Source organism: Paenibacillus sp. S150 (assembly GCF_019352175.1).
Classification (GTDB): Bacteria; Bacillota; Bacilli; order Paenibacillales; family Paenibacillaceae; genus Paenibacillus_AQ.
Map to the genome: position 1 here is coordinate 115,343 of NZ_JACBYI010000009.1, position 57,671 is coordinate 173,013.

General features: G+C 52.5%; 49 protein-coding genes and 3 pseudogenes (2 of these 52 running past the window's edge). 38 read left to right on the forward strand and 14 right to left on the reverse strand.

All coding sequences use genetic code 11. The features are described 5' to 3' along the window. The 3 genes in view from HYD27_RS11545 to HYD27_RS11555 are tightly spaced (each overlapping or abutting the next) and all read right to left on the reverse strand, a layout consistent with a single transcriptional unit that may run on beyond the window. Positions 1–24: the start of an NADPH-dependent FMN reductase family protein gene (locus HYD27_RS11545; protein WP_219215138.1), read on the reverse strand. The gene continues 615 nt to the left of window position 1, outside the view; the window shows 24 of its 639 coding nt (coding positions 1–24); its start codon is at positions 22–24; its stop codon lies beyond the left edge, outside the window. Further along, positions 21–524: a flavodoxin family protein gene (locus HYD27_RS11550; RefSeq protein ID WP_219215140.1), complete on the reverse strand. Its 504-nt coding sequence runs from the start codon at positions 522–524 to the stop codon at positions 21–23. The genes HYD27_RS11545 and HYD27_RS11550 overlap by 4 nt, the downstream gene beginning before the upstream one ends. After that, complete coding sequence (locus HYD27_RS11555) at positions 524–1,105, reverse strand: TetR/AcrR family transcriptional regulator (RefSeq protein WP_219215141.1); 582 nt, start codon at positions 1,103–1,105, stop codon at positions 524–526. The genes HYD27_RS11550 and HYD27_RS11555 overlap by 1 nt, the downstream gene beginning before the upstream one ends. A 200-nt stretch (positions 1,106–1,305) precedes the next feature. Here HYD27_RS11555 and HYD27_RS11560 point away from each other — a divergent pair, with 200 nt between their 5' ends. Both HYD27_RS11560 and HYD27_RS11565 read left to right on the forward strand, forming a co-directional pair. Next, positions 1,306–2,859 carry a glycosyltransferase family 39 protein gene (locus tag HYD27_RS11560; RefSeq protein ID WP_219215143.1) on the forward strand — a complete coding sequence of 518 codons (1,554 nt, stop codon included), beginning with the start codon at positions 1,306–1,308 and terminating at the stop codon, positions 2,857–2,859. A gap of 2 nt (positions 2,860–2,861) precedes the next feature. After that, positions 2,862–3,125 carry a hypothetical protein gene (locus HYD27_RS11565; protein ID WP_219215146.1) on the forward strand — a complete coding sequence of 88 codons (264 nt, stop codon included), beginning with the start codon at positions 2,862–2,864 and terminating at the stop codon, positions 3,123–3,125. Positions 3,126–3,223: 98 nt separating this feature from the next. Here HYD27_RS11565 and HYD27_RS11570 read toward each other — a convergent pair whose 3' ends face one another. Beyond that, on the reverse strand, positions 3,224–3,715 hold the full coding sequence (locus HYD27_RS11570; protein ID WP_219215148.1) for a GyrI-like domain-containing protein: 492 nt from the start codon (positions 3,713–3,715) through the stop codon (positions 3,224–3,226). 94 nt (positions 3,716–3,809) lie between these two features. Between HYD27_RS11570 and HYD27_RS11575 the strand changes: the two genes are divergently transcribed. Then, on the forward strand, positions 3,810–4,757 hold the full coding sequence (locus HYD27_RS11575; protein WP_219215151.1) for a helix-turn-helix transcriptional regulator: 948 nt from the start codon (positions 3,810–3,812) through the stop codon (positions 4,755–4,757). A gap of 65 nt (positions 4,758–4,822) precedes the next feature. On the opposite strand, the gene HYD27_RS11580 is transcribed toward HYD27_RS11575, so the two are convergent. From HYD27_RS11580 to HYD27_RS11590, 3 genes are all read right to left on the reverse strand, one after another. After that, a complete protein-coding gene (locus HYD27_RS11580; RefSeq protein ID WP_219215155.1) occupies positions 4,823–6,598 on the reverse strand; it encodes an ABC transporter ATP-binding protein in 1,776 nt (591 codons plus the stop codon). After that, positions 6,585–8,360 (reverse strand): ABC transporter ATP-binding protein, encoded by a 1,776-nt coding sequence (locus HYD27_RS11585; protein WP_219215158.1) that lies wholly within the window; start codon positions 8,358–8,360, stop codon positions 6,585–6,587. The genes HYD27_RS11580 and HYD27_RS11585 overlap by 14 nt, the downstream gene beginning before the upstream one ends. A 137-nt stretch (positions 8,361–8,497) precedes the next feature. Further along, positions 8,498–9,661, reverse strand: a complete 1,164-nt coding sequence (locus HYD27_RS11590; RefSeq protein WP_219215160.1) for a leucine-rich repeat domain-containing protein — start codon at positions 9,659–9,661, stop codon at positions 8,498–8,500. 220 nt (positions 9,662–9,881) lie between these two features. Here HYD27_RS11590 and HYD27_RS11595 point away from each other — a divergent pair, with 220 nt between their 5' ends. The 3 genes from HYD27_RS11595 to HYD27_RS11605 all read left to right on the forward strand — a co-directional run bounded on the left by HYD27_RS11595 (position 9,882) and on the right by HYD27_RS11605 (position 13,704). Further along, a complete protein-coding gene (locus tag HYD27_RS11595; RefSeq protein WP_219215162.1) occupies positions 9,882–10,583 on the forward strand; it encodes an ABC transporter ATP-binding protein in 702 nt (233 codons plus the stop codon). A gap of 13 nt (positions 10,584–10,596) precedes the next feature. Continuing rightward, entirely contained in the window at positions 10,597–13,242 is a 2,646-nt protein-coding gene (locus tag HYD27_RS11600; RefSeq protein WP_219215164.1) for an ABC transporter permease, read from the forward strand. Between the two features lie 120 nt (positions 13,243–13,362). Then, positions 13,363–13,704 (forward strand): cupin domain-containing protein, encoded by a 342-nt coding sequence (locus tag HYD27_RS11605; RefSeq protein WP_219215166.1) that lies wholly within the window; start codon positions 13,363–13,365, stop codon positions 13,702–13,704. Between the two features lie 116 nt (positions 13,705–13,820). Here the strand turns inward: HYD27_RS11605 and HYD27_RS11610 are convergent. Then, positions 13,821–14,357: pseudogene (locus HYD27_RS11610) on the reverse strand (DUF4003 family protein); the annotation flags it as partial. Between the two features lie 417 nt (positions 14,358–14,774). Between HYD27_RS11610 and HYD27_RS11615 the strand changes: the two are divergent. Next, entirely contained in the window at positions 14,775–15,128 is a 354-nt protein-coding gene (locus HYD27_RS11615) for a Fic family protein (RefSeq protein ID WP_309242051.1), read from the forward strand. A 95-nt stretch (positions 15,129–15,223) separates the two neighbouring features. Here HYD27_RS11615 and HYD27_RS11620 read toward each other — a convergent pair whose 3' ends face one another. Next, positions 15,224–16,660: a M56 family metallopeptidase gene (locus HYD27_RS11620; protein ID WP_219215170.1), complete on the reverse strand. Its 1,437-nt coding sequence runs from the start codon at positions 16,658–16,660 to the stop codon at positions 15,224–15,226. Beyond that, complete coding sequence (locus HYD27_RS11625; protein WP_219215172.1) at positions 16,657–17,016, reverse strand: BlaI/MecI/CopY family transcriptional regulator; 360 nt, start codon at positions 17,014–17,016, stop codon at positions 16,657–16,659. The genes HYD27_RS11620 and HYD27_RS11625 overlap by 4 nt, the downstream gene beginning before the upstream one ends. 266 nt (positions 17,017–17,282) lie before the next feature. On the opposite strand from HYD27_RS11625, the gene HYD27_RS11630 reads away from it, so the two are divergent. Together HYD27_RS11630 and HYD27_RS11635 are read left to right on the forward strand one after the other, a co-directional pair. Beyond that, a complete protein-coding gene (locus HYD27_RS11630; RefSeq protein WP_219215174.1) occupies positions 17,283–17,522 on the forward strand; it encodes a hypothetical protein in 240 nt (79 codons plus the stop codon). A gap of 429 nt (positions 17,523–17,951) precedes the next feature. After that, positions 17,952–18,479, forward strand: a complete 528-nt coding sequence (locus HYD27_RS11635; RefSeq protein ID WP_219215177.1) for a hypothetical protein — start codon at positions 17,952–17,954, stop codon at positions 18,477–18,479. Here HYD27_RS11635 and HYD27_RS11640 read toward each other — a convergent pair. Next, positions 18,469–19,350: a LysR family transcriptional regulator gene (locus tag HYD27_RS11640; protein ID WP_219215178.1), complete on the reverse strand. Its 882-nt coding sequence runs from the start codon at positions 19,348–19,350 to the stop codon at positions 18,469–18,471. The genes HYD27_RS11635 and HYD27_RS11640 overlap by 11 nt on opposite strands. 99 nt (positions 19,351–19,449) lie before the next feature. Between HYD27_RS11640 and zwf the strand changes: the two genes are divergently transcribed. From zwf to HYD27_RS11730, 18 genes and pseudogenes are all read left to right on the forward strand, one after another. Further along, on the forward strand, positions 19,450–20,961 hold the full coding sequence (gene zwf, locus HYD27_RS11645) for a glucose-6-phosphate dehydrogenase (RefSeq protein WP_219215180.1): 1,512 nt from the start codon (positions 19,450–19,452) through the stop codon (positions 20,959–20,961). Positions 20,962–21,000: 39 nt separating this feature from the next. After that, positions 21,001–21,669 carry a fructose-6-phosphate aldolase gene (gene fsa / locus HYD27_RS11650; RefSeq protein WP_219215182.1) on the forward strand — a complete coding sequence of 223 codons (669 nt, stop codon included), beginning with the start codon at positions 21,001–21,003 and terminating at the stop codon, positions 21,667–21,669. Between the two features lie 35 nt (positions 21,670–21,704). Continuing rightward, positions 21,705–23,120, forward strand: a complete 1,416-nt coding sequence (gene gndA / locus HYD27_RS11655; protein ID WP_219215184.1) for an NADP-dependent phosphogluconate dehydrogenase — start codon at positions 21,705–21,707, stop codon at positions 23,118–23,120. Positions 23,121–23,196: 76 nt separating this feature from the next. Beyond that, positions 23,197–23,617 (forward strand): annotated as a pseudogene (locus HYD27_RS11660) (amino acid permease); the annotation flags it as partial. Positions 23,618–23,711: 94 nt separating this feature from the next. Beyond that, a complete protein-coding gene (locus HYD27_RS11665) occupies positions 23,712–26,099 on the forward strand; it encodes a GH36-type glycosyl hydrolase domain-containing protein (RefSeq protein ID WP_219215259.1) in 2,388 nt (795 codons plus the stop codon). A gap of 473 nt (positions 26,100–26,572) precedes the next feature. Further along, the gene (locus HYD27_RS11670; protein ID WP_219215186.1) at positions 26,573–27,805 is read left to right on the forward strand and encodes a GGDEF domain-containing protein; all 1,233 of its coding nucleotides are present in this window, start codon (positions 26,573–26,575) and stop codon (positions 27,803–27,805) included. A 974-nt stretch (positions 27,806–28,779) separates the two neighbouring features. Next, entirely contained in the window at positions 28,780–30,516 is a 1,737-nt protein-coding gene (locus HYD27_RS11675) for an ABC transporter substrate-binding protein (protein WP_219215187.1), read from the forward strand. A gap of 120 nt (positions 30,517–30,636) precedes the next feature. Further along, positions 30,637–31,608, forward strand: a complete 972-nt coding sequence (locus tag HYD27_RS11680) for an ABC transporter permease (RefSeq protein ID WP_219215190.1) — start codon at positions 30,637–30,639, stop codon at positions 31,606–31,608. Then, positions 31,605–32,597 carry an ABC transporter permease gene (locus HYD27_RS11685; protein ID WP_219215192.1) on the forward strand — a complete coding sequence of 331 codons (993 nt, stop codon included), beginning with the start codon at positions 31,605–31,607 and terminating at the stop codon, positions 32,595–32,597. Before HYD27_RS11680 ends, HYD27_RS11685 begins: the two co-directional genes overlap by 4 nt. After that, positions 32,564–33,583: an ABC transporter ATP-binding protein gene (locus HYD27_RS11690; RefSeq protein ID WP_219215194.1), complete on the forward strand. Its 1,020-nt coding sequence runs from the start codon at positions 32,564–32,566 to the stop codon at positions 33,581–33,583. Before HYD27_RS11685 ends, HYD27_RS11690 begins: the two co-directional genes overlap by 34 nt. A 26-nt stretch (positions 33,584–33,609) precedes the next feature. Next, a complete protein-coding gene (locus tag HYD27_RS11695; RefSeq protein ID WP_219215261.1) occupies positions 33,610–34,605 on the forward strand; it encodes an ABC transporter ATP-binding protein in 996 nt (331 codons plus the stop codon). A gap of 35 nt (positions 34,606–34,640) precedes the next feature. Continuing rightward, positions 34,641–35,525 carry a M48 family metallopeptidase gene (locus HYD27_RS11700; protein WP_309242053.1) on the forward strand — a complete coding sequence of 295 codons (885 nt, stop codon included), beginning with the start codon at positions 34,641–34,643 and terminating at the stop codon, positions 35,523–35,525. A 321-nt stretch (positions 35,526–35,846) separates the two neighbouring features. After that, positions 35,847–37,778 (forward strand): asparagine synthase-related protein, encoded by a 1,932-nt coding sequence (locus HYD27_RS11705; protein WP_219215197.1) that lies wholly within the window; start codon positions 35,847–35,849, stop codon positions 37,776–37,778. A gap of 30 nt (positions 37,779–37,808) precedes the next feature. Beyond that, positions 37,809–37,934 carry a paeninodin family lasso peptide gene (locus HYD27_RS11710; RefSeq protein WP_219215199.1) on the forward strand — a complete coding sequence of 42 codons (126 nt, stop codon included), beginning with the start codon at positions 37,809–37,811 and terminating at the stop codon, positions 37,932–37,934. 224 nt (positions 37,935–38,158) lie between these two features. Beyond that, positions 38,159–39,097, forward strand: a complete 939-nt coding sequence (locus HYD27_RS11715; protein WP_219215200.1) for an aldolase — start codon at positions 38,159–38,161, stop codon at positions 39,095–39,097. After that, positions 39,094–39,399 carry a lasso peptide biosynthesis PqqD family chaperone gene (locus HYD27_RS11720; RefSeq protein WP_219215203.1) on the forward strand — a complete coding sequence of 102 codons (306 nt, stop codon included), beginning with the start codon at positions 39,094–39,096 and terminating at the stop codon, positions 39,397–39,399. The genes HYD27_RS11715 and HYD27_RS11720 overlap by 4 nt, the downstream gene beginning before the upstream one ends. Next, positions 39,396–39,854, forward strand: a complete 459-nt coding sequence (locus HYD27_RS11725) for a lasso peptide biosynthesis B2 protein (protein ID WP_219215206.1) — start codon at positions 39,396–39,398, stop codon at positions 39,852–39,854. The genes HYD27_RS11720 and HYD27_RS11725 overlap by 4 nt, the downstream gene beginning before the upstream one ends. 13 nt (positions 39,855–39,867) lie before the next feature. Beyond that, positions 39,868–41,673 (forward strand): ABC transporter ATP-binding protein, encoded by a 1,806-nt coding sequence (locus HYD27_RS11730; protein WP_219215209.1) that lies wholly within the window; start codon positions 39,868–39,870, stop codon positions 41,671–41,673. A 161-nt stretch (positions 41,674–41,834) separates the two neighbouring features. On the opposite strand, the gene HYD27_RS11735 is transcribed toward HYD27_RS11730, so the two are convergent. Beyond that, positions 41,835–43,019 (reverse strand): nucleotidyltransferase domain-containing protein, encoded by a 1,185-nt coding sequence (locus HYD27_RS11735; RefSeq protein ID WP_219215212.1) that lies wholly within the window; start codon positions 43,017–43,019, stop codon positions 41,835–41,837. Between the two features lie 347 nt (positions 43,020–43,366). On the opposite strand from HYD27_RS11735, the pseudogene HYD27_RS11740 reads away from it, so the two are divergent. From HYD27_RS11740 to HYD27_RS11750, 3 genes and pseudogenes are all read left to right on the forward strand, one after another. Then, positions 43,367–43,654: pseudogene (locus HYD27_RS11740) on the forward strand (MFS transporter); the annotation flags it as partial. Positions 43,655–43,978: 324 nt separating this feature from the next. Beyond that, entirely contained in the window at positions 43,979–44,428 is a 450-nt protein-coding gene (locus HYD27_RS11745) for a HEAT repeat domain-containing protein (protein ID WP_219215215.1), read from the forward strand. A gap of 1,004 nt (positions 44,429–45,432) precedes the next feature. Next, the gene (locus tag HYD27_RS11750; RefSeq protein WP_219215217.1) at positions 45,433–46,032 is read left to right on the forward strand and encodes a hypothetical protein; all 600 of its coding nucleotides are present in this window, start codon (positions 45,433–45,435) and stop codon (positions 46,030–46,032) included. Positions 46,033–46,134: 102 nt separating this feature from the next. Here HYD27_RS11750 and HYD27_RS11755 read toward each other — a convergent pair whose 3' ends face one another. Continuing rightward, positions 46,135–47,730 carry an acetate--CoA ligase gene (locus HYD27_RS11755; protein ID WP_219215264.1) on the reverse strand — a complete coding sequence of 532 codons (1,596 nt, stop codon included), beginning with the start codon at positions 47,728–47,730 and terminating at the stop codon, positions 46,135–46,137. Between the two features lie 167 nt (positions 47,731–47,897). On the opposite strand from HYD27_RS11755, the gene HYD27_RS11760 reads away from it, so the two are divergent. From HYD27_RS11760 to HYD27_RS11770, 3 genes are all read left to right on the forward strand, one after another. Continuing rightward, the gene (locus HYD27_RS11760) at positions 47,898–48,749 is read left to right on the forward strand and encodes a gamma-glutamylcyclotransferase family protein (RefSeq protein WP_219215221.1); all 852 of its coding nucleotides are present in this window, start codon (positions 47,898–47,900) and stop codon (positions 48,747–48,749) included. A gap of 22 nt (positions 48,750–48,771) precedes the next feature. Then, entirely contained in the window at positions 48,772–49,296 is a 525-nt protein-coding gene (locus HYD27_RS11765) for a GNAT family N-acetyltransferase (RefSeq protein WP_219215266.1), read from the forward strand. 119 nt (positions 49,297–49,415) lie between these two features. Then, the gene (locus HYD27_RS11770; protein ID WP_219215224.1) at positions 49,416–50,132 is read left to right on the forward strand and encodes a stalk domain-containing protein; all 717 of its coding nucleotides are present in this window, start codon (positions 49,416–49,418) and stop codon (positions 50,130–50,132) included. 134 nt (positions 50,133–50,266) lie between these two features. Here HYD27_RS11770 and HYD27_RS11775 read toward each other — a convergent pair whose 3' ends face one another. After that, positions 50,267–50,392, reverse strand: a complete 126-nt coding sequence (locus tag HYD27_RS11775) for a DUF4023 family protein (RefSeq protein WP_219215227.1) — start codon at positions 50,390–50,392, stop codon at positions 50,267–50,269. Between the two features lie 397 nt (positions 50,393–50,789). On the opposite strand from HYD27_RS11775, the gene HYD27_RS11780 reads away from it, so the two are divergent. From HYD27_RS11780 to HYD27_RS11800, 5 genes are all read left to right on the forward strand, one after another. After that, entirely contained in the window at positions 50,790–52,613 is a 1,824-nt protein-coding gene (locus HYD27_RS11780) for a sensor histidine kinase (RefSeq protein ID WP_219215231.1), read from the forward strand. Continuing rightward, a complete protein-coding gene (locus HYD27_RS11785; protein WP_219215234.1) occupies positions 52,606–54,132 on the forward strand; it encodes a response regulator transcription factor in 1,527 nt (508 codons plus the stop codon). Before HYD27_RS11780 ends, HYD27_RS11785 begins: the two co-directional genes overlap by 8 nt. Before the next feature lie 178 nt (positions 54,133–54,310). Further along, complete coding sequence (locus HYD27_RS11790) at positions 54,311–55,804, forward strand: ABC transporter substrate-binding protein (RefSeq protein WP_219215237.1); 1,494 nt, start codon at positions 54,311–54,313, stop codon at positions 55,802–55,804. An 82-nt stretch (positions 55,805–55,886) separates the two neighbouring features. Next, positions 55,887–56,819, forward strand: coding sequence for an ABC transporter permease (locus tag HYD27_RS11795; RefSeq protein WP_220101600.1), 933 nt, complete (start codon positions 55,887–55,889; stop codon positions 56,817–56,819). A 21-nt stretch (positions 56,820–56,840) separates the two neighbouring features. Next, positions 56,841–57,671: the 5' portion of a carbohydrate ABC transporter permease gene (locus HYD27_RS11800; RefSeq protein WP_219215239.1), read on the forward strand. The gene runs 87 nt beyond the window's last position; the window shows 831 of its 918 coding nt (coding positions 1–831); it begins with the start codon at positions 56,841–56,843; its stop codon lies beyond the right edge, outside the window.

Consider the following 57,671-nt stretch of genomic DNA (forward strand, 5'->3'; position numbering starts at 1 on the left):
GCCGTTGATCATTGCAATTTTCATAGTACGGCCTCCTTGACGCTTTGCAGATTGTTATGGAAATACACATTGTTCTCTAGAGAATATAAATTTACGCTGTTCGCCGCGACCAGTGTTCTTGCCGTTTCTTGTTCAGCGCCGGTGATGTCACCGCCGTAGAAATGCACGGACAATACGAACTGGTGATCATAACGGCTGCGGTGATGCGTTTCTCCGTTCCTGGTCACAAAATAAGGAAGAACATAAGAGATGCTCCTATTCAATACATTGAGTATAAAGGGACTGTAGCTCCCATACATACATTCGCTGATAATAACCACTTCACCGCTTTTGGAGAGAAGCTCCCCCAGATTATGGTAGCCATCCTTAATTACGCATACTCCGGGCGTGCGGGTCCAGCAGCCGAAGCAGCCCATGCACTGGCGGATGGTGCCATTGTCCGATATGACAGTCAGTTCCCCCTGTTCGCCATTAATCCAACCTTCGAATTCTTGCTGCTGCAGGTCGTGTACAATCATTTTCATCATTTATTCTCCTTAAACACAGATTTGGCTGCAAAAAAATCACGCCAATTTCCCGAATACCGGACCCCGTTATTGGTAAGCAGTGAGGCAATTCCGTGCACCATCGACCACAAAGAAATCAATTGATGGGAAAACTCTGCTTCAGGCAAACCGCTGTTGCGGAAAATTTGATAGGCAGTCGTCCTGAATAGAGCAAATGGCGGATAGTTGTCAGAATTATAGTTGTCCAAATCAATGATGATGCCCGAGTGGTAGAAAAGAAATTGGAAATACTGCGGATGCTCAATGAAAAAATCAATGTAGGCCTGCCCAAGCTGGGAAATTGCTTCATGGCTGCCTTCCTTTCCCTGAATGGATGTGCGCAGTGAATCCATAAATTGCTCCGTTACATGCACCCCCATGGCGGAAACCAACTCATCTATATTCTTAAAATGGCTGTATGGGGCGGTGTGGCTGACCTTGCATTCTGCGGCGACCTTGCGCAGGGAAAAGCTGTTGATGCCGTCTGTATTAATAAGCTTAATGCCTGCTTCGATAAGCTGATTCCGCAAATCGCCGTGGTGGTAGGGTTTTTCCTTCACTTCCTGCAGCCTTCCTTTCCGTGATCTTAACACTGTAAAGATTGTAGCATGAAATCTTTACGGCGTTAGATAGATCGATCACACCTAACTCTGATTTTCCGCAGTGTCTTTTTTGTTCTTGTTTTCAGGTGATTTTCATCTGCCTTTCAGATTGGCTGCTTATAATACCTCTATAACAGTGCCGCAGAAGGAGGTATTCCATGGTAAGGGGAATTCAAAGGATATTGTATATCGTGCTTATTTTCTTTATCGGACTTTTTATCGCTTCCTCCTTTTTTCTCAGAGCGGAGTATAATTATTTCGCATACGGCGATACGCCGGTCCTGGAGAAACAAAAGCTGGGGCTTTTCATTGTGGTCATCGCCATTGTCCTCGCACTAAGTGCCGTTTTGTACAGATTGTGTCTGAAGCTTAATAAGTACAGCAGGAAGATCGTCATTCCGGCTACACTGCTGTTTTCCTTTGCCGTTCAGATCGTGATTATCTTCCTGTTCACCCGCCTGCCTACGGATGATTCCCAGACGGTGCTCGCCCTGGCGATGGATATGCTGTACCGGCAGGACTATTCCTCTTTTGATACGGGCGGCTATCTTCATATGTTCCCGTTCAATTTCTCCATCGTCTTGTACTTGAAGACATTGCTGCTCTTATTTCCGGATAATTACCTGGTGATCAAAATATTCAATATTCTGTTCTCACTTGTTACCACGTTAATGATTTACTTGCTGTACAAAGAATTGAACAGCAAGTCCAAGGATCACGACTATGGCATCCTGGTTTTTGCGGCAACCTATATTCCTTCCTTGTTTATGAGCAATTTTATTTATAACGATGTGATTGCTACCGCTTTTCTGACCAGCGCCCTATACTTTGCCGTTAAGTTTAGCAAAAGAAGAGCAATGAAGGATATCATCATCGCAGCAGCCCTTCTGGCGGTTGGAAATTACTTCAGAAGCATCGGCGTTATTTTTCTGATTGCCGTGATTCTGAGCCTTTTATTCAACCTGCGGGCGGTTGGAGTGAAGAAGGCACTGGCCTCTGTGTTCATCACGGCCCTGCTGTTCAATGTTCCAGGCTGGACTCAAAATGCCGTGCTGCAGGCCGCGGATATCGTGGAGGAGCCGGTGAACACCAATTCCGCGCCGGTCTACATGTGGCTGAATATGGGAATTAATCTGGAGACATTCGGATTCTGGGACAACCGGGAGAGCTACAGTATATACCAGAGGGAAGCCAATTATAATAAGGCGGCAAGCGAGGAGCTGTTCAAGGAGGAGATCAGCAGCAAAATCTCCGGGGCGACCGCAGGCGAACTGGTCCATATGTATTTCAAAAAGCTTGTATGGACCTGGACCGAAGGGACGTACCAGGTTGAGAGATACGGCATCGGCAATGACGGCTCATCCAGCACAGGCGGAAGAATGGGCTTTGTAATGGACCGGTATGTCTATACCAGCTTCGCTACGGATTTGTTCAAGGGAGATTCCAATTACCGGAGCGGGCTGCTCTGGGTGCTGTATGTGATGAACTTTCTGATGTATGGCTTCATATTCATCCGTCTGCTTGGCGGAATCCGCGCCAAAAGCTATGAGGAAGCCTCTTTAATTCTGGTGATTTTGGGCTTCATCGGATTTTATCTGTTGTGGGAGATCAAGTCCCGGTATATTTACCCGGTGTATCCGCTGCTGGTCGTGTTGTCGTATATGGGATTTAAGGACGTATATGATTATATGCTGAAAAGGAGAGGTGATTAAGGATGCGGACCAAGGGGCACTATATTTCCTGCCTTATAGCAGCGCTCTGCTGCTCCCTGCTGCTTAGCTCCTGCGACGCCATTACCGCTCAAAAGATAACGGATACGGACTCCGGATCGACAGGAAATGGAGGGACAAGGATGAATGGCGGCCGGGGAACGGATGGCGGCGGACGCGGAACGGGTGGAGGCTTCCCGGGCATGAACGGCGGCCGGGGAACCGGCGGCACTCAAGGGGGAGACGGCACGCAAGGCGGAAGACAGTAAGCTTCCTGCTATGGAATAGGGGACCTTAGCAAAAGAGAACGTCCTTACAACCGGCGTTCTCTTATTGCCATATCCTGAATTAGTGGCAAAGAAGCATTTCAGCGGTCATTTCGTTGCTTCACGGGGACCCATACTTCCACCTGGGCATCGGCCGGATTGCCATTCAGCAGAATTTCGGCGACAGGAGCACCCGCATATTCCCATTCGGAATCCTCAGGCAGTATCTCCTGAAAGGCCTGATCCTCCAACCGGTCGAAGGCCAGACGCGACAGGCCTCCGCTTCCCGTAAGGACCAGATAGTCACTCTCCGGGAACAAAACAGCCTCTGCCTGGCCGGGGGCAGGCTGCGAGGTTTGGACTCCCGCATAATAGAAGACAGTTCCTTCCTCTATAGCTACCGCTCCATAGCCGTAGGGGCTTTCAGCCAGCGGACGAAGACGCGCCATTTGCCCGTCTTGAATGACCTTTTTGAAAAATTCGGTTTTCTGTTGGGTGAATTGAGGCGAATGGATGCTTTCCGGTCCCTCCAGAGCCGTTTTAAAGCCTGCGATACGAAATTCCTCTTTTCTTTCCACTCTAAAGTTACTCATTTCGAATTCCTCCTGCACATTTAATTTAGTTGCAGCTATAGCGTAGCATGCCAAATATGACAACAATATGGCATACTTAGATTGAGGTGATAGGATGAAAGTGGAGCGTTTGATCGCCATGATCATGATTCTTTTGAATCAGGAGGTGGTAAGTGCCGGTGAGCTTGCACGCAGGCTGGAGGTCAGCCGCAGAACCATTTACAGGGATATCGATACGTTGGCAATGGCAGGCCTGCCGGTTTTCTCTACTCAAGGTGCTGCGGGCGGGGTAGGCTTGATGAAATCGTACAAAGTGGATAAGAAACTGTTCACTCAAAGGGATGTGCAAACACTGGCGGCAAGTCTGGGGAGCTACAGGCAGCTGTATGATCATAAAGAAATCGTTCATGTTCTGGAAAAGCTGAACAGTATAAGCCCCGAAGGCGGAACGTCAGCCGAAGGAAGCAGATTCGCTGTGGATTTATCCCTGAATCAGGGAAATGAAGCCTTGCGTTCACTTTTGGGCAGCATAGAAACGGCCATCAACGAAGAACGGTACCTGACCTTCGATTATATTGATAAAGGCGGCAACGTGAGCTCGCGGAAAATAGAGCCGTATCGGGTTGTTTTTAAGGAAAGCAGCTGGTATGTGCAAGCTTACTGTATGGAGCGGGAGGACTACCGGATCTTTAAATTGGCCCGGATGGGCAGACTTCAGGTCCTGAAGGAAACCTTCCCTCCCCGCGGCTTTTCTCCTCTTCCCATGGACGGGGCGGATTGGATGAGCCGGGAATGGGTTACGGTCACGGTACGAATGGATCTGTCTGTTAAGGATAAAGTGATTGAAAGATACGGTGAAGATCACATCACAGCCATTGAGGGGAACAGCTGCCTGGCTGAGTTTCCGATCATCAACAATGCATTCGGATATGATGTGCTGTTGAGGTTTGGAGACAAATGCGAAGTTATAGCGCCCCCCGGGGTTCGGGAAGCCTTTGGAAGCTATATCCGGAAAATATTGGCGAAATACGGGGCGGAAGAGCCGCCGAAGCCGAATAGTTGATGGAAAAGCAGACAAGCTCAGGCCTTGAACTACAGCCTGGGCTTGTCCGGAGTTGGTGAACGGCTTTAAGCCTCCATCTTCTGCGCCGTATACAATCTGTAATAGAGGCCCCGGCGGGCGATCAGCTCATCATGCGAGCCGCTTTCCGCAATGCCTTTGTTCGATACATACATGATGCGGTCACAGTTCTTCACGGTGGACAGCCGATGCGCGATAATGAACGAGGTGCGGCCCTTGAGCAGCTCATTAAGACCTCTTTGGAGCAGCCGCTCGGTCTTCGCGTCGATGGAAGAAGTCGCTTCGTCCAGGATGAGAATGCGCGGATCGGCCAGGAGCGTCCGCGCGAACGAAATGAGCTGCCGCTGTCCCTGGGACAGCTTGGAGCCGCGCTCGTTGACCTCCGTAAGGTAGCCCTGATCAAATTCACGGATGAATTCGTCGGCACAGACGGCCTTGGCGGCGGCTATCACTTCCTCCTCGGTGGCGTCCAGTCTGCCGTAGCGGATATTGTCGAGAATGGTGCCGGAGAAGATGAAGCTGTCCTGCAGCATAATGCCCATTTGGCTGCGCAGGGATTTCAGCGTAACCTGCGAGATATCCTCCCCGTCAATCAGAATCCTGCCGGCGGTAAGGTTATAGAAGCGTGAGATCAGATTGACGACCGTTGTTTTGCCCGCGCCAGTCGGTCCCACCAGGGCAATGCTTTGGCCGGCTCTGACATCGAAGCTGATGTTCTCCAGAATGTTCAGCCCCGGGTCATAGGCGAAGGTCACATTGTCAAAAGTGATTTGGCCCCGGACGGGCGGCAGCTCCTCTGCATCCGGAATATCGCTGACGGTCACGGGCTCATCCAGCGTTTCGAAGATGCGCTCAAGATAGGCAACAGCATTAATGAAGCTATTGTACAGGTTCGAGAGGCTCAGAATCGGCTGCCAGAAACGGGCGGCGTAGCTGCTCATCGCCAGAATCACGCCGAGTGTCACGTCCTTGGGGTCCAGCGTCAGCAGGCCCACCAGAAAGATCAATGCCGTAACGCTTGTTGACAGGTTATCAACGGTAAAAGGAATCAGCGTGTTGTAATTGAGCGCCTTCATCCACTCCTTGCGGAAATTTCCGGCCAGTCGTGTGAAGGTTCCCTCATTGTACTGTTCACGGGAGAAGCTTTGCGTCACGCCGATGCCGCTGATGCTCTCCTGGAGGTAGGCGTTCAGATTGGAGCTTTTATTGGACACCGATTGCCAGGCGCGCCGCTGCCGGGTTTTGATGAGCAGCATAATTCCCAGGAACACGGGCAGTCCGGCCAGAATGACAAATGAAAGCCGTACATCTACAGCAAACATAAAGGCGGCGATAAAAATTAAGTTAACGATTTCCAGAACAAAGTTGATAATGCCGTTGGATAATACATCCGATACCGAATTGACGTAATTCACAACCCGGATCAGAATCTTGCCCTGCGGTCGGTCGTCGTAATATTTGAAGGGCAGCTCCTGCAGATGCTTGAACAAATCCGTGCGGATGTCAAAAATAATGTCCTGCCCGACGCTTGTCATGATGCGCGAGCGCAGGGTAGCCAGAATTACGCTGACCACAATGGTTGCCAGCATCAGGAGCGACCAGCCCAGCAGCGGCAGCTTTGCCTTTGCAGGAATAGTCACATCGACTACATGCTGCATGATCAGCGGAGCCGACAAAGCGATGGCTGCCGAGAGCGCGCTGAGCACAAATGCGAGAAGCATGGGCTTTTTCTTGCGTCTGATATATACCATTGCACGCCGGAAGTGCCTGATGTCAAAGGGCGACTCCAGGTTTTCGTCGACGTCGAATCTATTCCTTGCCATGCGCGGTCACCTGCCTTCCAATACCCTCGTTCTGCAGCATAAATACATCATAGTAGTAGCCCCGCTTAGCCAGCAGCTCGGCGTGGGTGCCTTCTTCAATCAGCCGTCCGCCGTCCAGGATAAGAATGCGGTCAGCCTCCGCTGTAGTGGACACCCGCTGTGCGATGATGAGCTTCGTGCAGGGATAATCCAGCTCGCGCAGGCTTTGCTGGATATGCTCCTCGGTCTCAAGATCGACGGCGGAGGTCGTATCATCCAGAATCAGGATGGGACGGCGGACTGCCAGGGCGCGGGCGAGCGCTATACGCTGCTTTTGTCCGCCTGACAGGCCGACTCCGCGTTCCCCGACAACGGTGTCATACCCTTCGGGCATGCGGGAGATGAAATCGTGCGCGGCCGCCAGCCCGGCAAACTCCACGGCTTCTTCCTCCGGAAGCTCGGGGTCGCCATAGGCGATGTTTCCGTCGATGGTATCGGAGAACAGGAGCACATCCTGGGTCGCCATGCCGATGTTGCCGCGGAGCTCATCCAGCTCCAGCTCACGGACATCCGCGCCATCGACCAGCACGCGTCCGCTTGAGACGTCGTAGAAGCGGGAAATCAGATTAACGAGCGTTGTTTTACCCGAGCCTGTTGAGCCCATAATGGCAATGGTTTCCCCGGGTTCAACCGTGAAGCTGACATCGTCCAGCACGGTAGCGTTGTCATATTTGAAGCGGACATGCTCAAACGTGATCCGCCCTTCATAACGGCGTTTGGTGACGGGGCGGTGCTCGTTGACAATAGCGGGCCGGGCGTAATAGATCTCGATGATCTTGGTCAGGCTGGCAAAAAAACGCTGAATGTCGTTGATAATAATACCGATGTTGCGCATGGGGTTCGATACGGCCCAGATCAGAGAGGAGAAGGCGGCGAATTCGCCAAAGGTGATCCGGTCGTTCATAAGGAGCAGCCCGCCGACAAGCATGAGAATGACGTTGAAGGCCTGGGCGAAGGTTTCGAGATAAGGAAAGTAATCGAGCCATACGAGTGCGGCTTTTTTGTTCGCTGCCGAATAGTTGACGTTCTTTTCCGTGAATTTCTCAATCTCGTACGCCTCGCGGGCGAACGCCTTGACTACCCGGTTGCCGGAAATGTTCTCCTGGGTAGTTGTGTTGAGCTGGGACAGCCGCTCGCGCAGGTCCACATACATGGGGCGGACATGCTTGGCAAATATGTAGGCCACGATAAATATCAGCGGCGACAGGGTAAGCATCCACAGCGTCAGCTCGGTATTAATGGTGAAGAAATAGATCACAGCGGCAATGAAAATCGTTAAGGATTCGATAATCGTTTTGAATATCCACGCCATGGAATGCCGGACCATGTCCAGATCGCCTGTCATCTTGGTCATGAGGTCGCCGGTCCGGTTGCGGTCATAATACTCCCGGTCTTGTCCCTGGATTTTGTTGTAGAGATAAATGCGGATACGGTAGAGCATGTTTTGCGAGGAGCGCTCGTACTGCATGGTCGTTACATAAGCCAGACCCGTGCGCAGCAAAGAAAAGCCGATCATACCCAGGCAGAGTGCAATCAGCAGCCCCCGTTGCTCGGTCAGATTCTGCAGGGCACTGTCTCCGGCAACGAACGTATCGACAATACGCTGGCTGATATACGGATTGACGATCATAAGACTTGAGCCCGCTACCGAAAGGCACAGCGCCAGAATGTACCTCGTCCGGTTCCCCTCCAGATTCTGCCACAGCCATTTTAGTTCAAACATCTGATCACCTGTTTCTGTGTGTTCTTCATTCTTCAACTCCAAGAATGAATAAATCAACGTGATTATAACACTATCCTGCAGCCAGCATCGGCGGCTGAATTATTTTCTTGTTACAATCGATTGAACTTTTGAATCCTCTATTTGATCCCCGTACCCTGCCTTCCAATAATAGCCTCCTCCAGTTCTTTATAGCTGCTTGACCGGGGGTCCGCCTGGCTGCCGGACAGCCGGAGCTTTTTCAGACGGGGCAGGTTCAGCAGCAGGCCGGGATCTGAAAAAGAGGTTTTACATAAATCGAGCGTCTCCAGTCCCGTTAAGCTCGGGAGGAAGTCCCACGATTTTGGCTTAAGCAAGGTCAGATCCAGATTTTTCAACGAACGCATATCTGTTAGAGCGGATAAATCCTTCACTTTTGTCTCCCAAATCCACAGCAGCTCCAGCTGGGGAAATTGCTCCCGTATGCCATCGATCGCTTTAAGTTTTGTTTTTTCCAGATACAATGTTTTTAAGCCGGGGCACTGGCCCATTTCGCGGATACTTTCCACAGCCGAGCCTCTAAGCCGGAGCTCCTCCAGCCGCTCGTGCTGGCAGAAGGGGCTCAAATCGGTTACAGGGGAAAAGTTGGCCTCCAAAATCCGCAGCCTCCTAAGCTGCGCTGCATAGGAAAGGTCCGTGAGCTTCTTGGGAGCAAGCAGACGGATTTCCTCTACATTCGGGAAGGCTGCGAAGGAATCCAGGCTCTCCAATTGGCAGGTTCTGCCGCCCAATGAGACTTTCTTTACACCCAGTGCGGGAGCAAAGCCGGGCACGGCTGCAATCTCGTCAAAGCTCATACTGACGCTTTCCAGACTGTCCGGAAGAACACTCTGACTGTCATGGTTTTTCTTGGAAAAGCTAACCGATTTCAGGGATGTAAGAGGGGACAGCAACAGATCGGGCAGCGTGTTCTGGAGATAATGCATTTGCAGCGATTTCAGATTATTCAAACGTGAAATGACCCCGATATTCTTTTTGACATTCGACTTACTTACAAAACCCAAGCGTTCCAGATTTACGGCGGAATCCAGGCCGATCAGATCCGGAACGGTCATCGTAGAATCAGTGGTTCCGAACTCCAGCTGCTTAAGATTTCCGAATTCCTGCAGCGGCTCGAAGGTGGTAATGTTTTTGACTTGAAGAAGCTTTAAGGTGTCCAGCTCATAAATAGTGGCGGGCTCATCAAACCAGGCGTACTTTTTATAGCGCTCCACATAGGAGACTGCCTCGTTTGCAATGGCGTCTTTTGACTTGTCGTAATTCATTTCAAGGCCTCCAGATTCAAAATTAATCAATCCTGATAATTTACCCGTATACCAATGTTTTGAAAATGTCTGTTCCGTGCATAGCCCCATCCCCTGCAGCATGCCTTAACAGGCCCCGGAGCTGGATTTATGATAAACTGGAACAATATAAAGCCGCGCCGGGCACCGCATTGAAGCGGAGAAAAGACCGGCGGGTTCGAAAGCGACAGGAGGATGAGAAATGAGCTTTGTTGCCGTAAAGGGTGAGTATAAGCGTTACAAGATGGGCGAGAATGTAATTGTTGCCAACGACGGGATTGATTTTGAGATTAATAAAGGTGAATTTGCCGTAATTGTGGGGCCCAGCGGTGCGGGCAAATCAACCGTGCTCAACATTCTTGGCGGAATGGATTCTGCCGACGAAGGCCAGGTCATTGTCGACGGTACGGATATCGCCAGATTCAGTGCCAGGGAACTGACAGGCTACCGCCGCAATGACGTGGGCTTTGTATTTCAGTTCTACAATCTGGTGCCCAATCTGACCACACTGGAGAATGTGGAGCTTGCTTCCCAGATTTCACCGCGTGCCCTGGATGCGCGTAAGGTGCTGGAGGATGTGGGGCTGGGAGCGCGGCTGGATAATTTCCCGGCCCAGTTGTCCGGAGGTGAGCAGCAGCGCGTCGCCATTGCCAGAGCGCTGGCCAAGCAGCCGAAGCTGCTGCTCTGCGACGAGCCGACGGGAGCGCTTGATTATAACACCGGCAAGCAGGTGCTGAAGCTGCTGCAGGATACCTGCCGCAACACCGGGACAACAGTCATCGTCATCACGCATAATTTGGCGATTGCGCCGATGGCAGACCGGGTCATAGAGATTAACAACGCTAAGGTACGGAAGACGGCAACCAGCCCTTCTCCGGTATCCGTTGACGATATCGAGTGGTAAGGAGAAGGCACCCATGAACAAACGCGCGTTATGGAAAGATATTTTTCGCGAAATCGGGCATACCAAAGCCCGCTTTATTTCAATTTTTGCAATCATTATGCTGGGCGTCAGCTTTTTTTCCGGAATTAAGGCAGCAGGGCCGGATATGCTGGATACCGCCGGAACGTTTTACCGGGAGCAGCAGCTGATGGACCTGAAGGTGCAGACCACCCACGGTCTGACCGAGGACAACATAGAATTGCTGCACGATGTGCCGGGGATCGGGGAGATTCAGCCGGGCTACAGTGCGGATGTATTCACCGGAGACAATGCTCTGATACTTAAGGTCTACTCTTATAACGCTGATAAGCCGCTTAACCAATACCGCATAATCGAAGGACGCCTTCCGGAGCAATCCGGCGAAATTGTGCTGGATGGTCTGCTGGCCGGACAGTATGCGCTGGGCGAACAGGTTGCGTTCAGCGGAAATGATACCGATGCTGAGCTGTCGGACGAATTCAGGACCCTGGAGTATACCGTAGTGGGCTTTGTGCGGAGCCCCCAGTTCATAGAGAAGAACAACCGCGGGACCAGCGGGATCGGCAAAGGAACGGTGGATGCGTTCGCAGCCATTCCCGAAGCGGACTTCAAGCTGCCGGTCTATACGGAAGCCTACCTCTCCTTCACGGATACCCCGGGATTGAAGGCCTATACGCCGGAATATGAAACATTGGTTGAGCAGCATGCGGCTGCGGTAGAGCAAGCATTGTCCGGCGTGCCGGAGGCACGGCTTGCGGAGCTGCGGGCGGAAGGCGAGAAGGAGCTGTCCGGCGGCCGCGCCGGGGTCGCCGCTGCCGAGCGGCAGCTCGCGGAGATAAAGCGCCAGACGGAGGAAGCCGGACAGCAGGAATCCGCTGCAGGCAGTGCCCTTGCCGAAGAATTGGCCTCGGCCAAAGAGAAACTCGCCGAGGGCGAGCAGCAGCTGGCGGAGCTGAAGCTGCCCAAGATCTATGTCACCGACAGGAACTCAAATCCGGGTTATGCCGAATACAAAGACAACGCAGACCGGCTGTCGGCGATTGCGAGCGCGTTCCCGGTATTCTTTTTCCTGATAGCGGCGCTGGTCAGCCTGACGACGATGACGCGGATGGTTGAGGAACACCGCCTGCAGATCGGTACACTTAAGGCGCTTGGCTACGGGAACCGTGATATTATGGCCAAATTTCTGGTCTATGGCTCGCTTGCCAGTCTGGCGGCTTCGGGTGCGGGGCTTGCCGTCGGTTTTACCTTGTTCCCGCCCATTATCTATAATGCGTACAGCTCACTCTATAATCTGCCTGATATTATCAAAAGCTTCTACCCTTCGTATTCCATTATTTCGGTCATTGTGGCGCTGGTTTGCATAACATTGACGGCATGGATTGCCTCCCGGGTGGAGCTGCGGAGCAACGCTTCCGTATTGATGCGTCCGAAAGCGCCGAAGAGCGGGCAGCGGATTTTACTGGAACGGGTGCCTATTGTCTGGAAACGGCTAAGCTTTGTCCAGAAAGTTACCGCACGAAATCTGTTCCGCTACAAGCAGCGGATGTTCATGACCGTGTTCGGGGTAGCCGGCTGTACGGCGCTGATTCTGACCGGTTTTGGCCTCAAGGATTCGATTGGCAGCATTGCTCCGCAGCAATTCGGCTCCATTATGAAATATGATGCGCTTATAGCGCTGCAGGCGGATGTTCCCGACGATGTGCTGGACAGCTATGAGCAATTGATCTCAGGCGAGACCGCTGTCACCGGGACGCTGGAGGTGGCGCAGGAAGCGGTGACCGCGCGCGGCAGCGGTGTGAATGATCAGGATGTCAATCTGTTCATCCCCGCATCGGTGGATTCGCTTGACGATTATGTGGAGCTGCGGGACAGGACCAGCGGAGAAGGGCGGACGCTTGCGGACGGGGGAGCCATAATCTCGGAGAAGCTGGCTAAGCTGTACGGGCTTGAGCCGGGCGGCATGCTGACCGTGGTGGACAAAGAGAACGAGACATTCGAGATTCAGGTGGCGGGAATCACCGAGAATTATGTGATGCATTATGTGTATATGACACCGGCGTATTATTCTTCCGTATTCGGCGCAGAACCGGTATTCAACACAGAGCTGCTGGACTATGACATGCAGGATGCAGCCTGGGAGGACCGGTTCGGCGAGCAGTTGACGGCCAACGGCCGTGTCGCTGCGGTCAGCTTCTCCAGCAGTGTAGGCACCGCTTTCGACGATACCATGAAGAGCATGGACGTTGTCACCCTGGTCCTCATTGTGTCGGCGGCGGCACTGGCCTTTGTCGTGCTCTACAATCTGACCAATATCAATGTGTCCGAACGGATTCGCGAGCTGTCAACCATTAAGGTGCTGGGCTTTTACGACAAGGAAGTCACAATGTATATCTATAGGGAGAATATCTTGCTGAGCCTGCTTGGCATAGCGGCCGGATCGGTTCTCGGGATCGTGCTGCACAGCTTCGTGCTGAGTACGGCCGAGCTGGATGCGACGATGTTCGCACCGGTCATCAAATGGCCCAGCTATATTTATGCCGCACTCTTAACGCTGCTGTTCTCGGGCATTGTCATGGCTTTCATGCACAGCAAGCTCAAACGGATTCATATGATTGAGGCGTTGAAGTCGGTGGAATAGGCTTAAGGCTGCGGGTCTCCAGGCTCCATACAGGGGGGATTTCCGTCCGCCGGGCGGCCGGATTTACAAACCGTTGCTGCGGGAGCAGCTTACTTATGAACTTGAACGGGAGGAATCATTATGTTTTATAAAGACCAGGAAATTCCAGCTGATATCGTCGACAGCAATACTACCCGGAAGGTGCTGGCACACAGCGGCCAGATTATGTACGCCAAAGTAATGTTTGCCAAAGCCCGGCAAGGGGAGATTCCGCTCCACAAGCATGTCCACGAGCAGGTTACCTATGTGCTGAAGGGAAGCTTCCGGTTCATGCTCGACAATGGGGAAACCCGGGATGTGCAGATCGTCAAGGAAGGCGACAGCATCCATTTCCCCTCCGATGTGCTGCATGGCTGTATTCCGCTGGAGGACGGTGGCATTCTCCTGGATGCTTTTACACCGGCACGTGCGGATTTTCTGTAAAGCTTCAATAAGTTATTATATTCACGCGGCCGAAATAAAACGGCGGCACAAACAGGGAAAGGAAGAGAGACGGGTGGAATCGCCTGAATCTCTGGCCTTTCCCTTTGTTTGTGAACCAGCACCTGTGTCAGCGCCTGAACGCTGTTCCCGGACAGAAATTCAGGCTTCAGTGCAGCATACAGCTGTTCCATGCGGTCCACTCCGCGCTCAACGTCAATACCGGAAAGGCCGAGCATGGCGGCAAAGATATAGTCGTCCCGTCCTGTAAGGAAACGGTGTCTGTCTTTCATACTGTCGTAAAAGGCTTTGGCGCGCTCTACAGTCTGCACATATTGTTCCTCTATAGTATTCGCGGCGATCTGATAGGCGGCAACGACGAGATAATCGGAGGTTCTGAATTTGGCGTCCTTCATTAAGTCATAGACGGCCAAAGTGTCCGCAAGCTGCGCCTCCCTGTCATGAGCGAGAGAGAGCAGGGCAGAAATGCTGATTACCGAAGTCCCGCGGAAGGGAGAAAAGCTACCGGTATGCTCCTTGATCAGCTCATGACTCGCACGAATCGCGTCTTCGTCGGCAATTTTATTCTCTGCTGTGTACAGCAGCGCTGCCAGCCGGTTAACCAATGGATTTTTCCAGGCAAACCCCTTCTTCACCCGCTGCGCGTTGTCGGCAAACAATTCAAGCCGTGCGGTATACCAAGCAAGAAAGATGAAAACAGGGACATTTAATCCATGCGAAATGTATTGCTTCCATTTTCTGATTTAACAGTCACTGAGTCAGGGGCAGACGTTTTTTGTTAAAAAGGTTATTGATTACGTTGTGCAGAATGGTTATACCGACAGTATAACTGAACTGATTAGGCCGCCTTTTTACAAGCCCCAGAGCTTTGCTAAGCTGTTAGATGGAACGAAGCAAGAAAGACTGGTAGAAAGGGTCTCGCGGATTAATGAGAATGCGGTTAAGATTATCGGGTGACAATGAGGTAATACCAAACAAAGGAGTGGGCGGTATGGATTACCATAAATTACTGCATAAAAAAGCCCTGTACGAGCAGGCGAAATACACCACCTGTGCCTAACGAGATGTACCGGCAAGTGAAAAATTTTTATATCGATCTGTCTGAAAAAAAGGCCGATAACGCCATTGAACTTGCGGCGTGGACGCATGCGGAGTTTGTGCGCATTCATCCGTTTGCCGATGGGAACGGAACAACCTCGCGGCTGATTATGAACTGCCAGCTGCTGGCGAACGGCTTTTTACCGATCTCTATCGCCAAAGAAAGCAGGCTGGATTATTTTAATGCCCTTGAAGCTTACGCTGTACATTGGGATTTGGCGCCTTTTGCAGACATGATTGCTTCTTTGGAAGAGCTGCAGCTGGACCTTTACCTGGGAATAATCGATAGACAAAGGGAGCGGCAGTGATAGCGGACTACTCGAAGCTTTTGTATTGAACGGAGAATGCAAATGGGACAACGGGCAAATCTCGTGATTGTTAGAAGTCGGACCTATGAGCTGTACTACAGCCACTGGTGTGCGAATACGCTACCGCAAGAACTGTTCTGGGGGCCAAACGCTTTGGATTTTAATGATGATTCATTACCCATGGAAGTAAAGAAAGAAATTTTCGACTCCGCAATAAATGGCCTATCCTCATAAACAATATTATATTCCCCGACAACAAGTTCTCCGTCTTCAACCGTGAAGGTAACCCGCTCTTCCGTTTGGTAGTAGGCCGGTTCGCTGGTTTGGGTGAGGTAAGTGATGTAGGCCGTCTTGCCGTCAATGCGGATCTTGTAATCGACCACCCGAGGGCTGGATACGCCGATGTTGTAATTCCAGTTCTCCCCGCTTCTGGCGGCTTGCTCTTGCCGGAATTGTTCCTGCACGGCTGCAGACATCATCCCATAGCGGGGGTGGCCGTCGCGGGAGACAAGGGCATCCGCCCATACGGAAGCAAGCTTCATTACCTGCTGATTCACGGAGATATCCGGTTTGCCAGCCGGGTTGGCGGCAGATCCCACCATGAAAACAAGCGATACCGCGAATGCGGAAGCCACCGCTCCGCCCTTCGGCTTTTTATAGTTCAGGATATTTTTAATTCGGGCATGGACGCTGCCCTCGCCAAAGGCAAGCGGACTACCGGACAGCCGCCCTTTTTTTACGGAAAAAGAGAGCAGCGAGTGTGCATATCCGGCCTTTGCGCCATTGCCCAGCTTGCGGAGCACACTCTCATCGCAGGACAGCTCCATATCTCTGCTCATTAGCGCAAAAGAAATCCACATCAGCGGATTGAACCAGTGAACCATAAGGAGCAGGAACGCGAACGGTTTGATCAGATGATCCCGTCTGCGGATATGCGTCTGCTCATGCGCCAGGATATAGATGAGCTCATTCTCCTTAATACCGGCAGGAATTACAATCCTCGGCCGGATGAAGCCATATACGAAAGGCGTTGCAATCCGGTCAGACTCAAAGAGATTTTCCTTCACAAGGGTAGCGGTTCTCAATTTATGGACGATTCTAAGATAGGAAATCACGCTGTAGCCCAGCAGGAAAACAACGCCGGTGCTCCAGATTATGGCGGCAAGCTCCAGCATCCATTGCATAGGATTCACGCTTGCGTCAGGAGTGGCAGGGGGCAGAGAGGCATTAACTGCGCGGTTGAGGAAGTCCGTTCCCAGGTTGACCGCAGGGTTGTTCATGAAGCCGAGTTGACCGGGGACATATTCCATTGCCCCATTTTCCATTTGAGCAGCAGGAACCAGGACGCTCAGGAAGCTGAGGCCGGAACTATAGCTAAAAGGAAGTATCAGCCTTACGAGCACTGCGATCCATAACGCATAAGAGAAGATGCTGGGGACTCTGCGGAAAAGCAGGCGGACGATGATTACGGCAACGGCTGCATAACTTGCGGTGATGCTCATATTCAATATAGCGGTGAACCATAGTGTCATTTCGTCGCCTCCTCAATAATGCGCTTGAGCTGTTCCGCTTCTTCGGCGGAGATTTGGCGGCTGCCCAGGAAAGCGGTCAGGAATTTAGGCAATGATCCGTCAAAGGCTTTGTCGAGCAAGGCTTCGCTCTCATGTCTCTGGGCAGCCTCGCGTTTGATCAGGGCAGAAACTACAGCATTCTCATTCTGCAGAATCCCCCGGTCACATAGCTTTCTGAGCACCGTATAGGTCGTGGATTTTTTCCAGCCCAATTTGCCGTGGCACAGCTTCACCAGCTCGGTTGAATTCACCGGCTCGTGTTCCCAAATCAGCGACACAAATTTATATTCAGCATCAAACAGTTTATAGGGCTCCATTTGTTTCACCTCGCACGCAAGTTTATTGCAATAGACCTTTGGCTAGAAGTTTACTTCAGTAGACCTTATTTTGTCAAGCAAAAACAGGTCTTCTTCATTGTACATATGGATGATGCTTATCCAATCCAACCTAGCTGTATTCAAGCCCATATTATTTTATTTCGGAACTGGCCATACTGCCGCCAGGTTACAGTAGTTATACTGATTATATTAGAGCGAATAATGAATACTATACCGCGCTTTATTGGGACCAGGAGGCATATTTAATGAAAAAAATAACTATCGCACCCAGTTATATTTTTTACCCGCAGCCTATATACGTGATCGGAACCCCGAATGAGGATGGCTCTGCCAACTTCAATACAAGCACATGGCCTACCATCGCTAACGGCAACTCACCGCATATTATGATGACCATTGCCGGCAATAAGCGAACCAGCAAGAATCTTGGAGACCGGGTTCTGATTTTTTTTTCGGGACTTGTGATTTTCTTTCGCTGGGTTTAATTCCGGCTCTTCTACTGTCCTGGAACGGACTCAGGGGATATGATTTGGGGGGGGAGCCGGGTTTTCGCCAAGCTAACGGACTCCAGTGCTGTTATGAACGGTTATTCACCCGGAAAATGCCTGCTGGAGGGGTGAGATGTGCACTGCGGTCCGTTAGTCCAGCTACCTGTATGTATTTTATATAGAAAATAGAGGCTATACGGTCCGTAATGGTCAGGAGGAATGACATTAAGGGAACCGGGCAGGCGGAAGCAGCATGCTGGAAAAGACCTTTCGTCCGCTCAAGCTAATATATTAAATGTACAGTCTCGCTAGAAGTATTTGCCCGGGTAGTACGTTGAACGTAACTTTTATGGAATCCATGGGTTTTTCCTGCAGAAAGCAGCCCGTTTTTGAATCCCGTGGATTTAGTACGGGCCAATGCCGTAGTTGGTCAGAACTAACGGCAGAAATGCCGTTATTGAGGCCTCTCGGGGCAGCTGGTGCAGGAATAACGGCAGAAATGCCGTTATTGAGGCCTTTCGGGGCAGCTGGCGCAGGAATAACGGCAGAAATGCCGTTATTGAGGCCTCTCGGGGCAGCTGGCGCAGGAATAACGGCAGAAATGCCGTTATTGAGGCCTCTCGGGGCAGCTGGTGCAGGAATAACGGCAGAAATGCCGTTATTGAGGCCTCTCGGGGCAGCTGGTGCAGGAATAACGGCAGAAATGCCGTTATTGAGGCCTCTCGAGGCAGCTGGCGCAGGAATAACGGCAGAAATGCCGTTATTGAGGCCTCTCGGGGCAGCTGGTGCAGGAATAACGGCAGAAATGCCGTTATTGTCCAAGCGTCCGGTTATTGTCCAAGCGTCCGGTTATTGTCCAAGCGTCCGGTTATTGCCCCAACGTTCGCCAGTTGCCCCAACATCGGCTCCTTGCTCCCGGCGCCGGGTTATTGTCCCGATCGCCCTATTTGGTAAGCTCAATAAACTTGCGCGCCGCGGTCGTCAGCGGCATGTTCCGCATGGTCATTATGCCTACCTGGGCAGGGGGAAGCTGCACGTCGAGCTGAATCTCGAAAAGGGAGCCTTCTTCCAGCTCCTTGGACACGAATTCCCGGGTCACGAAGGAGATGCCGAGCCCTTTGCGGGCAAATTCGATGAGCAGGCCGACGCTGCCTACCTCGAATTCGGGCTTCAGCTCATATCCGTAGCCTTGGAATAAGTCCGTAATCGCCATACGTGCGCGGCTGCTGCGGGAGAAAAGAATGATGGGGTATTGAAGCAGCTCCTCGATGGAGAGCACCTTCTGATTCAGCTCGGCATAATGGCTGCCCGCAATGAAGCAGTCCTGGAGCTGAAGCCCCTGCCGTACCTCAAGCTGGGGATCGGTGATCGGCATGCGCACCACGCCCAGATCGACAAGGCCTTCTTTTAAATAAGAGATGACCTCCGGTGTGGTTCCGTGGATCAGATGAAGCCGGATGCCGGGGTGGCGCTGGTGAAAGATTTCGATAAAAGGCAGCAGATAATGCTTGAACAGGGAATCGCTGCCGCCAATCCGCAGCTCGCCGTTGTCGAGGTTTTTGAGCTCGGCCATTTTCTTCTCGGCTTGGGTGATGAGGATATGGGATTGTTCAATATAGGAGTACAGAGCAGCCCCTTCCGGTGTCAGAGCGACGCCCTTGGAATTCCGGGTGAAGAGGGTGAGTCCAAAGCTGTCCTCCAGCTGCTTAATCGCATGGCTGACACTCGGCTGGGTAATATACAGGGATTTGGCGGCTTGGGTCAGGCTGCCGGTCTTGGCCGCCCAGTAAAAAACCTTATACAGCTCGAAATTGTTCATAGACATGGTCTATAGCTCCTGTGAAATATATTAATTACTTGTATAGGTTGTATTTGTATTATAGTGTAACCAGGAAAGATAAACCAGAGCAGAAGGAGAATGGAGATGGAGGCAACCACATTTGTTTTATTTGGAGCGACAGGGGACTTGGCCCGCAGAAAAATTTACCCTGCGCTGTATAATCTGTATCTCGACCATAAGCTGCACCGTTCATTCTCTGTGATTGGTCTTGGCAGAAGAGAATTGGCCGATGAAGCCTTTCAGGCTATGGTGGAACGGTCGATCCGGGACTTTTCCCGGCGGGAAGTGAATGATTCTGCATCTGTGCGGAGCTTCTTGAAGGCCTTCCGATATAATGTGCTGGATGTAGGGCACACCGAAGATTATCTTAAGCTGCTGCAGCGGGTGGAGCAGCAGGAAGAGAGCATGGGCAGTTCCCCGAACCGGATGTTCTATTTATCCGTCGGCCCTGAGTTTTTTGAGACAATTGCCTTGAACATTAAGGAAAGCGGCCTTGGTGCCGCCAAAGGCTGGAAGCGTCTGGTGATTGAGAAGCCCTTCGGTCATGATCTGCAGTCCGCGCAGAAGCTGAATCTGAAGCTGAGTGAAGCTTTTACCGAGGACGAAATTTTCCGGATCGACCATTACCTGGGCAAGCCGATGGTGCAGGAGCTGGATGTGTTCCAGCAGACGAATCCGGTGCTTCATGCACTCTGGAACAACCGCTACATTGCCAACGTGCAGATTACCGCAGGGGAAACCGTGGGCGTGGAAGAAAGAGCGGGCTATTACGACCATGTGGGTGCGCTCAGAGACATGTTCCAGAATCATATGCTGCAGCTGCTGATGATGCTCGCGATCCGCTTGCCGAAAGACAGCTCCGCAGACGAGGTGCGCTTCAAGAAGAAAGAGGTCATGGAAGCCCTGGAGCCGCTTAAAGAAGCGGATGTCCGGGCTAGCGTAATTCGCGGGCAGTACACTGCAGGCATCATCCAGGGCAAGCCGGTTCCAGGCTACCTCTCCGAACCGGGAATACCGGCAGGGTCGATGAATGATACCTTTATTGCGGCCAGACTTATGATCGATGATCCATTCTGGAAGGGCGTGCCGTTCTATGTCCGGACCGGGAAGAGAATGAAAGAGAAATCGACGCGGATAGTGATTGAGTTCAAAGAGCCGCTCAAGCAGAGTTCGTCAGCAGCCGGGGACGATATCCCCAATCTTCTGGTATTCGAGATCAGCCCGAACGAGGGAATAACTCTGCAGCTTAAGGCAAGAGATCCCCAGCACAAAGGGAAGTTCAAGGCGATGCATATAGACTTCCATACCAGCTCTATTGAGGTGCCGGAGGCGTATGAAAACCTGATTTATGACGCTTTGCACGGAGATCCGTCGTTTTTTGCACATTGGAATGAGGTGGAGCTGTCCTGGAAATGGGTGCAGCCGATCCTGAATGCTTTTGACAAGAATACGGTTCCTCTCCGGTCCTACGCTGCGGGTACATTCGGACCTGCTGAATCGGATCAGCTGCTGGCAAGGGATGGACATCACTGGTGGCTCGATTCTTCCACTCAGGAAGCAAGCGGGCTTTCACTGTCTGATGCTTCAAATTTTTAATATAATAATTGATTCAACTAAAAATGGAGGTTTACAGAGATGAAATTTTTTATCGATACCGCAAATGTGGAAGACATCAAAAAGGCATACCAGATCGGCGTCCTGTCCGGAGTCACAACGAATCCTTCTCTGGTGGCCAAAGAGGGCGTGAAATTTGAAGACCGCATTGCGGAAATTCTGCGTACCGTGCCCGAGGTAGAGTCCGTATCCGCCGAGGTAACTCCGGATGCCGTAACTGCGGAAGAGATGATTGCACAGGCCGATGAGCTGATCAAGATCAATAACTATGATAAAAACATTACAATCAAGCTCCCGATGACGCTCGCGGGCCTTGCGGCCTGCCGGTATCTGACCCAAAAAGGCGTGAAAACCAACGTGACGCTGATCTTCACCGTGAACCAGGCGCTGCTTGCTGCCCGTGCCGGAGCTACTTATGTATCGCCATTCCTGGGACGCCTGGATGATATTTCAGAGGATGGGGTGCAGTTGATCGTAAAGGTCGCCGAGCTGTTCCGCATTCATAACCTGGATGCGCAGATTATCGCCGCCTCGGTCCGCCATCCGGACCACGTGACCCGCGTGGCGATGGCTGGTGCGCATATTGCCACCATTCCTTTCAGCGTGATCGAGCAGATCTCCAAGCACCCGCTGACCGATCAGGGGCTGGAGAAGTTCGCTGCCGACTGGAAGAAAGCGCCGCAGGTCTAATTGTCCAGCACATATCATAGGGAGGTCTAGTGACGATGGGTAAACAGCAGATTGGTGTGGTCGGATTAGCCGTCATGGGCAAGAATCTGGCCTTGAATATGGAGAGCAAAGGGTTCTCCGTAGCCCTGTACAACCGTTCCAGGGAGAAAACGGATGAGCTGCTGGCAGAAGCGGCGGGCAAAAATTTCACGGGTGCCTACAGCATCGAAGAGTTTGTCCAGTCTCTGGAGCTGCCGCGCAAAATCATGATTATGGTCAAGGCCGGCAAGCCGACGGATGATACGATCCAGCAGCTGGTGCCGCATTTGTCGCCCGGGGATATTCTGATAGACGGCGGGAACGCCTTTTTCCCGGATACGCAAAGACGGAACAAGGAGCTTCAGGCCCAAGGCTTCCGCTTCATCGGCGCCGGGGTATCGGGCGGTGAAGAGGGGGCGCTGAAGGGACCGGCGATTATGCCGGGCGGGCAAAAGGACGCCTACGAGCTGGTAGAGCCGATCCTGACCGCCATTTCGGCCAAGGTGGACGGCGATCCGTGCTCAACTTATATCGGTGAAGACGGTGCCGGACACTATGTCAAAATGGTTCATAACGGCATCGAATACGGCGATATGCAGCTCATCGGTGAAGCGTATCAGCTGCTGAAGGATGTGCTGGGCCTCGGCACCGGTGAACTGCATGAGATTTTCTCGGAATGGAACCGCGGCGAGCTAAGCAGCTACCTCATTGAGATCACAGCCGACATCTTTGCCAAGGCAGACCCGGATACCGGCAAGCCGATGGTCGACGTAATCCTGGATTCCGCCGGACAGAAGGGAACAGGCAAATGGACAAGTCAGAATGCGCTCGATCTGGGCGTTCCATTGTCCATCATTACCGAATCCGTCTTTGCACGGTTTATCTCGGCAATGAAGGAAGAGCGCGTTGCCGCAAGCCAGCGCCTGAAGGGACCTGAGGTCAAGGGCTATGACGGCGGCGCCAAGGAATTCACCGAGGCGGTCCGCAAAGCGCTTTACGCCAGCAAAATCGCTTCCTACGCCCAGGGCTTTGCCCAGATGAGAGTGGCTTCGGACGAATATAACTGGAATCTGAACTATGGCAGCATTGCAATGATCTTCCGTGGAGGCTGCATTATCCGCGCAGGCTTCCTGCAGAATATCAAGGACGCTTATGACCGCGACCCTGAGCTCAAAAACCTCTTCCTGGATGAGTATTTCAGCAGCGTGGTCCATAACTACCAGGAAGCATGGAGAGATGTGGTTGCGGTTGCCGTCAAAAGAGGAATTCCGGTTCCGGCTTTTGCCTCCGGCCTGGCTTACTATGACAGCTACCGCTCTGAACGACTTCCGGCCAACCTGCTGCAGGCGCAAAGAGACTACTTTGGAGCGCACACCTTTGAACGGGTAGATCAACCGGGAAGCTTCCATTTTCAGTGGATGGACAATAAGTAATCATCATATGGATTTACCAATGAAGTCCGGGCGCAGGCCCGGGCTTTTATCACGAATCTATGGTTCGATACAGAAGCACAGCGGGATTTACAGTGCGGGCAGAATGCTGTACACACTGGCTAAGAATGGACAGGCCCCGAAGTTTTTTGGCAAGGTCCCGGAGAGCGGCGTGCCCGGGAACAGTATTATTACGACGATTTCCCTGCTGCTGTTGGGCGTGCTGTTTAACTACCTGATGCCCGATTCCAAGCTGTTCCTGTACATTTACAGCGCCAGCATTCTTCCTGGAATGGTGCCGTGGTTTGCGCTGGCGGTCAGCCAGTTCAAATTCCGCACGAAGCGGAACAGCGAAATGGGCGTTCATCCTCTTCCTGTCGCTGGTGCTGGCTGGCATGTGGTTTAATCCCGATTCCCGCACCTCTTTGCTTGTCGGTGCAGCTTTTATTCTGCTCGTTATTGCCGGTTATTTTGTCTTTGGAGTCGGCAGGCGCCGTTAATATTGGACAATGTACTATCCCTTTTAGGACGGTTATACTTAAGCTGCTATGCGGTTTTGGAAGAATGACAGGTGACTAAAGGGAGGCCGAAATGATGATTAGAGCCACGGCAGACAATGAATATGTTGAATTGACGAGCCCCACCCTGCTGCCCAAAGCTTCGGGGTTTCTCTGGAATGAGAAGATGATGATCCACGTGAATTGCCGCGGGTATGCGGTTGCGCAGTTTATGCAGCCGGAGCCTGCGAAGTATTCGTATGCCCCGAATCTGGAAGCGAAAACCTTCATGCAGCCGGAGCAGCCCTATTATGCCCACCATTCCGGCCGTTTTCTCTATGTGAAGGATGAGGAGACGGGCGGGGTTTTCTCGGCGCCTTATGAGCCTGTCCGCGTCCTGCCGGAGCAGTATACCTTTGCTGTAGGAAAGCATAATATCGTCTGGAAAATTGAACATCTCGGGATTGCTGTCGAAATGACGCTCAGTCTGCCGAAGGAAGATGCCCTGGAGCTGTGGCGGGTGAAGGTGAAGAATCTGACGGACAGGAAGCGGAAGCTCAGTATTTATCCTTATTTTACAGTGGGCTACATGTCATGGATGAACCAGTCGGCTGAATATCACGAAGAATTGCAGGCGGTGGTCTGCTCTGCGGTTACGCCGTATCAGAAATATCAGGACTATGCAAAGATCAAGCTGCTGAAGGACAAGACCTTTCTGCTTGCTGAACAGGAGCCGCGCGCCTGGGAGGCCAGCCAGGAAGCCTTTGAAGGGGAAGGCGGGATCGCCATGCCATCCGCGGTTCAGCAGGAGATACTGTCCGGAGGGGATGCCCGGTATGAGATGCCGCTGTGTGTCCTGCAATACAGCCCCGATCTGGGGCCTGGAGAAGAGAAGGTCTACCGCTTTATTTTTGGTCCGGCCAAGGATGAGGAAGAGATCGCGCATATCCGCCGGCATTATTTTCGGGATGCAGAGACCGGCGGCGGGGATGGGTTTGCGGCGGCTGAACGGGAATACGCGGAGTACATACAGGAGGGCAGAGGCTGCATCGAGATTAAGACGCCTGATGCCGATCTGGACAACTTTGTGAATCACTGGCTGCCCCGGCAAATGTATTATCATGGCCAGACCAACCGCCTGACGACCGATCCGCAGACCCGGAACTACCTGCAGGACAATATGGGAATGAGCTATATTAAGCCGCAGATGGCGAGAAAGGCGTTTCTGCTGGCGTTAGGCCAGCAAAAGGCAAGCGGTGCCATGCCGGACGGAATTATTTTGCATGAAGCGGCTGAGCTGAAGTACATTAATCAGGTTCCGCATATGGATCACTGTGTGTGGCTGCCTGTTTGCCTGGGCACCTATCTGGATGAAACAAATGATTACACCATTATGGAGGAACAGGTTCCTTTTGCGGACGGCGGGGAAACGGCTGCTGTCTTCGAGCATATCAACCGGGCGATGCGGTGGCTGATGGGTGCTACGGATGAACGCGGCCTGAACTATATCGAGCAGGGCGACTGGTGCGATCCGATGAACATGGTGGGCTACAAGGGAAAAGGCGTTTCCGGCTGGCTGACGATGGCATCGTCGTATGCCTTTATCATCTGGTCGGAGATCTGCGGCAAAAGCGGCCGGCCGGACCTGCGCAAGGAATTCGCTGATGCGGCGGCTGGCGCGAATGTGGTGATCAATCAATATTTGTGGGATGGCAACTGGTACGCCCGGGGAATTACCGATGATAATGTGGTGTTCGGCATCAGCAAGGATACGGAAGGCCGGATCTTCATTAACCCGCAAGGCTGGGCGCTGCTGTGCGGAGCCGCAGATGCTTCGAAGCAGGAGAAGCTGATGCAGGCGGTCAGGGAGCAGCTCGAAACACCTTATGGTGTGGAAAAGCTGGCGCCCTCCTACACGGCAATGCGCGAGGATGTGGGGAGAGTAACACAGAAGCATCCGGGGACCGCCGAGAATGGCGCGGTGTATAACCATGCGGCAGCTTTTTATATCTATGCGCTCTACAGCGTAGGTGAACCGGATGATGCCTACCGCCTGCTGCGGAAAATGATCCCCGGACCGGACCTTGAGGATCTTGTGAGGCGCGGCCAGCTGCCTGTGTTCATCCCCAATTATTATCGCGGCGCCTACAAGCAATTTCCGCGTACCGCCGGGCGTTCCAGCCATTTGTTCAATACAGGGACCGTTCCGTGGGTATACCGCTGCCTGATCGACGGCCTGTTCGGCATACAGGGAAATGAAGCGGGAATCCGCATCAGCCCGCAGCTTCCTGCACATTGGCAAGAGGCGGCGGTCAAACGCATCTTCAGAGGTGCCAAGCTGCATATCGGAATGAAGCGCGAAGCGGGATTGGCTGCTGCAGAAGTGTATGTGAACGGCAATTTGACTGAAGACGGCCTGATTAAGGATCTGGAAGCGGGCAAGGAATATAATGTGCTGGTCAAGCTGCCGCTCCGGAATGCATAAAAATAACTTGATCCATGAAATCCCCGCCTGTACTCCTTTTGCTGGAGCCGGGTGGGGATTTTTCTTGCCTCTAGTGGTAAAAAGTAACACTAATTGAACTCATTTGGCTTATAGAGAACTCCTAGTGGTAAAAAGTATCACTAATTCTGCTTAAACCAGCCATATGGGGGGAGTGGGCTGAAATTAGGTGTACAAAATCCCACTAAAGTCCTTTGCAGCCACGATTCCAGCGATTTAGTTTTACTTTTTTCACTTAAGTTCCGTTCCCTGTTACCCCACTGGGCAGGGGCGGTAGCGGCCGACTGAAAGCTTCCCGTTCTCACCGTAAGCATAAGTAAGCAGTATCCGAAAAGTCCGGACATTCCGCGCAGCCACGAACAAGTTACAAATGAAAATTGCCGGTTCAGTCTATACAGCGGCTCAAAATAACCGATAATAATATGGAGCTACAGAAAACTCCATGAAGGGAATTATTGAGCTTGAAGATTACGATCAAAGCAGCATTGTCCAAAACCATGCCATTTTTCCTTATTGCAGCAGCCTATTTTTTCTACACAAAAATGAAGGCAATGCCTAATCCGCAGGCAGAGGTTATCAACATATCTGCGTATGTAATATTTTTCGTAGGGGCGGCACTGTCCTGGAAGTTCAACCGGAGCCGTGAATTTTATATCCTGATTATTCTTGCGATTGGAATATCAGCACTTACTTATGGGCCGGAGATTTCGGGCACAGCCTTGCGCAAAGAGGATATCTATTCGATCATCAGCCTGGTAATTCCCCTGAATATTGCACTGTTTTCATTTTTTAAGGAGCGGGGGATTATCAGCTTATGGGGAGGCCTGCGGACCGCTCTGATCCTGGCGCAAGGCTTGCTGGTATACTGGCAGATGGAATCGGGAACCGGTGAATGGCTGGAGCTGTTGAATAAAGATTGGGTACCGGTGAATCTGCACGCCGCAGCTCCATTGCCGCAGCTGTCCGTCATCGCTTTTATAATCACTTTGATCATTCTAATTACCAGGTTGTTTATATACCCGGCCTCTTCACAGGATATTTCATTTATAGGTGTCTTGCTCGCCATATTTTATGTACTGCACCATAACAGCAGCCTGCTGCCGTATTCAATATTTTTTGCCGCTTCAGGGATTGTGCTCATTATTTCAATCATTCAGGATTCGTATTCGATGGCGTTCTCTGATGAGCTTACTGGCCTGCCTTCACGGCGGGCGCTCAAGCAGGATATGATGAAGCTGGGGTTCAACTACGTTATCGCTATGCTCGACATTGACCACTTCAAGAAATTCAACGACACCTATGGGCATGATACGGGAGATGAGGTGCTGAAGCTGGTGGCTTCGAGCATCAGGGATGTTGCCGGCGGAGGTAGAGCCTTCCGTTATGGAGGGGAGGAATTCACCATTCTTTTTCCGGGGAAAAGTGTAAATGATGTGCTTCCCCATCTTGAAGAACTGAGGGACAGGATATCCAAACGCCCCTTCACCATACGCGCCAAAGTCAGATCCAAGAGCAGCCCCCAAAAACGGTCCCTAGGCTCCAAGACTTCAAAGCAAGTATACATAACGGTAAGCATCGGCGTCTCTCAAAAGAATGAAAAATACAAGACCACGGACAGTGTAATGAAATCTGCGGATATTGCGCTGTACCGTGCAAAGAAGAAGGGCAGAAATCGAGTGAGCAAATAAAGGAGATACGGCAATGGAAGACACTCATTATAAATTAGATTTTTGGAATGGCTGGCTGAGACCGGTGCGCAGTTTGGTATAAATATACGCTGGAGCCGAATACTGCGTGCTGCATACCCTGAAGGCAACAGACCTCCAAGTAGAGGCATATCATATAGAAAAGCGGAAGCGGCTGGGGAATATCCCTTGCCGGCTGTCCGCTTCTTTTTTTGTTGAAGCTGGGGATCAGCTATGATTTAATCGCGCTGAATCTGCCGGATTCAATGCTTTGCAGGAGGAAGTGCGAAATCAGACAGGCTAACCGAAATCGCGGGACAGGAAGTGAAATGGAACGGAGTGAAGTGGATTTAGGTAACTTAATTGGACAGAAAAGCCTGTGGCAGAGGGAACAGTGGGAAAAAGGTAACTTATTTTCAGCGTATTTTCTTGAAAGGGGAAGGATCGGATGGATTAGGTAACCTTTTTCCCACTAGCACATGCACAAAAAGGGGATGGGCGATTTAAGTTCACTTTTTCCACTTGGAAATTTACAAAATTATTTTAGTTGCTTGTCATATAAACTAACTTTATTTTTACTATTAATGGTATAGAAATATTTAATAGGAAAAATAATGGAATCAAAAGGAATTATACTCTATTATATAGAAAGAATACCAGGTAAAAAACGGTTAAAAAAGATATTGACGTAAGAAAAATTAACATGTAATATAAACCATAATTTATAAGGAGAGGATAAGCTTCCCAAACAGGTGGTATCCTGCCGCTAATTGACCTTAGGTCTATTTCTGGAATGACGGCTTGGTAATCAAACGGGTTGCTTGTTAGGTAATCTTACACATCTTAAAGGCCGAAAGTCAGGAAGTTTCGACATGCATATGGGAGGTTGAACAAAGCTTCAGCAGAGAGAGCAAGAAGGCAGCCGGCTACGTTGACAGCTCATGTTATCTGAACCTAACTAAGGAGGAGTAAATGGAATGGCGAAAAAGAGAAAATGGTGGTCTGGTTTACTTGTTTTATCTCTAGCAGGGGTTCTATTCACAGGCTGCAGTACCAATAACAACGCAAGTAATACACCTGGCGCGACAACGAGTACCGCTCCGGCAGCAAGCGATGGGCCCGCTGCCTCTGAACCGGCTGCAGACGAACCGGTCGACGGCGGTACAATAGTACTCAGCACATTCTCCGATATTGTAAATATTAATCCGCTCCTGATCGGGGATACCTCTTCGGGCGATGTTGCCCAATTCGTATTTGCCCAGCTGTATGACCTGGACAGACAAGGGAATGTACTGGCTGAGCCTTGGTCTCTGGCGGCGGAACTCCCGGAAATCTCTGAAGACGGTTTGACTTATACTGTGAAATTGAAAGACAGCATCAAATGGAGCGATGGCGAGCCGATCACTGCGGATGATGTGGTGTATACGGTTGAGGCCGCGAAGAATCCGGAAACCGGATCTCCGCTTACCAGCCAGTTCGACAAGGTAAAGTCAGTAGAGAAAATCGATGATAAAACAGTGAAGTTCACGATGACCCAAGTCTATGCACCCTTCCTGTACGCCTTATGCCAGGCTATTGTACCTGAGCATGTGCTGAAGGATGTGGCTCCAAAAGACATGCAGACCAACCCGTATGGTACCGATCCCGCCAAGACGGTCACCAGCGGAGCATGGAAATGGACGGCATGGAAGCAGGGCGACAGCCATACTCTGGATGCCGATCCTGATTACTGGGGCGAAGTTAAACCGCATATCTCCCAACTGGTGTACAAAATCTACGCAGATCAGAATACCGAAGTTCAGGCTATTCTGAAAGGCGATACCGATCACATCAGCGCCATTCCGGTTACACAGGTGGATGCGGTAAAAGCTAAAGGTGATATCGCTGTTATTGACAAACCGGGTCCGCTGTATGAGTATGTCGGCTTCAACTTTGATCCCAAGAACTTCAAGGACGGCTACGGCCTGTTCGAAGGACAGAAGACCAGACAGGCCATTGCCCATGCGCTTAACCGTCAGGGTATGGTCGACAACATCCTGAAGGGCGTCGGCGCACTGATGAACGCACCGTTCCTGCCGGACACCTGGGCTGATCCGGGTGATGCGGCTGTGAACTACGATTATAATCCGGAAACGGCAAAGACACTCCTGGCTGAGGATGGATGGGCTGCAGGAAATGACGGCATTCTCACTAAAGACGGACACCGCTTCTCCTTCGAATTGCAGTATAATGCGGGCAACAGCAGACGGGAGCAGGTAGCCGCTGTTATCCAGCAGAACCTGAAGGAGGTAGGCATTGAGGTTACGCCGAAAGCCATCGACTTTTCTTCATGGATTGACCAGAATGTTACACCGGGGAAATATCAAGCGCTGCTGCTGTCCTGGTCTTTGAATAACCCGGACCCGGACGCAGAGAGCATTTATTCCTCCAAGTACTTTCCGCCTGCCGGACAGAACAGCGGCTGGTACAAGAATGAGAAGCTGGATCAGCTGTGGGTGGATGGATACTCTACCGTTGACCAGGAGAAGCGCAAAGAGATTTACAAAGAAGTGGGCAAGGAAATTTCCACAGACCTGCCTTATGTATTTATGTACCAATACGGAACGGCTATCGGAACGGGTCCTAGAGTTCATTGGGCAGAGGAGGACGCTCCAGAACCGTCACTCGGTTATGGTTCTTACTTCCACGCCATTAAATGGTGGGTAACCGACTAAACGAACAGACAGATGAAATAGAATTACGGGAGGGGAAAGAGAATTCTCTTTCCCCTTCTCCTTTTGCATAGAAGGGGTGAATTCCGGATTCAGACCTTACCATCTCTAGGAGGACAGTTCATGACAGAATATCTGATCCGCCGTGTAGTGCAATCGGTACTGGTAATCTTTTTGATTACTGTACTTACCTTTCTTTTGATCCATGCGGCCCCCGGAGGACCGACTAAGGTTATGCTCTCTCCGGGCTTGTCTCCGGAAGTTCTGGAGCAGCAGGCCAAGAATCTCGGTCTTGATAAGCCGATACCTGTACAATATGTTCGCTGGGTCGGCGATTTGCTTCAGGGAGATCTGGGCTATACGTTCAAAAACCATCTCGCGGTATCCGATCTGCTGTGGCCGCGGATTGGCAATACCTTCATTCTTATGGGAGCCGCCTGGCTGGTATCCCTGATTATCGCAATCCCCTGGGGGATCTATAACAGCACTAAGGTTTACGGATTCTCGGACCAGTCCGCCTCATTCATTTCATATCTCGGTTTTGCGATGCCGACGTTCTGGTTCGGGATACTGCTGCAGCAGTGGCTCTCCATTAAGCTGGACTGGTTTCCGCTGTCTGACATGTACTCAAGGGGAAAAGAAGGGAATATCGGTGACTTGTTCATGCACCTTGTGCTGCCTGTAACGGTATTGGCGCTTGGCTTCCTCGCTTCTTATATGAAGTATGCACGCGCCAGCATGCTTGAAGTGCTGGATCAGGACTATATCCGCACGGCACGCGCCAAGGGCGTACACGAGCGCAAGGTTGTATTCCGCCATGCGCTGCGCAATGCACTCATTCCTATTATTACGATTTTGGGACTTGATCTGCCTATATTGGTAGCCGGGGCCGCGTTGACTGAGAATGTATTCAACTGGCCGGGGATGGGGCGCTGGTTCGTGGAGATGGCAAACTCCCGGGAGTATTCTGCGCTTATGGCTATCACGATTGTTACTGCTGTAATGGTTGTCATCGGTAATCTTGTGGCTGATATTCTGTATGCCGTAGTTGATCCGCGCGTAAAGCTCGGCAAGCAAGGGGGCAAAGCCGCATGAGTGCAGACAATTCACGGCTTTCAAGCGTTTCAAGCGGCCTGGGTCCTCCCTCTGTTGGATCACGGAAGACTGCTGATTCCAAGCGGCCGCCCGGTCCCTGGGCATTGCTGTGGAAGAAGTTTTCACACAATCCGTATGCAATGAGCGGACTTGGAGTTCTGCTCTTTTTCGTCATCGCCGCATTGCTGGCTCCCGTCCTTACCGAATATAGGCCGGAAAGCATTGATCTGATGTTCGCCAATCTGAAGCCCGGAGCCGGGGGCCATCTTATGGGAACGGATGAGCTGGGCCGCGACATTCTCACCAGATTGCTCTACAGTGCCAGAATCTCGCTCATGATCGGATTTTCGGTAGCCTTTGCCTCGGTGGTCATTGGCGCAGTGATCGGCGCGATTTCAGGTTATTTTGGCGGTTGGACCGATACTGTATTCATGCGGATTGTTGATGTGATGAACTCCGTGCCGTCGCTCTTTCTTAACATTCTTTTCATGGCAATCTTCGGTTCGCAGATTAAATATATGATCCTTATCCTGGCTCTGACCAGCTGGATGAGTATTGCAAGACTGGTCCGCGGCACCTTCCTGCAGCTGCGGGAAATGCAGTATGTGGAAGCTGCCAGGGCGATTGGGGTATCCAGCTGGGGGATTATATTCCGCCATCTGCTCCGCAATGCCAGCTTTCCGATTATTGTCAACGCGACCCTGATGGTCGGCGGTGCCATCTTGAGCGAATCGGCGCTATCCTATCTGGGACTGGGTGTTCAGGCACCGGCAGCCAGCTGGGGACTCATGCTCAGCAATGCGCAGGAATTCATGCTGATAGATCCGATGCAGGCGGTATACCCGGGGCTTTGCATCCTGCTGGTGGTACTGGCTGTTAACTTTATCGGCGACGGAATACGGGATGCTCTTGATCCCAGGCAGCAAGTGACGAAATCCCGGAGGAGGCTGGACAAATGGCGGAAAAACTACTCGAAATCCGGAATCTGACCGCCGGCTTTGCCACCGAGAGGGGGCTGCTTAAGGCAACCGACCAGATTTCCATCTCTGTGGACAAGGGCCAGACGGTATGTCTTGTCGGGGAGTCCGGCAGCGGTAAAAGCGTAACCTCGCTCGCGATTATGCGGCTTATTGATTATGCCGGCGGAATGATTCTCGAAGGTACTATTACCTTTCATGGACAGGATCTCGCTGCCAAGAAGCAGGAGGAAATGCGTAACATCCGCGGTAATCAGATTGCTATGATATTTCAGGACCCGATGTCCGCGCTGAATCCGGTGTTCACGGTTGGCGGTCAGATTGCGGAGAGTCTGCAGCTGCACCAGGGCAAAAGCCCCAGAGAGGCTATGCAAATGGCGGTCAACCTGCTGAAGCTGGTCGGAATTCCGGCACCGGAAATCCGCGCCAGACAGTATCCGCATGAGCTGTCCGGCGGGATGTGCCAGCGGGTCGTCATCGCCATTGCGCTTGCCTGTAATCCCGAGCTGCTGATCGCCGACGAGCCGACAACGGCCCTCGATGTAACGGTCCAGGCCCAAATTCTCGATCTGCTGCGCAAGCTGCAGGCGGAGCTCGGGATGTCCATCCTGCTGATCACGCATGATATGGGCGTGGCTGCCGAGATTGCGGACCGTATCGCCGTCATGTATGCCGGGGCCATTGTGGAAGAAGGAACAGTTGAAGAGATCTTTGACCATCCGAGCCATCCGTATACGATTGGATTGCTGCAGTCCATTCCCGGGTTCGAAGGCAAGCGGGGCGGAGAGCTGTATACCATTAAAGGGACAATCCCGCCGATTGGCCAGCTTCCGTCAGGCTGCCGCTTTCATCCGCGCTGTCCGCATGCGATGGAGGTCTGCAGCGCGAAGGAGCCGCCGGATTTCATGATCACGGAGGACCACCGTGCCGCCTGCTGGCTGTTTCAGGACAGGCCGGTCCAAGCCGGCAACAACAATAGGGTGGTGAGACAAGCGTGATCAATGAGACAGAGGTCAAACCGGCGATAGATAAAGCCCCTGCTGCCGGAGTTCTGGTGGAAGTGAAGGATGTCAAAAAATATTTTCCGATCACCAAAGGACTGCTTAACCGGACCGTTGGCCAGGTGAAGGCGGTAGATGGGGTATCTCTGTCTATCCGCAAAGGGGAAACCTTCGGTCTGGTAGGGGAATCGGGCTGCGGCAAATCCACCTTCGGGCGGGTGCTGCTCCGGCTGCAAAGCGCCACCGGGGGAGAGGTGCTGTTTGGTGGCCGGGATATTCATTCCCTGGGACATCAGGCGATGCGCAAGCTGCGCGAGGAAATGCAGATTATATTTCAGGACCCCTTCGGCTCCTTGAACCCGCGTTTTCTGGTCAGGGATATTATTGGCGAGCCGCTGCGGATTCACCGGAGCATGTCAGCCAAGGCTATAGATGCAAAGGTCGTTGAGCTGATGGAGCTGGTCGGACTGGATGCCACGCGGAGAAACCGTTACCCGCATGAATTCTCGGGCGGACAACGCCAGCGGATCGGGATCGCCCGGGCGATTGCCTTGAACCCGCAGTTCATTGTAGCGGATGAGGCGGTGTCGGCGCTCGATGTATCCGTACAATCGCAGGTCATTAACCTGCTGATGAAGCTGCAGAAGGAGCTGGGCCTGACATTCCTGTTCATCGCGCATGGCCTCAATGTTGTCCGCCATATTTCGGACCGTGTAGGCGTCATGTATTTGGGCAAGCTGGTCGAGATCGCAGAGACGGAGGCGCTATTCGCCGCTCCGCTGCATCCGTATACGGCAGCGCTGCTCTCTGCGATCCCTAAGCCTACGCCAAGACGCAGGCAGGACCGGATTGTGCTGCAGGGCGATGTGCCTTCGCCGGCGAACCCGCCGTCAGGCTGCCGGTTCCATACCCGCTGTCCGCTGGCCCAGGAGAAATGCCGCCAGCAGGAGCCGCTGCTGGACGAAAAGCTTCCCGGCCGTATGGTGGCCTGCCATTTCCCGCTGGTATCTGCGACGTAATTAAATTCATTGGGTTTCTGTAAGGGGCCCCGAGCATGACAAGCTGGTTCGAACTGCGCTGGAGGCCGGAAAGCATGTGTTTTGTGAATTCACGCTTGGACGGATATCCGGCAGAAACGGCAAATCTGCTGCAAGAGGCAGGGCAAAAGGGGGTCCGCCATTTTGCCGGACTGCAGGCCCGGGCCAATCCGGCGGGGATGTGGAGAAGTGCGGGCTGTGCTAAGCTTAAGGAAATCAACTTATCTTATATAGAAACGATGGTGGCTATGCAGATTCAGCTTGAGGATCAGATCCTGCAGCTTCATGTTCAATATGCCAAACGGAAGAAAATCTCTCTGCAGATCGATATGGCCGGACTCATTATAGTGAAGGCGCCTGCGGGTGCAGGTGAAGAAATGATCCGCAGCGCGGTGCTGCGGCATGGCGAATGGATTCTGGAGAGTCTGCGCAAGAACGCCGCGGCCCGGCAGCTTCCGGCTCCCAAGGAGTATCAGGAGGAAGGCAGGTTCCTGTACCTGGGGAAGGAGGTTCTGCTGCACGAATTGATCGATACCGGCGAGCGGGACCCGGAGAAGCTGAAGCTTGAGCTGAAGAAGTTCTATTTTTCCAGCCTCAAAAAGCTTGTTGCCGAGCGGCTCCCGCGTTATCAAACGCTGCTGAAGGTGAAGCCCAAATCCGTTGAGATCGTGGAGTCCCGGACCAAATGGGGCAGCTGCAGCTCAGATAAGAAGCTGACCTTCAATTACCGGCTGGCTATGGCGCCGCCCGAGGTGATCGATTATGTAATCATCCATGAGCTGTGCCATTTGCTGCATATGAATCATGACCGTTCTTTCTGGCGGCGCCTTGGAAGCGTGATGCCGGATTATAAAGAGAAGGAGGCATTTTTGGCCCGGCAGGGGCAGTTCATGACGCTGTGAGTTCAAGGACAATTGACTCAAGACGAGCAGGTCCCATAGACTTAACTCCCAGAAAATGTTTCCAATTAGTTTAATATATTTACTATTTGTATATCAATTGAATGGTTTATAGTCTTTCTGCCTAACTTAATATCACACAAGCCTGGATATGTCAATACGCTAAAGGATACCTAAAAGTACCCGCTGGTGTTATTCACATTTAATAGGATGAACGTTATCTTATATATTAAGAAATGTTCTTTATTAAGAACTATTAAAAAGCTCCGCCCGATGCTTGCAAGAAGCACGAAGGAGGCTTTTGAACCAGGTGGGGGCCTTATCATGAGCGCGATCGCCGGAATCTATCATTTGCAGCATCAGCCTCTGGACCCTGAGCATGGGCCTGGACTTATGCAGCAGCTTAACCGCTATCCGGCTGATGACATCAGTATGTGGCAGGGCAAGGAGATTTTCCTGGGCTGCATGTCGCAGTGGATCACTCCACAATCTCTTGGAGAGACGCTTCCTTTCTATGATTCCGACCGGAAGCTGGCGATTACCGCTGATGCTATTATTGACAACCGGGATGAGTTATTCGGGCGGCTTCAGGTGCCGCAAGAGGACAGAGCTTCCATGCCGGACAGTCTGCTCATTCTGCTGGCCTATGAGAAATGGGGCGAACAGACGCCGGTTTATCTCATTGGAGATTTTGCCTTTATGATCTGGGATGAACGGAAGCGGATGCTCTTCGGGGCCAGGGATTTCTCCGGGAACCGCACGCTTTACTTCCAGCGGAAGGGAGGACTATTCTCCTTCTGCACAGTCATCCACCCGCTGCTGTCCCTGCCGGGAGCGGGACGGGCGCTCAATGAGGAATGGGTGTCCGAGTTTCTGGCCATCCAGACTCGTACCGATGCCATGGACCTCTATTCTACGGTCTATCAACCGGTAGAACAGCTGCCGCCTTCCCATTCCGTTTCAGTAAAAGGCGGAAACATCACCTTCTCCCGCTACTGCACACTGCAGGCTCCCCCCAAGCTGCGGCTACGCTCAGGCCGGGAGTATGTGGAAGCCTTCCGCGAAGTGTTTGGGCAAGCGGTCCGCGACAGGCTCCGGACGCATCTTGCGGTCGGTGCCAACTTAAGCGGCGGCCTGGATTCGGGATCGGTAGTCAGCTTTGCTGCCGCCGAGCTTCGGCGCCGGGGCCAACCACTGCATACCTTCAGTTCATATCCGGTGGACAACTTTGCCCCTTTCAATCTCGGCAAACGCGTCGCCGACGAGCGTCCCTATATCCGGGAGACCATTGATTATGTGGGGAACATTCAGCCGGATTTTCTGAACTTTCCCGAGCTGAGTCCGTACAGCGAAATTGATGAGTGGCTGGATATCATGGAGATGCCTTATAAATTTATTGAAAACTCCTATTGGCTAAAAGGAATCTTTGAGCAGGCGCAGCTGAAGAATATCGGTGTGCTGCTCAGCGGACAACGCGGCAACTGGAGCATCTCCTGGGGGCCGGCACTGGACTATCAGGCCAAGCTGATCCGTGAATTCCGCTGGATATCCTTTTACCGGGAGAATAGGCAGTACAATGAGTCGATGGGAGCCAGCCGCAGGAAGGTGCTGCAAATTGTCGGCAAAAAAGCGTTCCCGTCCCTGGCCCGGCTGCTGCCGGCCAGGCAGGAAGCGCCCCCTGAGCTGATTCATCCCGATTTCGCGCGGCGCACGGAAGTGCAGGAACGGCTTAAGGCGATGGGCATGAACGGCGGGCCGTCTTCCCAGACGGTGTACGATATCCGCCGCAGGCATTTTGAGCAGCCGCATATCTGGAACGTCAACGGAACGGTGGCTACGAAGCTGTCGCTGAAATACCGGGTGTGGGATCGTGACCCTACGAACGATTTGCGCGTTATCCGCTTCTGCCTGTCTGTTCCGGAAGGGCAGTATGTTCAGAACGGGGTGGACCGTTCGCTGATCCGCAGAGCTATGGAAGGCTTGCTGCCGGATGAGGTGCGCCTGAACCGGAAGCGGCGCGGTGTGCAGGGAGCGGACGGGATTTGCCGGATGCTTCCGCAATGGAAGGATTTTATAAAAGAGCTTCAAGAAATGATTCAAGACCCCCGAACTTCTGTTTACTTAAATCATGCCGGGCTCGCCGGATGCTTGAACCGGCTGGGTAGTGAGCCCGCACCCAATTTAATTTTCAACTCGGATTTTCGGCTTCTGACACGAGGATTGGTATTTCATCGTTTCTTGAAGCGTCTATCCTGACGGATGAATACATGGAAGGGGGTGACAACTATGAAAAAGGAATACAGCAAGCCCGCTTTGGAAGTGCTCGACGTCAAAATGACTATGGCTGGACCTGGAATCAGCATCGCCGACTCCTTCCAAGATGATCCGGATGAGGTCGTACATTACTCCTAAGTTGCTTTTGGTTCGCGAAGCCCTCATCCCCCTAAGCTTGCTGGAGGGGGATAAGGGCTATCTTTAAAAGATAAGAATTTATATGTTTCACGCTATAAATTATCCTTCTCTTTCTCGCTGTAACGGATACCGTCCTATAAGGACGGCGCAGCCGTTTCTGCTTGAAAGATGATGCAATATCCACCCGCGGAAAACGGGGAAATCGAAGATATGGAGTGAATCGTATGGCTGCTACCGTTCAAGGCTTGGCCTACAAAGCTTTTGGGCTGCAAATTCACAGCGGATTTCCTTTGCCGGAGCTTCCGCTTACCGGTGAACCGGGACTGATCGGCAGCGTATCGGTTGTTCAGGAGGATCTGGCGGAACGCTGGGAGGCGGTGCCGAAGATTACGCCGAGCATTGGAGTATCCGGGTCTGAGGTCATGTTCGAGGCGAAGGATACAGCTGTCTTTTCCGTGCAGAACGGCAATACGATCACAGTATCACCTGTTCCCGGTGCAGACCCGGATTGTGTCCGGCTGTTCATCCTCGGCAGCTGTATGGGAATCCTGCTGATGCAGAAACAGATTCTTCCGCTTCACGGCAGCGCGCTTGTCATTGATGGCAGGGCCTATGCGCTGGTTGGACGTTCAGGGGCAGGCAAGTCAACGCTCGCCTCGTATTTGATGGAGCAGGGCAGTCCGCTGATCAGCGACGACGTTATTCCCGTTATGGTGCAAAATGGACATCCATTAGCAGTTCCAGGTTATCCGCAGCAGAAGCTGTGGCAGCAGAGCTTGGACTATTTGGGAATGAATTCGTCCGCCTACCGTCCTCTGTTTGAGAGAGAGACCAAGTTTGCAGTGCCGGTGCATGACCGCTTTTATGGCGAGCCCTTGCCGCTGGCCGGGGTGTTTGAGCTGTCGCTCACCCGTGAGGGACCGGCAGCCTTGCAGCCGATTCACGGCATGGAGCGGTTTCACACGTTATATAACCATACTTATCAAAAAGCGATTGTGGACCGGATTGGCATCCGCGAGTGGCATTTCGGCATGCTGGCCTCGTTCGTGAACCGGCTGCCGATGTACCGGCTGACCCGGCCTGAGCAGGGCTTCAGCGCTCCGCAGCAAGCCTCGCTGATTCTTGAAACGATCCGACAACAAGTGAAGGGGATGAACACATGAATATGAATACTGCGGATATACTGTCCCTTGATTCGGTGCTCATGCAGTGTGAAGGCAACATTGCCAGCGACATGGACGGCGAGAAGGTCATGCTGAATGTGAAGAATGGCAAGTACTACAACCTAGGCGAGGTAGGCGGAGAAATCTGGACAGCGCTGGCGTCGCCTGTGACTGCGGGCCGGGTGGTGGAGATCATTCAGGAGAGCTTTGAGGTTCCGGAAGAAATTGCCCGTCAGGATGTATTTGCCTTTTTGCGGAGCCTGCTGAATGAGGAGCTTGCCTCCATCGTAAGCCGGCCATGATTACCCTCCGGCGCATACGCCTGCTGCTGACGGTCGACAAAGCCGCCTTGGCGCTCGTTCCCGAGGCGCTTTGGAGGCTTTTTCTCGTTCGAATCCAGCTGTTGTTTCCTTTTGCCAAGACGGCACCGCAGCTGGGGATACAGTCCAGGGAGACACCGGCGGTGTCGAAAGAGGGCGATATCGCCCGCATCCAGCATATTACCAAGGCTATCCGGGTCATCAGCCGCTACACGCCCTGGAAAAGCACATGTATGGTCCGGGCGGTTGCGGGACTGAAAATGCTCGAGAAACGCGGGATCGAGAGCACGCTGTACATGGGAGTCGCCAAGGACAGGCAGGGCCGGATGATTGCCCATGCCTGGCTGCGCAGCGGGGCGTATTATGTCTCCGGCGACGATGCGATGAAGGGATTTGTAGTGGTGGAGAAATTCGCCAAAGTGTTACATGCCGAGTGATCGAGGTGGGTCCATGCAAGCGATAATCTATTACATCCGGCAGCTTCAGCGCTTGTCCGGAGTCAAGCTGTATCTGAATTTGATCGGTATGGTGGTCAGCGGCCTCCTGGAAAGCTCCGCCATTCTGCTGCTGGTCCCTATGCTGGGCATGGCCGGCATCCAGCTTGGCGGGAGCGCGGCGGGCTATAATCTTCCCATGCTCGGTTTCATATCGGAGCTGCCGCAGACAGCGGCGCTTCTGCTGGTGCTCGGGGCGTATGTGTTCATCGTGCTGTGCCAGAATCTGATCTCGCGTTCTGTGGCTGTGCGGAACGTGGATATTCAGCAGAGCTACAGCCGGCAGCTGCGGTATGAGGTGTACAGCGCGCTGCTGCGGGCGGAGTGGTCTTTTTTTCTGAAGAAGCGCACCTCCGACCTGATCAACGTAATGACCACCGAGATGGCCAGAGTGCTGGCGGGAATCAGCTGCTTCCTGCAATTCCTGACTTCACTGCTGTTCACGCTGGTGCAGATCGGCTTCGCCTTCTGGCTGTCTCCCAGGATGACCCTCTCTGTATTGGTCTGCGCCGTCCTGCTGTCCTTATTCTCCCGGAGATTTATCCGCAAGGCGAAGAAGCTGGGCAGCCGCACTTCCCTGCTGGGCCAGCAGTATCTGGCCGGGATTACGGACCAATTGAACGGCATCAAGGATATCAAAAGCAACAATCTTGAGCATTCCCGGCTGAGCTGGATGCATGATTTCACGGCTGAGGTCAAAAGCGAACAGCTGGATTACACGCGGCTGCGCTCCAATTCCCAGCTGCTGTACAAAATGTCCTCCACGCTGCTGATCGCGGCGTTCATCTTCGTCTCCTTCCGCTTTCTGCATGCGGAGGGTCCTTACCTGCTCCTGGTTATCCTGGTGTTCGCCCGGCTGTGGCCGACCTTTGCCACCCTGCAGTCGCTGATGGAGCAGCTTGCGTCCGTGCTGCCGTCCTTCAAGCAGCTGCAGCTGCTCCAGGAGGAGTGTCTGCAGGCTGCGGAGCATGGCCCGCAAGGACCGCTGGAGCCGGTGGCTGCAGTGGCTCCAATGACGCTGAAGCATGGGCTGGTAGCGCGGAGCGTAGACTTCCGCTACAGCCCGAGCGAGCCGGAATATTCACTGCGCGGCGTGAACGTGGCCATCCCGGCCAGGCGGATGACGGCAATTGTTGGCCGTTCGGGCGCGGGCAAAAGCACACTCGTCGATCTGCTCATGGGGCTGATGCAGCCGGAGTCGGGAGAGATCCTGGCCGACGGGCAGCCGATTACGGGGGAGCGGCTGCTCTCCTACCGGCGTTCCATCGGATATGTGGCGCAGGACCCGTTTCTGTATAATGCGACAATCCGCGATAATCTGACGATGATCAAACCGGATGCGAGCGAGGAGGAGCTGTGGGAGGCACTGGAATTCGCCTCCTCGGCAGAATTTGTCCGCAAGCTGCCGGAAGGACTGGATACGCTGCTTGGCGACCGCGGCGTCCGCCTGTCAGGCGGAGAGCGGCAGCGGCTCGTGCTGGCGCGGGCGATTATCCGCAAGCCGTCCATTCTGGTGCTGGACGAAGCGACAAGCGCGCTGGATACCGAGAACGAGAAACGGATTCAGGAGGCGCTGGAACGCCTGAAAGCTTCAGTGACGGTCATTGTCATTGCGCACCGCCTGTCCACCATCCGGGGAGCCGATCAGATTCTGGTCATCGACCAGGGCCGGGTCATTCAGCAGGGAATCTATAGCGGCCTGGCCTCGGAAAAGGGGGGCATGTTCAGCCGCCTGCTCAGCAGCCAGGAGGAGGCGATGTAGAGCCTGCAGCATTAGGTCCTGATTTCGTGCAATCCAATAAGCGGTAAACGCCCCGGCAAGCTTATTCCCTCCCTAAAAGCGCAGCTTCCAGAGCTTCCGTCCCGCAGGTTCGCCAATATCTGTCTACCGGCTCCAGGCTATCGCCTGCACCGGAAGCCTCTCTACTTCGTACCGCCGCGTACCCTGCGCCAGGTCCACAAAAAAGGGCGTAAAGGAAAGTAGAGCACATGCAGCCTTTTTGGCAGCGGCAATGTTTTTGCATCCGCCGCGTAAGGATACAGGAAGCCGATAACATACAGGAGCTGATGCCAGGGCGTCAGGATCGCGGGCTGATAATATTTGTAATGCCGCTTCACCTCCGGCTCCAGGGGAGGATTGTGCAGATTGACCATGCGCGCCACATAGAATAGCGCAAGCCGGGCTATCCGCCGAGCCTTGGGCCGCTCTGCGAGGCCCGCCAGCGCGGGTTCGACGGGCGCTTCCAGCAAGTCGGCGGCAAGCAACAGCGCCTGCCCGCCCGCATCGGCGTAATTATAACGCTGCAGCAGTCCGCTCAGCTTGCCGGAGTCGGGCTTTTGCAGCAGCAGCAGTTTGATATCCAGCAGCCATCTCAGTCTCGACCAGCCATGGCGCGAGCCATGGGCAACCAGAAAAAGAAACAAGTCCTCGCTGCCCAAATAATGAACATTCCGGCCGAAGTGGCTGCTGGTCCGCGCACGTCTCCATAGCTCATCGAACCCAGGCTCCCTGGAGGGACCGGGGCTTAACCGCCAATGCACCTCGGCCTTGATTCCCTTGGCGGGATGATTGAATGTCGTATGATGCTCCCGCCATTTCCAATCCCCCAGAATACTCTCGAAATCCTCTTCCTTTATATATCCGAGCCGGACCAGCAGCGCTTCCGCTTCAGCCAGCTGTTCCATCGGTACCAGGAAGTCGAGATCACGCGAGGTGCGCAGCGAGATATCGCCGTACAGCTCCTGGGCCAGTACGGGTCCCTTCAGGAACAAGGAACGGATATTCTGCTTCGCCAGCTCTTCGCCGATATAGCCCATTTCCCCGCTGAGCTGGAGCATTTGAACGGTATTTTTGCGGTATTCCCATTTCAAACGCTGGGTAACCCCGGCAGGGACATGCTCTTCATGCATCCGGCTAAGCTTTGGATATATGTATGGAAACACGCGATGATGCAGGGACAGCCGTACCCATAGCTCCCAGTCGATATCGGCGAACATCTGTGGATTCCGCTCTGCCGTTTCATCGATGTCATCAGTTTTCAGTACTGCAAGAAGAAGCATCAGCTCCTTGGACAAGCTCTTTTTATCCAGGGCATACCCGTCAGTCATAAGAAATCTCCTCACTTGGATTTGTACCGCTTTGTTCTGGACAGGCGTTCGGTTTAAAGAACGCATTGTGAGCGTAACATCAATAACAGAAAATTGTCAATTTTCCGGACTATGCCAAATACAGCAGCTCAAGCTCCTTAGAATGTATATAACATTGAAAATAGGCTATTGACGCAGTCCGGGGATTTGATAGATTAGAAAGAGGAAAGTACAGCGAAGCTGAGTAGGCTGGGAGATGGAACATGATTATCTATGAGGCAACCAAGGAAGAATTTATGGATGATGTTACCGAAGACAGTATCGCCGTAAAAATCCACCAGAGGTAGACGGAAAAGACTGGCGGCGTCTTGGCGATGCCGTTCTTCAATACCCCTTCCGCAGTGCTGCTGCAGGAGAAGGTGGAGCCCGATTACCTGGGCAGAGTATTCGGTGTGCTGGGCATGATCTCAAGCTCTATGATGCCGCTTGGGATGCTCATCTTTGGTCCGCTGGCCGATGTGGTGGAAATTGAATGGCTGCTGAGGCTGACCGGGCTGCTGATGTTTATTCAGGGATTTTTCCTGCTGGGCAGCAGGGCGCTGGTAAAGGCGGGTGAACCTGCGCCGGCTGCGGCGGGCGCGGAGGAACAGACGTGATTTGGAGGTGCGCTGCAAGTGACGGGCGCTGTATTCGGCATATCCCCCGCTGTATTCCATCAGAAGCAAAAGGCCGCTTCCCTGTGGCTCAGCCGTAATAAAGGGGATGATGGACCGCCTGTTCTTGGAGAAACGGGAGCTGCCCCTGTCAGGGACGGCGAACCCGTTTTTGCTTGGAGCCGTGGAATAATATTTTGTCCAAAAGATTGAAATCAAGGAGTGCAGTACGGTAGAATTGCACTATATAGCTGCGCCCGGAATGTGCAAGCTTCCCAGGCCTGCTATACGACCAGCAGATTTAACCAAGAAGGGGATTGTAACGTTTTGAATAATGAAGAAATGAACAATGGACTGCCGGAGAATTACGGGGAACTGAAGAAGGCTGCCGGACGCTCTGCCGATTGGAGAGCCCGCCTTGAGGCCGTGGAGGAGCTTGGCCGCTGGAACCATAAACAAATTATTGATACTCTGAATCGTCTGATGATCAGCGATCCTGTATATACCGTCCAAGAAGCTGCCTATGAGAAGCTGAAGGCCTTCGGTGAAGATGTCAAGGTGCCTTCGAAGAACAAGCCGGAGCTGTTCAGAGGAATATCCAAGATTGTGCTGCGCATCAAGAAGAGCCTTCCGCGGGACCATTCGTATGAGGAATTCAAGGAGAAGCTGAAGAGGATGCGCATTGATGTCTATGATGCCTATGAAGGCGAGAAGGGCGAGGATTTTGACGCTTGGCTGCAGAAACTGTGGCTTTCGGCCACTACATCAGAAAGATAAGAAAGCGGAGTGACGGGGGACATGCCTGTTGCTCCGCTTTTTCAAAAGAGAATTTATAGGTTTCACGCTAAAAATTAGCCTTATCTTTCCCGCGGAAACGGATATACCGTCGTTATAAGGACGGTATATCCGTTTCCGCTTGCGCAGGATATACGCAGGCTTCTGGAGTGGACGCTCCGCGAACGGAGCGTTGTCCGGGTCGCTGTGGTCTCCAGATTTATTTCATTCCCCTTAGGAGCTGCGAGGAAATGAGTACCCGCTTTTGTTGACAAAAGCTCCACGGTTTTGGGAGTTTTGTCAACAATGTAGCGGTACTTTATTTCGTCGCAGTCTCTTAGCGGTGAAAATCCGGAGACCCGGGCGGCCGCTGCCGCTGTTCCGCGGGTCCGTCCGCTCCGCTGTTTAAGCGGAGGGCGGTTCTGTAATCTTTAAAAAACACAGTAAAGAAACTTAATTTATCCTGAATTGAACCGGAGAATCTGAACACACTGATGGAACGCAAGGATGAGATTCATAGGGGACTGAAGCGAAGTGTAAAAAGTAACACTAATGGACTAAAATTCTGGATTTAACAGGCTTTAGTGGGATTTTGTATACTTAATGGAGGCCCGCTCCCCCCATACGGCTGATTTCATCCGGATTAGTTATACTTTTTCCCACTAGGGATGATCCAGTCTCCGAAGGCGGTGGATTAGTTATCCTTTTTACCACTAAAATGGCTGCCCTTTGGATGAATGGTTCAGGTTCCTCTTAATGTAGGCGTATTCCTCTGCAAGGGGGCGAAACGGATCGATTAGGGAGCCTTTTTCCCGCTAACGCTTGCGAAAAAGCGGCTGGGGGGATATGAAGTGACCTTCTCCGCTTGTCAGGAAGATTCTTCAAGATGATTCCGGGAGCTTCCAAAGGCCCGGGTGTCCTTGGCCGCCGCATTGCTTAGCTTGGCAGAGGTGTAGTATGGTGGAATTAATGCAATGCTTAAATCTGATCATGCAAAGGATGACAACATGCGTAAATCTTCATCTGCTGAACAATTAACGTGCTTATTTCAGGAATACCTCAAGCTGTCGGCCGTATTGCGCCCCGGGTATATTGCCGGATTAGGCGGCGGAGAAGAAGCGGAAGCATCCGCTGCAATCAGCGGTATTGTGCCGGACGCGCCGGAGCTTTTACAAGTGATCTACAGCCGGGTTTCCGGTACAGGCAGCGACGAAGAGGAGCCAAGCCTGATCGAATTCATTCCGGGCTACAGGCTGATTCATATCCGGGAATATGAGCAGGAAATCAAGGTGCTGCGCAGTATTCTGGAAGCGAAGGGCTACAGCGGCGGCGGAACCGTCCTGCCCGTTCTGACCAACTGCGGCAGTGACTTCATCTGTTATTTCCAGAGTGAAGATGGAACAGAGCGGATCTGTGACCTGCTGCATGCTTACGGCGACCTGGCTGTGATGTACAATTCGCCGGAGAAGTTCCTGGAGACCCTTTGCGAGTTCTATAGGCAGGAGGTTTACTTTCTGGATGAGGAAGGCTACCTGGACTGTGATCTGGTCCTGGAAGGAGAAGTCGGCGCGTCGCTCAATCCGGAGGCGGAATATTGGTCGGAATAATTTCAAGCACACCAAAACAACGGGTGCCTTCCTTAATGCGGAGGGCACCCGTTCGCTATAATTGAAGCAATTACCGCAGCTCTGCTCCTGCCGGTGAAGCGTTTATTCCCGGGCAGCTCTCTTTTCCTGCTCGCGCAGCTCAACGCGCCGGATCTTGCCGGAGGCGGTTTTCGGAAGATCGGGGATGAACGCAATTTTACGCGGGTATTTGTAAGGCGCAGTCCATTCTTTGACATGGGCCTGCAGCTCTTTTACCAGCTCGGGTGTACCGGCACTGTCGTCCTTCAGCACCACGAAGGCTTTGACGACCGAGCCGCGGATCTCGTCAGGGCTTGCCACTACAGCGCATTCCTTGACCAGCGCATGCTTCATCAAGGCTTCCTCCACTTCAAACGGCCCGATGGTATACCCTGAGCTGATGATAATGTCGTCGCCCCGGCCTTCGAACCAGAAGTAGCCGTCTTCATCCTTGCGCGCCCGGTCTCCGGTGACAAAGTAATCCCCATGCGAGCAGTTCACCTTGCGCTCAGGGTCCTTGTAATAGTTCTGGAACAAGGCCGGCATGCTTAAGTGCACGGCAATATCTCCAACGACTCCCGCAGGCAGCGGAATTCCTTCCTCGTCAATCACCTCGACAATGCCCGGAGCAATCGATTTGCCCATGGAGCCGACCCGGATCGGTTCATCCTTCAGCGCTGCGATGATCAGCGTACTCTCAGTCTGCCCGTAGCCGTCACGGATCGTAATGTCAAAATGCTCCCGGAAGGTGTTGATAACCTCCTGGTTCAGCGGCTCGCCTGCGGACACGGCGCAGCGCAGCTTCGACAGATCAAACTGGGCCAGGCCTTCGGTCTTGGCCATCAGGCGGTATTCGGTCGGTGTGCAGCACAATACCTGAATGCCCTGATCCTGGAGCAGCTGCAAGTACCGGTCCGGATGAAACGGGCCATTGTAGACAAAGCCGGTTGCGCCATTGCCGAGAACAGTGAGAAAAGGGCTCCAGATCCATTTCTGCCAGCCCGGGGCGGCGGTGGCCCAGACGGTATCGGATTCCCGGATATCCAGCCACAGGGACGATACAATCTTCAGGTGGGCGTAACCCCAGCCATGGGTATGAACCACGGCCTTCGGATTGCCGGTCGTTCCCGACGTGTATGCCAGAATGGCGATATCCTCGCGGCGGCTGGCTACGGCAGTGAATGTCTCCGGCTGGCCGTTCATCAGGCCCTCAAGGTCCGTCCATCCGCTGTCAAGCTCTGCTTCATTTCCGCCAACGGAGAGCCGGTAATCGAGCGCAGGCAGATCCCCGGTGATTTTATTGACTTCTCCGGTCACTTCGGACCAGACAATGACGGCTCTGGCTTCGGAGTGGCGCAGCCGGTAAGCCAGATCCTTGGCCCGCAGCATTTCGGAGGAGGGGATAACGGCAAGCCCCAGCTTCAGGCAGGCCAGATAAATAACATAAGCAATAATCCGGCGCGGAACCATGACAAGCACGCGGTCCCCCTGCGCAAGACCAAGCCCGGACAGCCCGCCGGCAAGGCGGTTGGCCTGCTTCGTTAGGTCGCCGTAGGTGATTTCTTCGTAATTCCCGTTCTCCTGCAGCCACTTCAGCGCAATCTTTCCGGCTGGATGCTGCTCCATTTCTGAAGTGAGATTGTAGAATTCAGGTGCAATCCACTGATGATTATCCAAAATAAATCTCTCCTAATGTAAACATGATGGGGTTTGTTAATAGATACAGTATATCACGTTCTCCTAGTACCAGATGCTAATTGCAGCAGAACGAAGCAGAGAATCTTCTGTGACTATTCTTATTTTGTTATAATGCAGAAATATAGAGTGATCTGCAGGGAGGGAGCATTATGGGGCTTGTCTTTGTCTACGGAACACTGCGGCAAGGGGAACAATATCATCACTTGCTGGGCGGCAGCGGATTATTCTCTGCACAGGCGCAGGTGAAGGGGAGGCTTGAGGATACAGGTCTGGGCTATCCCGTGCTGATTGAAGGGGAAGGACGCGTGGCCGGAGAGCTGTACGAGATCACGGAAGCTGTGCTTAAGCGGTTGGATGAGCTGGAGGATTACTATGGACCGGATGATGAACGGAATGAATATGAACGGATCAGGGCAGAAGCAAGCACGGATAACGGAAAGGTGGAGTCGTGGCTGTATGTGTACCGGCATGCGCGGCGGCATAACGCCATCCCCGAAGGGGACTGGAAGCTGTACAGGCTGAAGCAAGCGGAGAATTTGCTCTATTTTGCCTACGGAAGCTGCATGGACCTGCAGCGGATTGAGCAGGCCGGAAGGGAAGGCTGCTTCAGCGGCGAGGAAGGACGCGGTGTGCTCGAAGGCTTCGGGGTGGCATTCACCCTGCCGCTTGCGGATGGCGGACGGGCTGATCTTGTGGAGCGCGCAGGCAGAGCTGAAGGCAAGCTGTACCGGATTACCCGCGAATGTCTGGAGAATTATTTGTACGCCAGAGAGGGCGTGGAAGAAGGATTATACCGTCCAGCAGTGGTGCGGGTGCAGCGCGGGAACGGAGCATCCGAGGATGCGGTTGTTTTTGTTGTGGCGGATAAAAAAGCGGAGACGGCTCCGCCCGCGCATTATATGCAGGAGATTCTCCGGGGCGCACGTCCGGTGGTTTCTGCCGGTTATTATGCCGCCCTGGAGAAGCGGTTTAGAATGGAGTTCGGTTATTGTGACATATGATGCAGAAAGCGGGAAGATGATTATGAACCCTACAGCCTTTGAAGAGGTTTATGCCATTATGGAAGCCTCCTTTCCTGACACTGAGTTCAGAACCTACAACGGGCAAAAGGCGTTGCTCAGCCACCGCCATTATCGTCTGTACACCGAGCGCGATGCGGAGAACCGCATTCTGGCCTTTCTGGCCGCCTGGGAATTCCCGGAGCTGCGGTTTGTCGAGCATCTTGCCGTCAATCCGGAGATCAGAGGGAGCGGCATCGGGAAGAAGCTGATGCAGGCTTATCTCAGCCGTCCCGGCAAGCCGGTTATGCTGGAGGTGGAGCTGCCGGAAGGGAAGCTTGCGCAGCGCAGGATTGGCTTTTATGAGCGGCTGGGCTTTCACATGAATCCGTTTGACTACGTGCAGCCTCCGCTGCGGACAGGACAGGCCGCTCTGCCGCTGCGCATCATGACCTGCCCCCGGCAGGCCACGCTGCAGGAGTTCAGGTTGTACAGAGACCTCCTGTACGCTGAGGTGTACAACATACAGGTTCCCGGCCGACGCCGATAGTCCCCGGGCTGCCGCTTGGAATTAGTTCTTTACAATCACGATACAAGTTGGAAACAAGTTCATGATTAAATGTATCCATGGCAGGCACACAACAAACGAGCTTACAAGGAGACGATGTCATGAAAAGCAAAAAAATGATCATAGCAACGATGGTATTCGGAATGGCAGTTACAGGCTCGGCGGGAGTATATGCGGGAACCAACCTGCAGAAGATCAGCGCATATCTTAACCACAGCATTAGATTCACGGTAAACGGAGCCGCATATACACCGGTGGACAACAATGGCAAGACGCTTGTGCCGATCACTTACAATGACACAACTTATCTGCCTGTCCGTGCGCTGGCGAACGCACTGAAAGTGCCGGTTACCTTCAATCCTTCAACCAATCAGGTTATTCTCGGTTCGGCAGCGGGAACAACAACGCCGGGTAATGGCTCGGAAATCACTGTGGCCGCTGTCCAATACAGCGCTGCGCAAAAAGAAGCCATCCATAAGGCCTTTGCCGCCTTCCAGGGCTTCGAAGCTGCTTATGCACCGCTGCAGATGATCAGCGGAGACGCCTTCCAGAAGGCAGCCGAAGGCTCCGATGGCGTAAGATTCCTCTTCAATCATATGAATGTGGACATCTCGCCGCGCGATTACTCCTATGAGTATGACGGCACGACAGTGAAGCTGTCGGGCGGGGCGGAAGGCAAATGGTATACCCCTTCGGATATCCCTATGCTGACCTTCAAGCTGGATGACCGCTATGTCACCCTCAGCTCTCCGGACAAAGCGCTGAGCAAGGCCCAGCTTGAGAAAGTGGCTGCAGGTGTAGCGAAATTAAGCAATTAACCCGATTAACCCGATTTACCGCCAGCACTTCCTTGTAATATAGATAGAAGCATATCTCTGTAAGCAGTACAAAAGGGATGTCCGTCAAAGCCGGTTGAACTGGCTTAATGCGGGCATCCCTTTTACGCTTGGTGCTATTTATTGGAGCTGTGCTGCTTGTTTGCCAACCGGGCCTCCGGTGAGCCTTTGCCGCGGCGCTTGTTCTTCTCCGCTTTCTTCATGTTCTCCTGAAACTTCTCCACGAATTCGTGCGTGTTCATCGGTTTCCTCCTAGAAGTGTTTTGAACGGTACACCTGCTTCGGAAGCAAATGCTGAACTCTGCCAGCGTTGCTTCATACAATAACACCTGCTGTTACTGTGTCCACTTTTGCAGAGGCCCATACCCGGCGAGGCGGTGCCTGGGCCAAGGAAGATCCATATGAGGGTGTGCGGAAAACGGCCATATTTAATTTGTACAGTAAACCTTTACTTTCTACCCTGTTTGCACCTCTAACCTTACCTTATTGTTGAAATAGAAAAGATGACTGTCCGCCCATACAAAAACGGCAACAGTTGTTTCCGCGGCGTGATATAATTTGACAATCCGGTTAAAATATAAGGCTGAAGTGTGAATTCACAATTCACCAGGCTGCAGGGGTAGGGGGGATACGTACATCATGCTTCCGGGGAAATGGTACAAAAAGCATTTTAAAAATAATCTGTTTATGAAGATCATCCTGATCTTCTCCATTATAGCTGTGGTTACGACGATTACGTTCTCCTATCTGATGTTCCTCCTGATGTCGCAATCCGTAGTGCAGCGGCAGCTGGAGATTCAGAAAAGGACTGTTGAGAGCGTGAACAATTATATGCAGCAAAAATATGACGCTGTGCAGACGATGATGCGCGATGTTTACCGGGACAGTGAATTGACGGCGAATACTTCCTATCTGCTGGAGCATCCTTATCAGGATTATGTAACCTACAGGCTTGACCGTTATTTTAACGAGAGCAGCACGACTGCGGACAGCGTACAGTTCTTCCGGAACCGGATGGAGGATGATACGGATATCCGCAGGCTGCTGCTCTACAGCTCGGCCAGACAGCAGCTGTTTGTATTCAATGAACGGGAGAACTTCAATATTATCTCCACCAATGCTGCACGGTCGCTTGTTCCGGACGCACTGTATTTGGAAGAAGCCAGCAGTGTGGCGATTCCGAATATTTGGGTCAGCCGCACCATATCCCTTGAGGATTCCCCTATGTTCTCCATCCGTGTGCCTATTAATGACAAGCAGTCGCTGCGCAACATCGGACAGCTGCTGGTATTCTATAATGCGGAACGTGTCTGGGAGAGCATGGGCGATTACAAGGATGATTTCAAAGGGGATATTATTGTGCTCTCGGCTGACAATGATGTGCTTTTTGACAGCTCGGGAACTTTTTACGGCAAGAAGTATCCTCATCCAGAGCAGATTGAAGCGATTTATGCGGATGGTGAAGAAGTGGACGGTATGGTGATTACGAAGCTGACGAACAGCCAGGGGGGCTTTACCGTGCTCAGTGCGGTTCCGGAGAAGGAGCTTGCGGCCACCTACAGCGGTCTGCGCAACATGATTATAACCATCTGTCTCGTCTGTATCCTGTTCGCGGTAATAACGCCCTCTCTGTTCATCAGCAATTTCGCCACCCGGGCGCATAATATTATCCGCTTCACCCGCAAAGTGAAGAACGGGGATCTTGAAGCCCGGATTGCGGACGTCAAGGAAGACGAGCTGGGCCAGATTTCCAAAAGCTTCAATGATATGCTGGACGAGCTTAACCGTTATATCGACAGGGTATTTAAGGCGGAGATTAAGCAGAAGCACAGCGAGATTTCGGCGCTGGAGGCAAGGGTTAATCCGCATTTTTTATATAATACCCTGGAAGTCATCCGCATGCGGGCGATTTCCCAGGGAGCGGCGGATGTGGGCGAGATGATCTACAGCCTGTCCGTCCTGTTCAAAAGCTATGTTCATCCCAAGGCGAAGCATACGATGAAGGATGAGCTGGAAGCCTGCCGGCTGTATCTGGAGCTGTTCCGCATCCGGTACAAGGACAAATTCTCCTATGATCTCTACTGCCCCAAGGAGCTGGAAGGTCGGATTGTCCTGAAAATGTCGCTGCAGCCCATCGTGGAGAATTATATCCTGCACGGCATGCGGACGGACCGCAGCGATAACCGTATCTCAATTCAGCTGGCCAAGGAAGGCGGGATTCTGCGCGCCGTGGTTACCGATAATGGCCGGGGCATCAAGCATGAGCGGCTTGTGCAGATCCAGGATGATCTGCAGCACACGGACAGCTCCACGCAGTCCTTCGGCCTGCGGAGCATTCACGAGCGGATGAAGCTGCTGTACGGGGAGCCGCACGGTATTAAGGTGGAGAGCGAAGAAGGCAACGGAACCACGGTCACTGTGAGTTTTCCTGACCTGGGAGAGGAGGAGCCAACCTATGTATAAGGTATTCATCGTGGACGATGAGCCATTTATTATTGAAGGTCTCTATGACATCGTCGATTGGGCCGGAATGGGAATGGAGATTGTCGGCCGTGCGGAGAACGGGCAGGAGGCTCTGCAGGCGCTGACCTCACTCCGTGCGGATATTCTGATTACGGACATTTCCATGCCGCTGATGAATGGCCTGGATCTGATCCGCGCTGTCCGCAGAGTTCAGCCAGGGCTTAAGGTCATAATCCTCAGCGGGTATGACGAATTTGGCTACCTCAAGGAGGGCATGGCGCTGGGAATTGAGAATTATCTGCTGAAGCCGATTAATCTGGAGGAATTCAGGGCTACGCTGAGCAATGCAGTAGAGAAGCTGAATATGAGCAAAGCCGAAGAGAAATTGAACGCGCACAGCATTTCCATATTGAGAGACAATGTGATGCACCGCTGGCTGCGGGAACAGATTGGACCGAATGAATTCCGTGAACGCGCGGAGCTGCTGGGCATCCAGCTGGACAAGCCGCTGCTGCTGGCGGCATTGCTGCGGCCCGGCAGGGAGGCCGGCAGCGGGGAATTTCTGAAGGCAGTGGCAGCTGCGCTTGGCGGCAGCAGCTCTGTGATTCTTTTTCAGGATATGGAAGGAGATGCCGTGCTGCTGCATGGCTTAAGTGAATACCAGCGCGGGAAGGAAGAGGTAGAGCGCTGCCATGAGCGGCTGTCCAGGCAATTGTCCTCTTTTCAGCCGCTCCGCCTCTCGGTGGGCTCAGTCGTTGAGACAGAAGGCGGTGCGGCGCAGAGCTATGCAGAGGCGAAGAAAGCCCAGGAGTATTTCATGCTGTTTCCGGAACGGACGGTTATCCGCTATGAGGAGATTGAAAGCCGCAGTGAAGCGGACGGGCGGGAGGTCACAACGAACTGGGAGCAGGTGCAGAAGCTGATTCTGGCCAAGGACAAGGAAGCGCTGCTGCAGCGGATTGACGAACGGTTCGAGCAGCTGCGGCATATGGAAGGCGTGACTCCGGATATTCTTCAGGATTTCTCCATGGAATGGATGATCCGTTTCAAGATGCAATTGAAGGAAATCAGACATTGCGAAGAGCCGGAGCTGTACCAGGAAGGCTTCCGCAGACTCCGCGAGACAAGCTCGATTCTGGAATGGATTCATATCCTCAAGGAAGCTGCCTCGCTTACGGTTGACCTGCTGGTCCGCGATGTGAAGAGTCCGGTCGTCCAGCAGGTGCTTAATTTCATCCATGAATCCTACGCCGAGGATATTTCACTGAAAACGCTTGGCGCACAATTCAACATCCATCCGGTGTATCTGGGGCAGCTGTTCAGCAAAGAGGTGGGGGATACCTTCACCGAATACATCAACCGGTACCGAATTGAGAAAGCTAAGGAACAGCTGCGCACAACCTCAAGCAAGGTCCACGAAATCGCCAGGAATGTCGGCTATTGGGAGACCGGATATTTCTACAAGCAATTCAAAAAATATGTGGGAATTTCCCCCACCGAATACAAAGGACTTGTGTAACGACTGTCTGCCGGGCAAGTTCTTTTCTTTATTTTCTACATGATTTATTTAGTTTAGCTTCTGTCTGAGAATGCTTTCATCAACTAAAGTTAAGATAATCCTTGAAAGGACACAGGCTAAACAAGCTCTTCAGAGGCTCCTGCGGCTTCAAGGTGAAAAAAAGGGGAGGTTACAAAGAATGAGCAAGAAAAACAAACGGTTTTCCCTGTTACTGACATCGCTGATGGCATTCTCGGTACTGCTTAGCGCATGCGGCGGTTCGAACAATGCCGGGACCAATGATTCGGCTTCCGGATCGGGAAGCACTTCGGAGAAACCGGTAGAGCTGATCTGGTACACCATCGGTGCGCCGCAGAAGGACCTGGACCTGGTCGTGGATGAAATCAACAAATACACCAAAGAGAAAATCAATGCAACCCTGAAAATCAACATGATCGACTACGGTGACTACTCGCAAAAAATGCAGGTTAAGGTTGCCTCAGGCGAACCCATGGATATCATGTTCACCTGCTCGTGGGCCCTGGATTATGTACAGAATGCCCGCAAAGGCGCATTCCTGGAAATCGACAGCCTGATTGACGAATACGGTAAAGACCTCAAGGCTGCCATCGATCCGGCCTTCCTGGAAGGCTCCAAGGTAGACGGGCACAACTATGCGATTCCTGCCAACAAAGAGCTTCCGGCACAGGAAGTATGGCGCTTCAACAAAGAGCTGGTGGACAAGTACAATCTGGACATCACCAGCGCAACAACTTTGGAAAGCATTGAGCCTTTGCTCAAAACCATCAAAGAAAACGAACCGGGTATCACACCGTATGCAATGGTCAAGGACCACATGCCGGTAATGCCTTTCGACTATATCATTGAAAAAATGCCGATGGCCGTATATTTGGACACTACAGACTATAAAATTGTCAACATTCTGGAAACTCCAGAGCTTAAATCCAGTCTTGAAACCGTACACAAATATTACAAGGCAGGTTATGTATCATCAGAAGTAGCCACAACCTCTTCGGTGGATGACCTGTACAAAGCCGGCAAATGGTTCATGGACCGTGCCACTACACAGCCAATGGCCGACAACCTGTGGTCAGCGAGCTACGGCTATCCTGTAGTATCCAGCCCAGCCGGAGAAGCCTACATCTACAACTGGTCCGTTATGGGTTCCATGCAGGCCATTTCCGCGAACTCCGAGCATCCTGAGAAAGCTATGGAATTCCTGAACCTGCTGAACACTGATCCGTATCTGCGCAATCTGGTCGACTCGGGTATTGAAGGTGTGCACTATGAGAAGGTCAATGACACCACCATCAAGAATCTGCCGGAAGCACAGAACTATGATATGCCATCCTTCGCTCTGGGCAACATCATGATCAATTATTTGAACGAGGGCGACCCTGCGGACAAATGGGAGCAGTTCAAAGCCTTTAACGAAGCGGGCGTCAATGCTCCGCTGCTCGGCTTCAACTTTGATACCTCCAAGGTGACGAATGAAATCGCCGCTGTGCAGAACGTGAAGGAAGAATTCTGGGCTCCGCTGATGACGGGAACCGTAGATCCTGACGAATATCTGCCAAAAGCGATTGAGAAATTCAAGGCTGCCGGACTCGACAAAATCATCGCAGAAGCACAGGCACAAATCGACGAATGGAAAGCCGCGAACAACAAATAATTCATTCTTTAAGGAAGATCGGGCGGGTGCCAAGCCTCTTGCCCGGTCTTTTCTTTACAGTTCAGGAGGGCTCAACGTGAAAATGATTGGCGGATTCATCCGAAATATCATCAAAGACAAGGTTATGCTGCTCATGGTCCTACCGGGTGCGCTGTGGTTCCTCTTTTTCTCCTATTTGCCAATGGTAGGAACAGTTATCGCATTTAAAGAATACCGCTACAGCCGGGAGGGCTTCTGGGCCAGCATTGTTAACAGCAAGTGGGTAGGCTGGGACAACTTCAAATTTCTGTTCACCACGAACGATGCCTACATCATTACACGCAATACGCTTTTATACAATGCAGTCTTCATTTTGCTGGGCCTGGTGCTGTCCGTAGTCATGGCGATTGTGCTGTCCGAGATTGCCAACAAGAAGCTGGCCAAGGTCTATCAGACAGGCATGTTTCTGCCGTACTTTCTGTCCTGGGTTGTTGTCGGCTATTTTGCCTTCAGCTTTCTCAGCTCCGAGAGCGGTGTGCTGAACCAGATTCTGAGCTATTTTGGGGCAGAACGGATCAACTGGTACTCCGAGAAAAAATATTGGCCGGTCATTCTCGTGCTGGTATATTTGTGGAAGGCGCTCGGCTATAACAGCGTAGTCTACCTGGCGGCTATCATGGGTATCGACAAATCGCTCTATGAAGCGGCGATGATTGACGGCGCAGGCAAATTCCAGCAGATCAAGAATATTACGCTGCCGCTGCTGAGCCCCATCATCACCATTATGACACTGCTTGCGATCGGGAAAATCTTCTATGCCGACTTCGGCTTGTTCTACCAGGTGCCCCGCAATTCCGGGACGCTGTACAGTGTTACGAACGTTATCGATACCTATGTCTACCAAGGCCTCAAATCTACAGGCGAGATCGGCATGAGTACTGCGGCGGGTCTTTATCAGTCCGTTGTCGGCTTCGTGCTTGTCATCAGCTCGAACTATATCGTGCGCAAATTCAACAAGGACAGCGCCTTATTCTAGTCTGCGAAGGGAGTGAACCAGATGTCCACTTTAGTTAAAAAAGAACGTGATTTCCATAAGCTCTCCAAAACCTGGAACGTGCTTTTTAATCTGTTTGCAGGTATTTTTGCATTCCTGTGCGTATTTCCTTTTATATTTGTAGTGATCATTTCCTTCACGGATGAAGGGGCGCTGGCCAGAGACGGCTACAGTCTGTTCCCGGCCAAATGGAGCCTGGGTGCATACCAATATGTGTTTCAGTCAGGTGACATGCTGCTGCGGTCCTACGGGGTAACCATCCTCGTGACGGTGCTGGGCACACTGATCAGCCTGCTGTTTATTTCGTTTTATTCCTATGCCATTTCCCGTAAAAGCTTCAGATACCGCAATTTCTTTGCTTTCTTTGCCTTCTTCACCATGCTTTTCAACGGCGGGCTCGTTCCAACCTACATCATTGTCACGCAGTTCCTTGGCCTGAAGGATACGATCTGGGCGCTGGTGATGCCGCTGGCTGTCAACGCCTTTTACATTATGATCCTGCGGACGTTCTACAGCACCAGCGTTCCCGATGCCATTATTGAATCCGGTAAAATCGACGGCGCGGGCGAATTCCGCATCTTCCTTACACTGGTGCTGCCGCTCTCGTTGCCCGGTCTGGCTACCATTGCCCTGTTCAGTACCCTGGGCTACTGGAACGACTGGTTCAACGCACTGCTATATATCGATGATCCGAACCTGGTTCCGCTGCAGTCGATGCTGATGCGGATCGAGACCAGCATGCAATTTATTATGCAGAACTCAACCAACAGCTCGCTCAGCCTGGAGGCGCTCCGCTCCATGCCGCAGGATACCTCGCGGATGGCGATGGTGGTG

Coding starts and splice junctions, on each gene's coding strand:
- HYD27_RS11725 (WP_219215206.1), top strand. CDS start 39,396: ATGATTACCCTCCGGCGCATACGCCTGCTGCTGACGGTCGACAAAGCC.
- HYD27_RS11625 (WP_219215172.1), bottom strand. CDS start 17,016: ATGGAGCCCTATAAACTGTTTGATGCTGAATATAAATTTGTGTCGCTG.
- gndA (WP_219215184.1), top strand. CDS start 21,705: ATGGGTAAACAGCAGATTGGTGTGGTCGGATTAGCCGTCATGGGCAAG.
- HYD27_RS11630 (WP_219215174.1), top strand. CDS start 17,283: ATGAAAAAAATAACTATCGCACCCAGTTATATTTTTTACCCGCAGCCT.
- HYD27_RS11665 (WP_219215259.1), top strand. CDS start 23,712: ATGATTAGAGCCACGGCAGACAATGAATATGTTGAATTGACGAGCCCC.
- HYD27_RS11750 (WP_219215217.1), top strand. CDS start 45,433: ATGCGTAAATCTTCATCTGCTGAACAATTAACGTGCTTATTTCAGGAA.
- HYD27_RS11720 (WP_219215203.1), top strand. CDS start 39,094: ATGAATATGAATACTGCGGATATACTGTCCCTTGATTCGGTGCTCATG.
- HYD27_RS11570 (WP_219215148.1), bottom strand. CDS start 3,715: ATGAGTAACTTTAGAGTGGAAAGAAAAGAGGAATTTCGTATCGCAGGC.
- zwf (WP_219215180.1), top strand. CDS start 19,450: ATGGAGGCAACCACATTTGTTTTATTTGGAGCGACAGGGGACTTGGCC.
- HYD27_RS11680 (WP_219215190.1), top strand. CDS start 30,637: ATGACAGAATATCTGATCCGCCGTGTAGTGCAATCGGTACTGGTAATC.
- HYD27_RS11760 (WP_219215221.1), top strand. CDS start 47,898: ATGGGGCTTGTCTTTGTCTACGGAACACTGCGGCAAGGGGAACAATAT.
- HYD27_RS11565 (WP_219215146.1), top strand. CDS start 2,862: ATGCGGACCAAGGGGCACTATATTTCCTGCCTTATAGCAGCGCTCTGC.
- HYD27_RS11605 (WP_219215166.1), top strand. CDS start 13,363: ATGTTTTATAAAGACCAGGAAATTCCAGCTGATATCGTCGACAGCAAT.
- HYD27_RS11790 (WP_219215237.1), top strand. CDS start 54,311: ATGAGCAAGAAAAACAAACGGTTTTCCCTGTTACTGACATCGCTGATG.
- HYD27_RS11775 (WP_219215227.1), bottom strand. CDS start 50,392: ATGAACACGCACGAATTCGTGGAGAAGTTTCAGGAGAACATGAAGAAA.
- HYD27_RS11710 (WP_219215199.1), top strand. CDS start 37,809: ATGAAAAAGGAATACAGCAAGCCCGCTTTGGAAGTGCTCGACGTCAAA.
- HYD27_RS11585 (WP_219215158.1), bottom strand. CDS start 8,360: ATGTTTGAACTAAAATGGCTGTGGCAGAATCTGGAGGGGAACCGGACG.
- HYD27_RS11735 (WP_219215212.1), bottom strand. CDS start 43,019: ATGACTGACGGGTATGCCCTGGATAAAAAGAGCTTGTCCAAGGAGCTG.
- HYD27_RS11780 (WP_219215231.1), top strand. CDS start 50,790: ATGCTTCCGGGGAAATGGTACAAAAAGCATTTTAAAAATAATCTGTTT.
- HYD27_RS11640 (WP_219215178.1), bottom strand. CDS start 19,350: ATGTCTATGAACAATTTCGAGCTGTATAAGGTTTTTTACTGGGCGGCC.
- HYD27_RS11715 (WP_219215200.1), top strand. CDS start 38,159: ATGGCTGCTACCGTTCAAGGCTTGGCCTACAAAGCTTTTGGGCTGCAA.
- HYD27_RS11595 (WP_219215162.1), top strand. CDS start 9,882: ATGAGCTTTGTTGCCGTAAAGGGTGAGTATAAGCGTTACAAGATGGGC.
- HYD27_RS11795 (WP_220101600.1), top strand. CDS start 55,887: ATGATTGGCGGATTCATCCGAAATATCATCAAAGACAAGGTTATGCTG.
- HYD27_RS11765 (WP_219215266.1), top strand. CDS start 48,772: ATGAACCCTACAGCCTTTGAAGAGGTTTATGCCATTATGGAAGCCTCC.
- HYD27_RS11560 (WP_219215143.1), top strand. CDS start 1,306: ATGGTAAGGGGAATTCAAAGGATATTGTATATCGTGCTTATTTTCTTT.
- HYD27_RS11550 (WP_219215140.1), bottom strand. CDS start 524: ATGAAAATGATTGTACACGACCTGCAGCAGCAAGAATTCGAAGGTTGG.
- HYD27_RS11575 (WP_219215151.1), top strand. CDS start 3,810: ATGAAAGTGGAGCGTTTGATCGCCATGATCATGATTCTTTTGAATCAG.
- HYD27_RS11770 (WP_219215224.1), top strand. CDS start 49,416: ATGAAAAGCAAAAAAATGATCATAGCAACGATGGTATTCGGAATGGCA.
- HYD27_RS11705 (WP_219215197.1), top strand. CDS start 35,847: ATGAGCGCGATCGCCGGAATCTATCATTTGCAGCATCAGCCTCTGGAC.
- HYD27_RS11590 (WP_219215160.1), bottom strand. CDS start 9,661: ATGAATTACGACAAGTCAAAAGACGCCATTGCAAACGAGGCAGTCTCC.
- HYD27_RS11785 (WP_219215234.1), top strand. CDS start 52,606: ATGTATAAGGTATTCATCGTGGACGATGAGCCATTTATTATTGAAGGT.
- fsa (WP_219215182.1), top strand. CDS start 21,001: ATGAAATTTTTTATCGATACCGCAAATGTGGAAGACATCAAAAAGGCA.
- HYD27_RS11730 (WP_219215209.1), top strand. CDS start 39,868: ATGCAAGCGATAATCTATTACATCCGGCAGCTTCAGCGCTTGTCCGGA.
- HYD27_RS11620 (WP_219215170.1), bottom strand. CDS start 16,660: ATGACACTATGGTTCACCGCTATATTGAATATGAGCATCACCGCAAGT.
- HYD27_RS11675 (WP_219215187.1), top strand. CDS start 28,780: ATGGCGAAAAAGAGAAAATGGTGGTCTGGTTTACTTGTTTTATCTCTA.
- HYD27_RS11700 (WP_309242053.1), top strand. CDS start 34,641: ATGACAAGCTGGTTCGAACTGCGCTGGAGGCCGGAAAGCATGTGTTTT.
- HYD27_RS11600 (WP_219215164.1), top strand. CDS start 10,597: ATGAACAAACGCGCGTTATGGAAAGATATTTTTCGCGAAATCGGGCAT.
- HYD27_RS11580 (WP_219215155.1), bottom strand. CDS start 6,598: ATGGCAAGGAATAGATTCGACGTCGACGAAAACCTGGAGTCGCCCTTT.
- HYD27_RS11685 (WP_219215192.1), top strand. CDS start 31,605: ATGAGTGCAGACAATTCACGGCTTTCAAGCGTTTCAAGCGGCCTGGGT.
- HYD27_RS11690 (WP_219215194.1), top strand. CDS start 32,564: ATGGCGGAAAAACTACTCGAAATCCGGAATCTGACCGCCGGCTTTGCC.